The organism is Pseudoxanthomonas sp. 68-E7, assembly GCF_057773145.1.
In genome coordinates this window covers 169,296-224,214 of record NZ_JBYMTI010000007.1, presented here as the reverse complement: position 1 = coordinate 224,214, position 54,919 = coordinate 169,296, and the positions used below count along the sequence as shown (strand labels likewise).

At 67.4% G+C, this 54,919-nt stretch carries 54 protein-coding genes and 1 tRNA gene (2 of these 55 only partly in view); 21 read left to right on the top strand and 34 right to left on the bottom strand.

All coding sequences use genetic code 11. The features are described 5' to 3' along the window. Window positions 1–645: the 3' portion of a DUF8198 family protein gene (locus tag AC3DE2_RS17590; protein WP_295382203.1), read on the top strand. Its footprint begins 66 nt before the window's first position; 645 of the gene's 711 nt are visible here — the last part of the coding sequence; its start codon lies beyond the left edge, outside the window; it ends in the stop codon at window positions 643–645. A 123-nt stretch (window positions 646–768) separates the two neighbouring features. On the opposite strand, the gene AC3DE2_RS17585 is transcribed toward AC3DE2_RS17590, so the two are convergent. Beyond that, entirely contained in the window at window positions 769–1,044 is a 276-nt protein-coding gene (locus AC3DE2_RS17585; RefSeq protein WP_295382205.1) for a polyhydroxyalkanoic acid system family protein, read from the bottom strand. Window positions 1,045–1,154: 110 nt separating this feature from the next. Between AC3DE2_RS17585 and AC3DE2_RS17580 the strand changes: the two genes are divergently transcribed. Further along, window positions 1,155–1,955 (top strand): FHA domain-containing protein, encoded by an 801-nt coding sequence (locus AC3DE2_RS17580; RefSeq protein ID WP_295382207.1) that lies wholly within the window; start codon window positions 1,155–1,157, stop codon window positions 1,953–1,955. Here the strand turns inward: AC3DE2_RS17580 and msrQ are convergent. Continuing rightward, entirely contained in the window at window positions 1,924–2,562 is a 639-nt protein-coding gene (gene msrQ / locus AC3DE2_RS17575) for a protein-methionine-sulfoxide reductase heme-binding subunit MsrQ (protein WP_488427215.1), read from the bottom strand. The two genes, AC3DE2_RS17580 and msrQ, sit on opposite strands and share 32 nt — an antisense overlap. A gap of 72 nt (window positions 2,563–2,634) precedes the next feature. Beyond that, window positions 2,635–3,603 carry a protein-methionine-sulfoxide reductase catalytic subunit MsrP gene (gene msrP / locus AC3DE2_RS17570; RefSeq protein ID WP_488427214.1) on the bottom strand — a complete coding sequence of 323 codons (969 nt, stop codon included), beginning with the start codon at window positions 3,601–3,603 and terminating at the stop codon, window positions 2,635–2,637. Window positions 3,604–3,815: 212 nt separating this feature from the next. On the opposite strand from msrP, the gene serC reads away from it, so the two are divergent. The 3 genes from serC (at window position 3,816) to aroA (ending at window position 7,528) form a co-directional block, all read left to right on the top strand. Beyond that, entirely contained in the window at window positions 3,816–4,901 is a 1,086-nt protein-coding gene (gene serC / locus AC3DE2_RS17565) for a 3-phosphoserine/phosphohydroxythreonine transaminase (RefSeq protein WP_488427213.1), read from the top strand. A 72-nt stretch (window positions 4,902–4,973) separates the two neighbouring features. Further along, complete coding sequence (gene pheA, locus AC3DE2_RS17560; RefSeq protein WP_295382212.1) at window positions 4,974–6,119, top strand: prephenate dehydratase; 1,146 nt, start codon at window positions 4,974–4,976, stop codon at window positions 6,117–6,119. A 107-nt stretch (window positions 6,120–6,226) separates the two neighbouring features. Further along, window positions 6,227–7,528 (top strand): 3-phosphoshikimate 1-carboxyvinyltransferase, encoded by a 1,302-nt coding sequence (aroA, locus tag AC3DE2_RS17555; protein ID WP_295382213.1) that lies wholly within the window; start codon window positions 6,227–6,229, stop codon window positions 7,526–7,528. Between the two features lie 154 nt (window positions 7,529–7,682). Here aroA and AC3DE2_RS17550 read toward each other — a convergent pair whose 3' ends face one another. Both AC3DE2_RS17550 and AC3DE2_RS17545 read right to left on the bottom strand, forming a co-directional pair. Beyond that, entirely contained in the window at window positions 7,683–8,258 is a 576-nt protein-coding gene (locus AC3DE2_RS17550; RefSeq protein ID WP_295382214.1) for an energy transducer TonB, read from the bottom strand. A gap of 153 nt (window positions 8,259–8,411) precedes the next feature. Further along, window positions 8,412–9,074 (bottom strand): energy transducer TonB, encoded by a 663-nt coding sequence (locus AC3DE2_RS17545; RefSeq protein ID WP_295382216.1) that lies wholly within the window; start codon window positions 9,072–9,074, stop codon window positions 8,412–8,414. Window positions 9,075–9,189: 115 nt separating this feature from the next. On the opposite strand from AC3DE2_RS17545, the gene serS reads away from it, so the two are divergent. Then, window positions 9,190–10,470, top strand: a complete 1,281-nt coding sequence (gene serS, locus AC3DE2_RS17540; protein ID WP_295382218.1) for a serine--tRNA ligase — start codon at window positions 9,190–9,192, stop codon at window positions 10,468–10,470. A gap of 91 nt (window positions 10,471–10,561) precedes the next feature. Here the strand turns inward: serS and AC3DE2_RS17535 are convergent, their stop codons facing one another. Further along, window positions 10,562–11,302: a DNA alkylation repair protein gene (locus AC3DE2_RS17535; RefSeq protein WP_295382219.1), complete on the bottom strand. Its 741-nt coding sequence runs from the start codon at window positions 11,300–11,302 to the stop codon at window positions 10,562–10,564. Window positions 11,303–11,440: 138 nt separating this feature from the next. Then, window positions 11,441–12,019, bottom strand: a complete 579-nt coding sequence (locus tag AC3DE2_RS17530) for an FMN-dependent NADH-azoreductase (protein ID WP_295382220.1) — start codon at window positions 12,017–12,019, stop codon at window positions 11,441–11,443. 116 nt (window positions 12,020–12,135) lie between these two features. Between AC3DE2_RS17530 and AC3DE2_RS17525 the strand changes: the two genes are divergently transcribed. After that, window positions 12,136–13,143 carry a LysR family transcriptional regulator gene (locus AC3DE2_RS17525; RefSeq protein ID WP_295382222.1) on the top strand — a complete coding sequence of 336 codons (1,008 nt, stop codon included), beginning with the start codon at window positions 12,136–12,138 and terminating at the stop codon, window positions 13,141–13,143. A 116-nt stretch (window positions 13,144–13,259) separates the two neighbouring features. Continuing rightward, window positions 13,260–13,349 (top strand) — tRNA-Ser (locus AC3DE2_RS17520). 92 nt (window positions 13,350–13,441) lie between these two features. On the opposite strand, the gene AC3DE2_RS17515 is transcribed toward AC3DE2_RS17520, so the two are convergent. Then, window positions 13,442–14,287, bottom strand: a complete 846-nt coding sequence (locus AC3DE2_RS17515) for a hypothetical protein (protein WP_295382224.1) — start codon at window positions 14,285–14,287, stop codon at window positions 13,442–13,444. A 227-nt stretch (window positions 14,288–14,514) separates the two neighbouring features. Here AC3DE2_RS17515 and AC3DE2_RS17510 point away from each other — a divergent pair, with 227 nt between their 5' ends. Next, entirely contained in the window at window positions 14,515–15,621 is a 1,107-nt protein-coding gene (locus tag AC3DE2_RS17510; RefSeq protein ID WP_295382226.1) for a sensor histidine kinase, read from the top strand. Next, window positions 15,618–16,364, top strand: coding sequence for a LytR/AlgR family response regulator transcription factor (locus AC3DE2_RS17505; RefSeq protein ID WP_488427212.1), 747 nt, complete (start codon window positions 15,618–15,620; stop codon window positions 16,362–16,364). Before AC3DE2_RS17510 ends, AC3DE2_RS17505 begins: the two co-directional genes overlap by 4 nt. Before the next feature lie 25 nt (window positions 16,365–16,389). On the opposite strand, the gene AC3DE2_RS17500 is transcribed toward AC3DE2_RS17505, so the two are convergent. After that, on the bottom strand, window positions 16,390–16,872 hold the full coding sequence (locus AC3DE2_RS17500) for a DoxX family protein (RefSeq protein ID WP_295382229.1): 483 nt from the start codon (window positions 16,870–16,872) through the stop codon (window positions 16,390–16,392). Between the two features lie 199 nt (window positions 16,873–17,071). Between AC3DE2_RS17500 and AC3DE2_RS17495 the strand changes: the two genes are divergently transcribed. Genes AC3DE2_RS17495 through AC3DE2_RS17485 form a run of 3 tightly spaced genes read left to right on the top strand, consistent with a single transcriptional unit; the run spans window position 17,072 to window position 18,636 of the window. Next, entirely contained in the window at window positions 17,072–17,761 is a 690-nt protein-coding gene (locus AC3DE2_RS17495; RefSeq protein WP_295382231.1) for a glutathione S-transferase family protein, read from the top strand. 2 nt (window positions 17,762–17,763) lie between these two features. Beyond that, complete coding sequence (locus tag AC3DE2_RS17490) at window positions 17,764–18,117, top strand: ArsR/SmtB family transcription factor (RefSeq protein ID WP_295382233.1); 354 nt, start codon at window positions 17,764–17,766, stop codon at window positions 18,115–18,117. A 24-nt stretch (window positions 18,118–18,141) separates the two neighbouring features. Continuing rightward, complete coding sequence (locus AC3DE2_RS17485) at window positions 18,142–18,636, top strand: SRPBCC family protein (protein ID WP_295382234.1); 495 nt, start codon at window positions 18,142–18,144, stop codon at window positions 18,634–18,636. Here the strand turns inward: AC3DE2_RS17485 and AC3DE2_RS17480 are convergent. The 3 genes from AC3DE2_RS17480 to AC3DE2_RS17470 form a co-directional block, all read right to left on the bottom strand. Then, window positions 18,633–19,154: a hypothetical protein gene (locus AC3DE2_RS17480; RefSeq protein WP_295382236.1), complete on the bottom strand. Its 522-nt coding sequence runs from the start codon at window positions 19,152–19,154 to the stop codon at window positions 18,633–18,635. The two genes, AC3DE2_RS17485 and AC3DE2_RS17480, sit on opposite strands and share 4 nt — an antisense overlap. Before the next feature lie 100 nt (window positions 19,155–19,254). Continuing rightward, a complete protein-coding gene (locus tag AC3DE2_RS17475) occupies window positions 19,255–20,019 on the bottom strand; it encodes an SDR family oxidoreductase (RefSeq protein ID WP_295382238.1) in 765 nt (254 codons plus the stop codon). A gap of 78 nt (window positions 20,020–20,097) precedes the next feature. Further along, the gene (locus AC3DE2_RS17470) at window positions 20,098–20,808 is read right to left on the bottom strand and encodes a glutathione S-transferase family protein (RefSeq protein ID WP_295382240.1); all 711 of its coding nucleotides are present in this window, start codon (window positions 20,806–20,808) and stop codon (window positions 20,098–20,100) included. 119 nt (window positions 20,809–20,927) lie between these two features. Here AC3DE2_RS17470 and AC3DE2_RS17465 point away from each other — a divergent pair, with 119 nt between their 5' ends. Beyond that, a complete protein-coding gene (locus tag AC3DE2_RS17465; protein ID WP_488427211.1) occupies window positions 20,928–21,824 on the top strand; it encodes a LysR substrate-binding domain-containing protein in 897 nt (298 codons plus the stop codon). A gap of 11 nt (window positions 21,825–21,835) precedes the next feature. Here the strand turns inward: AC3DE2_RS17465 and AC3DE2_RS17460 are convergent, their stop codons facing one another. From AC3DE2_RS17460 to AC3DE2_RS17450, 3 genes are all read right to left on the bottom strand, one after another. Then, window positions 21,836–22,651 carry an isocitrate lyase/PEP mutase family protein gene (locus tag AC3DE2_RS17460; protein WP_295382244.1) on the bottom strand — a complete coding sequence of 272 codons (816 nt, stop codon included), beginning with the start codon at window positions 22,649–22,651 and terminating at the stop codon, window positions 21,836–21,838. 331 nt (window positions 22,652–22,982) lie between these two features. Further along, on the bottom strand, window positions 22,983–23,204 hold the full coding sequence (locus AC3DE2_RS17455) for a hypothetical protein (RefSeq protein ID WP_295382246.1): 222 nt from the start codon (window positions 23,202–23,204) through the stop codon (window positions 22,983–22,985). A 345-nt stretch (window positions 23,205–23,549) separates the two neighbouring features. Beyond that, entirely contained in the window at window positions 23,550–24,422 is an 873-nt protein-coding gene (locus AC3DE2_RS17450) for a M28 family metallopeptidase (protein ID WP_295382248.1), read from the bottom strand. A 170-nt stretch (window positions 24,423–24,592) separates the two neighbouring features. On the opposite strand from AC3DE2_RS17450, the gene AC3DE2_RS17445 reads away from it, so the two are divergent. Then, window positions 24,593–25,240: a response regulator gene (locus AC3DE2_RS17445; RefSeq protein WP_295382249.1), complete on the top strand. Its 648-nt coding sequence runs from the start codon at window positions 24,593–24,595 to the stop codon at window positions 25,238–25,240. Between the two features lie 108 nt (window positions 25,241–25,348). Here AC3DE2_RS17445 and rne read toward each other — a convergent pair whose 3' ends face one another. Next, on the bottom strand, window positions 25,349–28,579 hold the full coding sequence (gene rne, locus AC3DE2_RS17440) for a ribonuclease E (protein ID WP_488427210.1): 3,231 nt from the start codon (window positions 28,577–28,579) through the stop codon (window positions 25,349–25,351). Between the two features lie 409 nt (window positions 28,580–28,988). On the opposite strand from rne, the gene AC3DE2_RS17435 reads away from it, so the two are divergent. Further along, complete coding sequence (locus AC3DE2_RS17435) at window positions 28,989–29,978, top strand: RluA family pseudouridine synthase (protein WP_488427209.1); 990 nt, start codon at window positions 28,989–28,991, stop codon at window positions 29,976–29,978. Between the two features lie 16 nt (window positions 29,979–29,994). Here AC3DE2_RS17435 and AC3DE2_RS17430 read toward each other — a convergent pair whose 3' ends face one another. Genes AC3DE2_RS17430 through AC3DE2_RS17420 form a run of 3 tightly spaced genes read right to left on the bottom strand, consistent with a single transcriptional unit; the run spans window position 29,995 to window position 31,230 of the window. Then, entirely contained in the window at window positions 29,995–30,456 is a 462-nt protein-coding gene (locus AC3DE2_RS17430) for a hypothetical protein (RefSeq protein WP_295382254.1), read from the bottom strand. A 10-nt stretch (window positions 30,457–30,466) separates the two neighbouring features. Next, window positions 30,467–30,880: an energy transducer TonB gene (locus tag AC3DE2_RS17425; protein WP_295382255.1), complete on the bottom strand. Its 414-nt coding sequence runs from the start codon at window positions 30,878–30,880 to the stop codon at window positions 30,467–30,469. Further along, a complete protein-coding gene (locus tag AC3DE2_RS17420) occupies window positions 30,880–31,230 on the bottom strand; it encodes a 4a-hydroxytetrahydrobiopterin dehydratase (protein ID WP_295382257.1) in 351 nt (116 codons plus the stop codon). Before AC3DE2_RS17420 ends, AC3DE2_RS17425 begins: the two co-directional genes overlap by 1 nt. Before the next feature lie 91 nt (window positions 31,231–31,321). Between AC3DE2_RS17420 and AC3DE2_RS17415 the strand changes: the two genes are divergently transcribed. Then, the gene (locus AC3DE2_RS17415) at window positions 31,322–31,918 is read left to right on the top strand and encodes an NfuA family Fe-S biogenesis protein (RefSeq protein ID WP_295382259.1); all 597 of its coding nucleotides are present in this window, start codon (window positions 31,322–31,324) and stop codon (window positions 31,916–31,918) included. A gap of 15 nt (window positions 31,919–31,933) precedes the next feature. Further along, window positions 31,934–33,580 carry a hypothetical protein gene (locus AC3DE2_RS17410; protein WP_295382260.1) on the top strand — a complete coding sequence of 549 codons (1,647 nt, stop codon included), beginning with the start codon at window positions 31,934–31,936 and terminating at the stop codon, window positions 33,578–33,580. Window positions 33,581–33,799: 219 nt separating this feature from the next. Here AC3DE2_RS17410 and AC3DE2_RS17405 read toward each other — a convergent pair whose 3' ends face one another. Then, window positions 33,800–34,255: a c-type cytochrome gene (locus tag AC3DE2_RS17405; protein WP_295382262.1), complete on the bottom strand. Its 456-nt coding sequence runs from the start codon at window positions 34,253–34,255 to the stop codon at window positions 33,800–33,802. A 5-nt stretch (window positions 34,256–34,260) separates the two neighbouring features. Next, the gene (locus AC3DE2_RS17400) at window positions 34,261–34,671 is read right to left on the bottom strand and encodes a c-type cytochrome (RefSeq protein WP_295382266.1); all 411 of its coding nucleotides are present in this window, start codon (window positions 34,669–34,671) and stop codon (window positions 34,261–34,263) included. A 293-nt stretch (window positions 34,672–34,964) separates the two neighbouring features. Here AC3DE2_RS17400 and AC3DE2_RS17395 point away from each other — a divergent pair, with 293 nt between their 5' ends. From AC3DE2_RS17395 to AC3DE2_RS17385, 3 genes are read left to right on the top strand one after another with little or no spacing between them, the layout of a single operon-like run. Continuing rightward, on the top strand, window positions 34,965–36,104 hold the full coding sequence (locus AC3DE2_RS17395) for an efflux RND transporter periplasmic adaptor subunit (RefSeq protein ID WP_488427208.1): 1,140 nt from the start codon (window positions 34,965–34,967) through the stop codon (window positions 36,102–36,104). Next, window positions 36,101–39,616, top strand: a complete 3,516-nt coding sequence (locus AC3DE2_RS17390) for an efflux RND transporter permease subunit (RefSeq protein ID WP_488427207.1) — start codon at window positions 36,101–36,103, stop codon at window positions 39,614–39,616. The genes AC3DE2_RS17395 and AC3DE2_RS17390 overlap by 4 nt, the downstream gene beginning before the upstream one ends. Beyond that, window positions 39,613–42,720 (top strand): efflux RND transporter permease subunit, encoded by a 3,108-nt coding sequence (locus tag AC3DE2_RS17385; RefSeq protein WP_488427206.1) that lies wholly within the window; start codon window positions 39,613–39,615, stop codon window positions 42,718–42,720. The genes AC3DE2_RS17390 and AC3DE2_RS17385 overlap by 4 nt, the downstream gene beginning before the upstream one ends. 50 nt (window positions 42,721–42,770) lie before the next feature. Here the strand turns inward: AC3DE2_RS17385 and AC3DE2_RS17380 are convergent, their stop codons facing one another. The 13 genes from AC3DE2_RS17380 to AC3DE2_RS17320 all read right to left on the bottom strand — a co-directional run. Further along, on the bottom strand, window positions 42,771–43,547 hold the full coding sequence (locus AC3DE2_RS17380; protein ID WP_488427205.1) for a ferredoxin--NADP reductase: 777 nt from the start codon (window positions 43,545–43,547) through the stop codon (window positions 42,771–42,773). Window positions 43,548–43,587: 40 nt separating this feature from the next. Further along, window positions 43,588–43,941: a DUF3325 domain-containing protein gene (locus tag AC3DE2_RS17375; RefSeq protein ID WP_488427204.1), complete on the bottom strand. Its 354-nt coding sequence runs from the start codon at window positions 43,939–43,941 to the stop codon at window positions 43,588–43,590. Continuing rightward, window positions 43,938–45,548 carry a PepSY-associated TM helix domain-containing protein gene (locus AC3DE2_RS17370; RefSeq protein WP_488427203.1) on the bottom strand — a complete coding sequence of 537 codons (1,611 nt, stop codon included), beginning with the start codon at window positions 45,546–45,548 and terminating at the stop codon, window positions 43,938–43,940. The genes AC3DE2_RS17375 and AC3DE2_RS17370 overlap by 4 nt, the downstream gene beginning before the upstream one ends. Further along, entirely contained in the window at window positions 45,545–45,865 is a 321-nt protein-coding gene (locus tag AC3DE2_RS17365) for a DUF3649 domain-containing protein (protein ID WP_488427202.1), read from the bottom strand. Before AC3DE2_RS17365 ends, AC3DE2_RS17370 begins: the two co-directional genes overlap by 4 nt. A gap of 171 nt (window positions 45,866–46,036) precedes the next feature. Continuing rightward, complete coding sequence (locus AC3DE2_RS17360; protein ID WP_488427201.1) at window positions 46,037–48,283, bottom strand: TonB-dependent siderophore receptor; 2,247 nt, start codon at window positions 48,281–48,283, stop codon at window positions 46,037–46,039. Between the two features lie 96 nt (window positions 48,284–48,379). Continuing rightward, entirely contained in the window at window positions 48,380–48,697 is a 318-nt protein-coding gene (locus AC3DE2_RS17355; RefSeq protein ID WP_295377552.1) for a DUF4880 domain-containing protein, read from the bottom strand. 34 nt (window positions 48,698–48,731) lie between these two features. Further along, window positions 48,732–49,280: an RNA polymerase sigma factor gene (locus AC3DE2_RS17350; RefSeq protein WP_488427200.1), complete on the bottom strand. Its 549-nt coding sequence runs from the start codon at window positions 49,278–49,280 to the stop codon at window positions 48,732–48,734. 67 nt (window positions 49,281–49,347) lie between these two features. Then, the gene (locus AC3DE2_RS17345; RefSeq protein WP_488427199.1) at window positions 49,348–50,196 is read right to left on the bottom strand and encodes a hypothetical protein; all 849 of its coding nucleotides are present in this window, start codon (window positions 50,194–50,196) and stop codon (window positions 49,348–49,350) included. A 13-nt stretch (window positions 50,197–50,209) separates the two neighbouring features. Further along, window positions 50,210–51,466, bottom strand: coding sequence for a TraB/GumN family protein (locus AC3DE2_RS17340; RefSeq protein ID WP_488427198.1), 1,257 nt, complete (start codon window positions 51,464–51,466; stop codon window positions 50,210–50,212). Then, on the bottom strand, window positions 51,459–51,989 hold the full coding sequence (locus AC3DE2_RS17335) for a GNAT family N-acetyltransferase (RefSeq protein ID WP_295377544.1): 531 nt from the start codon (window positions 51,987–51,989) through the stop codon (window positions 51,459–51,461). Before AC3DE2_RS17335 ends, AC3DE2_RS17340 begins: the two co-directional genes overlap by 8 nt. A gap of 12 nt (window positions 51,990–52,001) precedes the next feature. Beyond that, entirely contained in the window at window positions 52,002–52,889 is an 888-nt protein-coding gene (locus tag AC3DE2_RS17330) for a carbon-nitrogen hydrolase (RefSeq protein ID WP_488427197.1), read from the bottom strand. A gap of 88 nt (window positions 52,890–52,977) precedes the next feature. Then, window positions 52,978–54,267: an NTP/NDP exchange transporter gene (locus AC3DE2_RS17325; RefSeq protein ID WP_488427196.1), complete on the bottom strand. Its 1,290-nt coding sequence runs from the start codon at window positions 54,265–54,267 to the stop codon at window positions 52,978–52,980. Between the two features lie 7 nt (window positions 54,268–54,274). Next, window positions 54,275–54,919, bottom strand: partial view of an aldo/keto reductase gene (locus AC3DE2_RS17320; protein ID WP_488427195.1) — the 3' portion only. Its footprint extends 324 nt past the window's final position; 645 of the gene's 969 nt are visible here — the last part of the coding sequence; the start codon falls outside the window, past its right edge; the stop codon is at window positions 54,275–54,277.

The following is a 54,919-nucleotide window of genomic DNA, read 5'->3' as shown; positions in this document are numbered from 1 at the left end:
GATCCCCGCGAGCCGCGCAACGGACTGGCCTGGCTGCCGGAACTGCGGCGCTGGCAGGCCGCGCGCCTGGAACGCAGCTTCGGCCATTTCCTGGCCGATCCGAAGCGCCGCGGCGCGGCCATGTTCTTCCTCACCGATGTCTACGGGGACCAGGATTTCAGTCGTCGCGACGCCAACGTCGCCAAGGTCGTCCCGATGATGCAGCGGCTGCTGCCCGCCGCGGTGTTGGAGACCGTGGCCGACGCCATCGAGCTGGGGGCGCTGACCCACGCCCTGGACCTGCGCATGGCCGAAGCGCTGGATTCCCTGGCGCCGCGCCGCAAGCGCCTGGATGAAGCGCTGTACGCGCGGGCGTACCGGCAGACCGGGCATCCGCGCTTGCGGGCAAGGCAGATCGACCTGATCGCGCAGCTGGGCGTGGGCCTGGCGCGGGCAGTGAAGATGCCCGGGGTGCTGACCCTGCTCAAACTTTCGCGCGGCCCGGCCAAGGCAACCGGCCTTGGCGAACTGCAGGGCTTCCTGGAACGCGGCTTCGCCGCGTTTTCGGCATTGGGCGACGGCAAGGCCTTCGTGCGCGACATCGAACAGGCCGAACGTGAAGTCTCGCGGCGGTTGTTCGCCGGTGACCCGGCGCCGTTCGATTAATGCCGCTTGCTTCGCGGGAGCGACGCAATTCGCGGCCTTCGGCAGGGGAACCTGGGTCAAACGGCACAACGAAAAAAAGCGTCGCGACTTACGGCGCTCCTACAGGGGGACGAGGCCGTTGCCTCAGACGAACTTCTCGCCCAGCACGCGGCGGATTTCCGATTCGATCGGTCCCTTCATCGCCGACAGCAGGAAACCCAGGTCCGCGGTGACCCGCAACTGGCTCGGCAGCAGCGCGATATGGCCGTCGACGCCGGAGCGGCGGAAGTTCATGGTGTCGCCGTCCCAGGCGTAGTCCATGTCGAAGCGCTCGGCCAGCTTGCGCGCCACGTCCTCGACCGCCTTCCTCGCCTGCGCCGGGGTCTTGCTGTGATCGTGGACGATGTCGATGGTGGCCATGGCGTTCTCTCCGGAAAGGCCGTCTATTCTCCGCAAGCCGTTCACATTCGCAAGCCGGCCCTGCGGATCAGGCTGGATGTGGTGGCCCCGGCTGCGCTAGTCTGCCGCCGGTGGAAAACCTGCGACTTCATTTTTCAAACCGCGCGCAACCGGATCGCCCCCTGTCGATGGGCGTGCACCGGATCGTGCGCGAGGCTTCCGGTCACGTCGGCGTGGGCGATCAGCTGCAAGGCGCGCTGCTGGTGCGCATCTGCGTGGATCGCCGCGGCCTCTGGCTGCAGGTTCCGACCGGCATGCGCGGTGTGCACGTGAACGGACGCCCGATCCAGCGGATGGCGTTGCTGCGCGCCGGTGACAGCATCTATGTCGACGGCGTGGAGCTGCTGGTCCAGGCCGGGCACCTGCCGCCCGAGCGCGGTCCCGAACCCGTGCCGGCGCCGCCGGATCCGCGCGTGATCCTGCGCGGCGTGGGCGGCAAGTACCACGGGCGCAGCATTCCGCTGCTGCGGCCGGTGCTGGTCGGACGCGCCCGCGAGGCGGCGATCCGGGTGGACGATCCGGTCTTCGCCGAGCGCCACGCGCAGCTGGAGATCCAGGGTGATCGGGTGTTGCTGCGGGATCTCGGTTCAGCCGACGGCAGCCTGGTGAACGGCGTGGCGGCGCGCGATGCGCTGCTGGTGGCCGGCGATCAGCTGGCCTTCGACGCGCAGCACCGGTTCGTGGTGGAAGTGCCCTGGACCCGCGCGGATGCACCGCTGGGCGAAGCGGGAGGCGAAGCCGCGCCGCCGGGTGGCACCGACACGCTCGAACCCCGGCGCGCGGGCACCGTGCGGCGCTGGCCCTGGTTGCTGCTGGCGGCTCTGCTGCTGGCGGCCGCGCTCAGCGCGCTGCTGCTGTTCGGTTCCGGCTGAAGCGCCGCGCCAGCCGCCAGCCCAGCAGCACCGCCAGCACGGCGGCGTACAGCAACGGCTCGCGGATGTCCGATTTCACCAGCCACCAGAAGTGCAGCACGGCCAGCACGCCGACGGCGTAGATGGCCTTGTGCAGCTGGCCCCAGCGTCGGCCCAGCCGCCGGATCCAGCCCTGGGTGGACGTCACCGCCAGCGGGATCAGCAGCAGCCAGGCGGCGAATCCCACCGTGATGTAGGGGCGCTTGGCGATTTCCTCGAAGATCTGCGTCCAGTAGCCCTGCAGGTCCAGCACCAAGTAGCTGGCCAGGTGCAGGCAGGCATAGAAGAACGCATACAGCCCCAGCATGCGCCGGAACCGGATCAGCACCGCCTGCCCAGTCAGCTGGCGCAGGGGGGTGATCGCCAAGGTGATCATCAGCAGCCGCAACGCCCAAAGCCCGGTGCGATGTTCGACTTCCGCGACGGGATCCGCGCCGAGTGCGTCGCTGCCCGCATGCAGCACCGACCAGAACTGCCAGGCCAGGATCGCCAGCGGAGTCAGCGCCAGCGCGTGCACCAGCGCCTTGGCGGCCAGTAATGGCCGGGAAGGATGCCGGGTCCGTTTCATGCCGCCGGATGGGCCGTGGGCGTTCCGTCCGTCGCGCGGCGTGCGCGCATCCTCGATGCCCCGCATATCAATTCAATACCATTTCTTCAGATCCAGCCCCGTGTACATCGAGGCGACCTGTGGCCCATAACCGTTGAACAGGCGGGTCGGAATGCGCTCGGCGAACACCCGGTTGGCGGTGCCGGCGATGCGCCGTTCGGTCTTCTGGCTCCAGCGCGGGTGGTCGACGGCGGGGTTCACGTTGGAGAAGAAACCGTACTCGGACGGTTGCAGCTCATGCCAGGCGGTTTCCGGCATCTTCTCGACGAAGCGGATCGCCACGATCGACTTGATGCTCTTGAAGCCGTACTTCCACGGCACCACCAGCCGCAGCGGCGCGCCGTTCTGCTGCGGCAGGGGCTTGCCGTACAGGCCGGTCGCCAGCAGGGTCAGCGGGTGCATCGCCTCGTCGATGCGCAAGCCCTCCTTGTAGGGCCATTCGATCGAGCGATAGCGGATGCCGGGCATCTGCACCGGGTCGGCCAGGGTGGTGAAGGCGACGTAACGCGCCTTCGAGGTCGGGGCGAACTTCTTCAGCACCGCGCCCAGCGGCACGCCGAGCCACGGAATCACCATCGACCAGCCTTCCACGCAGCGCAGCCGATACACGCGCTCTTCCGGGGCCAGGCCCTTGATCAGATCCTCCAGCGCGAGCTTGCCCGGACGCTCGCACTCGCCGCCGACCACCACCGACCACGGCGAGGTGCGCAGGGTCTTGCGGGCGGTGGAGGGATCCGCCTTGCCGGTGCCGAACTCGTAGAAGTTGTTGTAGCTGGTGATGTCGTCGTAGCGGGTCGGCGGCTCGTCGGTGCGGAAGCCCGAACGGGCCTGCTCCGGGGTGATCGCGGCCCGGGGCGGGGCGGGTGGCTCGGCGTCGGCGCAGCCGGCCAGGGTGAGGGCGGGGCCGAGCGCGAGGGCCCGCAGCAGGTCGCGGCGCTGGCGGTAGACCGTCTCGTCGGTGATCTGCGAGGCGGGGATCCTGAGGGCATCCCGGAGGGACATGGGGGGACTCCAAGCGGAAAACGTGGATACGCACAACAGAGGCGCGGATTGGCCAGAAGGTTTCGCCGGATCCGGCGCCGCCCGGCGGGTGGCAGCTTCCGTTTATACGCCGGACAGGCGTGGACGACACTGAAAGGCCAAGCGAGGCGGCAAAGGTTGCCCCTGCAACTGATGCACTGCGGCATACTACGGATTCCCCGTTCAGGTGCCCTATGACGCGCGCGTACAACTTCAGTGCCGGTCCCGCCACCCTTCCCGAACCGGTACTGCGGCAGGCCCAGGCCGAAATGCTGGAATGGAACGGGGTCGGCGCGTCGATCGTCGAAATCAGCCACCGCAGCGCGGATTTCATCGCCGTGGCCGCCCAGGCCGAGGCGGACCTGCGGACCCTGCTGTCGATTCCCGACGATTACGCCATGCTGTTCCTGTCCGGCGGCGCGACCACCCAGCAGGCGCTGCTGCCGCTCAATTTCGCCGCGCCCGGGCAGGCGGTCGACTACGTGGTCAGCGGCCACTGGGGCAAGACCGCGATCAAGCAGGCCAAGCCGTACGTGGCCGTCAACATCGCCGCCGATGGCGAGCCCGGCGGATTCCGCGATATCCCGGCCCGCGCCGGCTGGCGCCTGAGCGCCGATGCCGCCTACATCCACATCACCGCCAACGAGACCATCCACGGCCTCGAGTTCCGCGACGTGCCGGAGGTGGGCGAGGTGCCGCTGTTCGCCGATTTCAGCTCCAACATCGCCGCCGAGCCGCTCGATGTCTCGAAGTTCGGGCTGATCTACGCAGGCGCGCAGAAGAACCTCGGGCCGGTCGGCATCTCGGTGGTGATCGTGCGTCGCGATCTGCTGGAGCGCGCCGGCCAGCCACGCGCGGACATCTTCGACTACCGCTCGCACGCCGCACGCGATTCGATGCTCAACACGCCGCCGACCTGGAACTGGTACCTGCTCGGACTGACCGTGAAGTGGATGTTGGACGAAGGCGGTGTGGCCGAATTCGCGCGCCGCAACGCGGCCAAGTCGGCGCTGGTCTACCAGGCGATCGACGGCTCCGGCGGTTTCTATCGCAATGAAGTCGCGGTGCCCGTGCGTTCGCGCATGAACATCCCGTTCTTCCTGCCGGACGAGGAACTGACCGCGCGCTTCGTCGCCGAATCGAAGCAGGCCGGCCTGCTGGCGCTGAAGGGACACAAGGCGGTCGGCGGCATCCGCGCCTCGCTGTACAACGCCATGCCGCTGGCCGGCGCGCAGGCGCTGGCGGATTTCATGCGCGACTTCCAGCAGCGCAATGGTTGAACCACGGCAATGCAGGAGCGACGCCGGTCGCGACTGACGTCGCTTCCACTGGAAACATCAGGAAACAGGAACATGGCCGCAAAGCCCAAGAAGACCGCAGGCAAGCCAGCCAAGGCCGCCGCCAAGCCCACCATCGCCGCGCCGGTACTGGCCGACGTGCGCGCCAAGATCGACGGCATTGATCGCCAGATCCAGGAACTGATCGCCGAGCGCGCGCGCTTCGCCCACCAGGTCGGCAAGGCCAAGGGCAAGCTGGCCGCGGCGGTGGATTACTACCGGCCCGAGCGCGAGGCGCAGGTGCTGCGGATGGTGGTGGACCGCAACGAGGGACCGCTCAGCGACGAGGTGCTGGTGCATGTGTTCCGCGAAATCATGTCCGCCTGCCTGGCCCAGCAGGAGCCATTGAAAATCGGCTTCCTCGGACCGGAAGGCACCTTCAGCCAGCAGGCCGTGCTCAAGCATTTCGGCCGCTCCGCGCATGGGCTGCCGCTGGCGAGCATCGAGGAAGTGTTCCAGGAAGTGGAAAGCGGCAACGCCGACTTCGGCGTGGTGCCGGTGGAGAACTCGGGCCAGGGCACCATCCAGGTCACCCTGGACATGTTCCTGACCTCCAACCTGAAGATCTGCGGCGAAGTCGAACTGCGGGTCCACCAGTTCCTGCTCTCGCGCACCGGCCGCATCGACGACATCGAACGCATCTACGGCCATCCGCAATCCTTCGCCCAGACCGCCGGCTGGCTGCGCGCCAACCTACCGAAGGTCGAGAAGATTCCGGTGTCGAGCAACGCCGAGGGGGCCCGTCGCGCGCGCAATTCCGACGATGCCGCCTGCATCGCCGGCGAGAGCGCCGGCCATGTCTACGGCCTGAAAAAAGTGGTGATGAGCTCCATCCAGGACGACAAGGACAACACCACGCGGTTCCTGGTCATCGGCCGCAGCATCTTCCCGCCATCCGGCCACGACCGCACCTCGGTGCTGGTGTTCATCCACGACAAGCCGGGCGCGCTGTTCGACGTGCTCAGCCCGTTCGCGCGCCACGGTATCAGCATGAACCGGATCGAGTCGCGCCCCTCGCACCACGCCAAGTGGGAGTACGGCTTCTTCATCGATCTGGCCGGCCACGTCGACGACGAAGGCATGAAGCAGGCACTGGCCGAACTCAAGGCGCACTCCGCCCAGATCAAGGTCCTGGGCTCCTATCCGGTGGCGGTGCCTTGAGATCGGGGATTGGAGAGTCGGGATTGGGGATTCGTGAAAGCGGCCCCGACCCACTCTCCGCCCTGCACCGAATCCCCCAATCCCGAATCACGAATCACGAATCCCCAATGAAAGACTGGATTGCTTCCCCCGGACAGCCGCTGCGTGGCGAGCTGACCATTCCCGGCGACAAGTCGGTGTCACATCGCGCGATCATGTTCGCCGCGCTGGCCGATGGTGTCTCGCGGATCGATGGTTTCCTGGAAGGCGAGGACACCCGCGCCACCGCCGCGATCTTCCAGAAGCTCGGCGTCCGCATCGAGACGCCCTCGCCGTCGCGCCGCATCGTGCATGGCGTGGGCGTGGATGGGCTGAAGGCGCCTGCCGGCGAACTCGATTGCGGCAACGCCGGCACCGGCATGCGCCTGCTGGCCGGCCTGCTGGCGGCGCAGCCGTTCGACAGCGTGCTGGTGGGCGATGAGTCGCTGTCGCGCCGGCCGATGCGGCGCATCACCGGGCCGCTGGCGCGGATGGGCGCGCGCATCGATACGGAAGAGGGCGGCTTGCCGCCGCTGCGCATCCATGGCGGCCAACCGCTGCATGGCATCGACTACACCCTGGAAGTCGCCAGCGCGCAGGTGAAGTCGGCCGTGCTGCTGGCGGGCCTGTACGCACAGGGCGACACCGTCGTGCACGAACCGCATCCCACCCGCGATTACACCGAGCGCATGCTGGCCGCGTTCGGCGCCGGCATCGAATTCTCACCCGGCCATGCGCGCCTGCGCGGTGGCCAGCGCCTGCGTGCGACCGATGTGGTGGTGCCGGCGGATTTCTCTTCCGCGGCGTTCTTCCTGGTCGCCGCCAGCATCGTGCCCGGCTCGGAACTGCGCCTGCGCGCGGTCGGCCTCAATCCGCGCCGCACCGGCCTGCTGGCCGCGCTGCGCCTGATGGGCGCGGACATCCGCGAGGAAAACGCGGCGCGACAAGGCGGGGAGCCGGTCGCCGACCTGGTGGTGCGGCATGCGCCGCTGCGCGGCATCGAAGTGCCGGAGGCGCTGGTGCCGGACATGATCGACGAGTTCCCGGCGCTGTTCGTGGCCGCGGCCTGCGCGGAAGGTCCCACGGTGGTTCGTGGCGCGGCCGAGTTGCGGGTGAAGGAGTCCGATCGCCTGGCCACCATGGCCGCCGGCCTGCGGACCCTGGGCCTGCAGGTGGATGAAACGCCGGATGGCGGCACGATCCACCCCGGCGCCCTCCACAGTGGCCGCATCGACAGCCATGGCGACCATCGCATCGCCATGTCGTTCGCGGTCGCCGGCCAACGCAGCCTGGGCGAAGTGCAGGTGGGCGACATCGCCAACGTCGCCACCTCGTTCCCCGGTTTCGACACGCTGGCCACCGGTGCCGGCTTCGCCCTGCGGCCGGCCTGAGTTCCGCAACGCCCCTGTAGGAGCAACGCAAATCGCGACAGGGACTCATTCCGGAGTTGATACGGTCGCGACTCATGTCGCTCCTACACAACCCGCCAACAAAAAGGGAAGCCGTTGCCGGCTTCCCTTTTTGTTGGGCGGATTCAGAACGGCGTCAGATCGGCTTGAAATCCACCGGCACCTGCACCGTGCTGGCGACGCCCTTGCCGTTGCGCATGGCCGGTTCGAAGCGCCACTTGCGCACGGCCTGCACGGCGGCGCGGTCCAGATCGCGATTGCCGCTGCGGCGAATCACGTCGACATCGACCGGCTGGCCGTTGGCATCCAACTCGGCACGCACCATGACGGTACCGCCGACACCGGCACGCAACGCGGCGGCCGGGTATTGCGGCGAAGGATTGCCCGCCAGCAGGCGCGGTGCCTGCGAACGCGGCTGGCGCTCGGCCGATGCGGACATGCGGCGGGCGTCGGCTCTCGATTGATCGGTGCGAGCGGTCGTGGCCGGTCCACGCTCATCGGGTGTCGTGGTGGCCGGTGCCGTCACCGGCGGGGCTGCACTTTCCAGCGGCAGCGTGGCGGGTTGTCGCTGCTTGTACCAGGCCAGTCCCGCCGCCACCACGGCGATGAGAGCGATCACCCACAACAGGAGCAGGGATGCGTTCTTTTCCCGCGGCGGCGTATCGGTCGCCTCGACGGGACTCCATTCGGGCTGGTGATGTGTCTGCGCCATGGAAAACCTCCTCGTCCACGCGTTGTTGCGTTGGGTTCGAGTCTTGCACGGAGGTTTGTTGGCATCGCGTGAGTGGCCGGTAAAGCCACCCGGATCGGGAAAGTCGTGATTCAGCTGGCGCGCCGCCGGTTCAGCTGCGCGCCAGTTGCAGCCTCATTGCTGCAGGTTGAAGTCGATCGGAACGACCACGCTGGATGCGACGGGCTGGCCATCGCGCTGGGCGGGATTGAAGCGCCAGCGGCGGACCGCGTCGAGCGCGGCGCGATCCAGATCGCGGGAACCGCTGCGGGTCTCGATGGACACGTCGGTGGGCACGCCATCGGCGCCGACGTCGACCCGCACCATCACCGTACCGGCATCGCCACGGCGCAGCGCGGCGGCCGGATAGTCGGGCGGGGGCGTCTGGCCCGCCATCGGCACCGGCTGATCACTGGGTGCCAGCGCCACGCCGGCGGCAGGGACCACGGGTGCGTCCGGCGCCGCGGGTGCGGCCGGCGCGGGGGCTTCCTCGATCGGCGTCGGCATCGGCGCCTGCTGCTCGACCAGTTGCGGGCGCTCGTTGCCATCCTGGCGGGGTTCCTCCAGGCCGCTGGCGCCGCCGCGCGCGGGCAGGGGTTCGGGCAGGGCCTCCACCACCGGCTTGTTGCCCTCGGCGGTGGCTTCCGGCTGATAGAAGCCGTCATCGCCACGGCCGGCCAGCCAGACGATCACGAACAGCAGCAGACCGGCGCCAAAGGCGATGCCGGCGATGCGCAGGGTGCGGTGGGGCAGGCGGAACACGAGTTCGGAATCCGGGGATTCGCGGGAAGCGGACATGGAAGGCACCGTGATGGCTGCGCCGATTCTGCCACGCCCGGGGTGAACGCCGCGAGGCATGAGGGGGGATAAAAGGCGATAATCGGCCTCCCGCCGCATATCCGCTCCGATTCCCATGCTCGATCCCGCATTGCTCCGCACCCAGACCGCCGAACTCGCCCAACGCCTGAAGGACAGCCGGGGCTTCGACCTGGACGTGTCCCGGCTGGCCGAACTGGAGTCGGCGCGCAAGCAGATCCAGAAGCGGACCGAGGAGCTGCAGAACCTGCGCAACACCCGCTCCAAGGCGATCGGCCAGGCCAAGGCCAAGGGCGAGGACGTGTCCGCGCTGATGGCCGAAGTGGCCGGCTTCGGCGATGAACTCAAGGCTTCCGAAGTGAAGCTGGAGGAAATCCGTGGCGAGATCGAGGCGATCGCGCTGGGCATTCCCAACCTGCCGCACGCCAGCGTCCCGAACGGCGAGGACGAGGGCCAGAACGTCGAACAGCACCGCTGGGGCAACCCGCCGGCATTCGACTTCCCGGTCAAGGACCACGTCGAACTCGGGGCCCGCCATGGCTGGCTGGATGGCGACACCGCGGCCAAGATTTCCGGCGCGCGCTTCACCGTGCTGCGCGGCCAGCTGGCGCGCCTGCACCGCGCGCTGGCCCAGTTCATGCTGGATTTGCATACCGGCGAACACGGCTACGAGGAAACCAACGTGCCGCTGATCGTCAATGCCGAGAGCCTGTATGGCACCGGCCAGTTGCCGAAGTTCGAAGAAGACATGTTCAGCACCCGGCTGGGCGAGCACACGCGCTACCTCATCTCCACCTCGGAGATTTCGTTGACCAACATCGTCCGCGACGAGATCGTCGACGATGCGCGCCTGCCGCTGCGCATGACCGCGCATTCGCTGTGCTTCCGCTCCGAGGCCGGCAGCAGTGGTCGCGACGTGCGCGGTTTCATCCGCCAGCACCAGTTCGAGAAGGTCGAACTGGTCTCGATCGCGCGCCCCTCGGAAAGCTACGACGAACACGAGCGCATGACCCGCAGCGCCGAGGTGGTGCTGGAAAAGCTGGGCCTGCCGTACCGCCGCATGCTGCTGTGCTCGGGCGACATGGGTTTTTCCGCCACCAAGACCTACGACCTGGAAGTCTGGCTGCCCTCGCAGCAGACTTACCGCGAGATTTCCTCCTGCTCCAACTGCGAGGATTTCCAGGCCCGCCGCATGCAGGCGCGCTGGCGGAATCCGGCGACCGGCAAGCCCGAACCCGTGCATACGCTCAACGGTTCCGGCACCGCGGTGGGACGCGCCTTGATCGCGGTCATGGAGAACTACCAGAACGCCGATGGCTCGATCACCGTGCCGGAGGTCTTGCGTCCCTACATGGGCGGCGCCGAACGCATCGCCTGATCCACCTGGCCGGCTAGGCGGAAGCCCGCTTCGCTGCTCCCCTTCGAAGAAGGGGGACCGAGGGGGGATCTGCTCTTCCCTCAGCGCACCGTCAGCGCCGCGCCACCCGCTGCAACACCTGTGGACGGGTCAGATCGCGCAGGGCGTCCCTGCCCACCCAGCGCTCGGTGGCGTCGTCCGAGGCCGCCAGCCGGCGCGCCAGCGCAACCGCTGGTGCATGCAGCCCGGCGCGACGCTGGCCGATGGCCCGCAACGCCCAGCTGACTGCTTTCTTGACGAAGTTGCGCGGATCCGCGGCGGCGTCCTCGATCAACCGCAGCCCGTCGGCGAACGCTTCGTCCGGCGCCCGTTTGTCATGGACCGCCAGGCCGGCGAGCAGGGCGAACGCCGCGCGTTTCTCGAACTCGCCGCGCCGCCGGCTCCATTGCCGCGCCTTGCTCCAGGCATGCGGTGTGCGGTCGAACAAGTGGAAGCAGAGGGTGTCGCAGATCGCCCAGTTGTCGAACTCCCTGCACCAGCGATCCATCTGCATGGCGCCCAGCTGCGCTGGCTCGCTGACGAATGCCACCAGCAGACGCGCTTCGTACACACCGGTATCCCACAGGACCGGCGCCAGCGCGTGCTGGCGGCCGATGCGTTTGCCGATGGCCTGGATCCTCGCCATCGGAACGCCCAGCGCGTGCTTGTCGGGAATACCGAAACGGCCGAGGCCCTCGCGATGGGAGGGATTGGCTTCCCGCCGCAGCATTGCCAGGACCTGTCCGACGTCGACCGGCGCGGGGATCGCGTCCGGGCGGGAACCGCGGCGTGAGGGCTTCTCGATGGCAGGCATGGGTGGATCGCGTTCCGGTGCGCGCAAGCATAGCGACATGAAGGTACACGCGCCCCCGCTGGCAAGCCGGCGAAAAAAAGGGCCCGCTTGCGCGGGCCCGGAGAGGGAACTGCGGAACTGGCGGAGAATGCCGTGTGCTCAGGCCGCCAGTCGCTGCGGGCCGGGAATCGAGGCCAGCGCGGCGGCCATGGCATCGGTCCGGTGCTGCGGCGAATAATTCACGCCCTCGGCGCGGACGAACTCCACGTCGGTGATGCCCATGAACCCCAGCACGAACTTCAGATAGGGCTCCTGGAAGTCGCTGGCGGCGCCGCTGTGGATGCCACCGCGACCGCTGGCGATGATCACCTTCTTGTTGCCGGCCAGGCCTTCCGGGCCCTTCTCGGTGTAGCGGAAAGTGCGACCGGCCACCGCGACCCGGTCAATCCAGGCCTTGAGGGTGGAGGGAATGCCGAAGTTGTACATCGGCGCCCCGATCACCACCACGTCGGCCTCCAGGAACTGGCGCAGGGTTTCCTCGGAGGCCGCGGCCACCTCGGGATCGACCTTGGCCAGCACCGGGCCGGTCAGATGGGGCAGGGGTTCGGCGTCCAGGTCACGATAGGTGACCTTCAGACCGGGCACCTCGTCCTGCCAACGGGCTACGATGGCGGCGGTAAGTTGGCGGGTGACCGAGTTGTCGGCCAGCGCGCTGCTGTCGATGTGCAATAGTTTCATGATGGCTTTGTCCGGCGAATGCGGCCGTGCCGCGTTGGGTGCCATCCTGGGCTGTTGCGAAAATAGGATAAAGCTGGTCTAATATCACTGATTGTTCTGATTATGGAACTATAGTCATGCAGCACGACCTCAACGACCTGTACTACTTCGCCATGGTGGTCGATCACGGTGGCTTCGCCGCCGCCGAACGCGCCCTCGGCATTCCCAAATCACGCCTGAGCCGGCGCATCAGCCAACTGGAAACGGATCTGGGCGTGCGCCTGCTGCAGCGGTCGACCCGCCGCTTCGCGGTGACCGACGTCGGCATGAGCGTCCATCGCCATGCGCAGACCATGCTGGCCGAGGCGCAGGCCGCGCGCGAGGTGGTGGATCGCCTCAGCGCCGAACCGCGCGGGGTGGTGCGCGTCAGCGTGCCGGTGGCGGTGGCGCAGATGCAGTTGCCGAAGATCCTGCCGAAGTTCCTCGACAAGTACCCCAAGGTTCGTCTGCAACTGCACGTCAACAACCGTCGCGTCGATATCATCAACGAAGGCTACGACGTGGCGCTGCGCGTGCGCGCCAAACTCGACGACGACGGCAGCCTGGTGATGCGCAGCTTCGGCCAGATCCAGGAACTGCTGGTCGCCAGTCCCAAGTACCTCAACCGCGCCGGACGCCCGCAGGCGCCGGAGGACCTGGCCGAGCACGTCACCCTGAGCATCAGCGAGGACGAGGCGCGCCAGCGCTGGGAACTGCATGGCCCCAACGGCGAAGTGCGCCGGGTGGAATTGCAGCCGCGCCTGGCCGGCTTCGATTTCCCATTGCTGCAGGCCATGGCGAAGGACGGCTACGGCGTCACCCTGTTGCCGGAAACCGTCTGCGCCGAAGCCGTGCGCAAGGGGGAACTGGAGGTCGTGCTGCCGGAATGGTCGTTGCCGCAGGGCATCTGCCACGCGGTGTTCGCGTCCCGCCGCGGCCTGCTGCCGGCGGTGCGGGTGTTCATCGACTTCCTGGCCGAACACCTGCCGCAGCAAATCGAGGCCTCGCGCCTGGACTGCGGTGGCAAATGCTCCGAAGCCGCGGAAAAGGCACTGGAACTGGCCATCGACAATGCCAAGGCCGGCAAGGTCAAGAAGGCCTCGTAAGCACGCGACGCGGCTTCATGCGAAAATGCGCGCCGGTCGCAACGACCATCGACTTCAGGTTGATGGCCAAACCGGCGAACCGACACGCAGTATCGGCGTGGTGTTGAAAATGCAACGGAGAGATGGCCGAGCGGTTTAAGGCACCGGTCTTGAAAACCGGCGAAGGGTCAAACCTTCCGTGGGTTCGAATCCCACTCTCTCCGCCAACCCTGCACGGAACGCTCCCGATGGGGGCGTTCGCATATCCGCCTGCAGGATTGTCAGGGCGAGTGCCTGCGGACCGGAATCCGCGCAGGCGTCATTTCTTCTTCTTCGCCTGCACGCAGTTCTCCAGCCACAGCATCCGCTTGAAGTCGTCATAGCGATGGAAGCTGCCGGTGAACGTCGCGTAGTCACCCTTGCGGAAGGTCAACACGTTGGCGAGCTGGTTGGCGTTGAACAGGCAGGCCACGCCCACGCGCGGTTGATCGTCGCCGGGTACCTTGATCAGCACGTCGCTTTCGTCGGGAATGTCGAAGGAAACGTTGTACTCCGCGCCGTCTTCCTGGATGTAGTCCACCCGTCCCTTCAGACTGTACTTGCGCCCCTTGTGGCGGGCATTCACCGCCAGCGAATTGCCCTTGGCCTCGCGGGCGATTTCGCGGGAGAACACGTAGACGTCCTTGAAGGTGGTGTCGGCCACGTTCTGGGTGCGCGCGCCCTGCGCGCCGGCCAGCCTGCCTTCCTTGCCGCTCTTCATCTTGGCCAGCAACTGGCACATGTAGGGCCGCATGGCATCGGCCTTGGCGAACTGGCCCTTCTCGGTCTTGACGGTCATTTCCACCACCGCCGCGCCGCCTTCTTCGCTGACATTGATCAGCGTCGGCACCGCGCGGGTGAAATTGGTCGAGCGCTGTTCCACCAGCATGGTGCCGGTGCCGGCATCCTCGGTGATGACGTCCATCTTTTCGGCGATCATGATGCCCCGCAGTTGCCCCATCGCATCCGCCACGGACAGATCGGGAACGGTCACCTTGCTGGAAAAATCCGCCCCCGAGAACACGCTGCCGGACTTGCTGAAATTGTCCTCGCATTCGCCGGCCGAAGCGACGGAAGCCGCGCCGGCCAGGGCAAGGGGAAGCAGGGAAAAAAGTTTGCGCGCCATGGAATCCTCGGGTGATGGAAGTCGTCGTCCGGTCCGTGAAGCGAAGGCTTCCCGGCGTTGTCCGTCCAGTGGGAACGGGCGGATCTTTCGGGGTGCCGGAATCCCGCCGCCATCGGGCAGTGACGAACGGCACCGGCGGCGTGACGAACGCCATCGATGCGTGGCGATCCTCGAAAAAGGCGTCCGGATGCCTGTACGGCGGACCGGCGTGGCGGTAGGGTGGCGCCGTGGACAAGCGCCCCTTCAAGATTCCCCTGATCGTCTGGATGGTCCTGCTGTGGTGGACTGCCTACTCGGTGATGTTCGCCAGCCAGGTCGTCGCCATGGGCGACACCGACGGCAAACCCATCGCGTGGTCGCGCGCGCTGCACTTCAGTTTCGGCGGCTGGATGACCTGGGTGCCCTTCAGTCTGGGCATCCTGTGGCTGGTGCGGCGGTTCCCGATCGAGCGGGGGGCGGTGCTGCGCGCGCTGGCGGTGCAGTCGCTGGGAGTGCTGGCGATCATCGTCCTCAAGGCCGCCTATGTGTACGTCACCGATCCGGTGTTCGAGTGGTACGACGAACTTCCAGGATTCGGCGAGGTGTTGCTCACCAGTGTCCGCAACAACTTGATGACCGCGTGGACGGTGATCGGGGTGGCGCATGCCTTCGTCTACTACGAACGCGCGCGCGAGCGCGAGAAGCGGATCGCCGACATCGAAAGAAGCCTGGTCTCCACCCGGCTCGAAGCCCTGCGTGCCCAGGTCAATCCCCATTTCCTTTTCAACGCGCTGAATTCGGTGGCGGAGATGGTGCACGTGGACAGGGACCTGGCCGATCGCATGCTGGTGTCCTTGTCCGCGCTGCTGCGTGACGGATTGAAACAGGACGAAGTGCAGGAGCGACCGCTGCGGGATGAACTCGCGGTAGTGGACCATTACCTGATGATCGAGAAGATCCGCCTGACCAGTCGCCTGCAGGTGCGCCGCGAAATCGACACGGGGAGCCTGGATGTCCCGGTGCCGGTGCTGATCCTGCAGCCACTGGTGGAGAACGCCATCGTCCATGGGATTGCGCGCCGCAGGTCGCCGGGTTGGCTGCTGATTCGGGCGGAGGTGGCCGATGGGCGGTTGCGGCTGGCGGTGGAAAACAGCCGCGAGCTGGAAGCCGGTACGGTGGCGGGCAACGGGGTCGGCCTGCGTGGTGTTTCCGGTCGTTTGCAACTGCTCTATGGGCCGCGCGCCCGGTTGTTGCAACCGGAAACCGCGCCGGATCGGTACGTGGTCGAACTGGAGATTCCCTTGCCTGCGACCGCGACCAAACCGGCTGCGCAGGCACTGGAGCGGGTGGCGTGACCCTGAAGGCCGCCATCGTCGACGACGAACCGCTGTCGCGCGCGCGTCTGCGCCGGCTGCTCGAAAAGGTGGCCGGGACCAGCATCACCGTGGTTGCCGAATGCGTGGATGTGGAGGAACTGCTAGGTACGGCACGCGACGGCGCCATCGACGTGTTGTTCCTGGACATCGAGATGCCGGGCGGCGACGGCTTTTCCGCGCTCGCGCGTTGGCGCGGCCCGGCGCCGCTGGTGGTGTTCGTCACCGCCTATCACGAACATGGCGCGCGCGCCTTCGATGCCCGTGCCGTGGACTACCTGCTGAAGCCGCTGTCCGCCGAACGCCTGCAACAGGCGGTGGAGCGGTTGCGCGAGCGGCTGGCGTTGCAGGGCCTGCAGACGGCGGCCATCGATGACGGCGTGCGCCGGATACCGCTCCAGATCGGGCAACGCGTGCAGTTGGTGCCCGAGAGCCAGATCAATGTCGTCGAAGCGCAGGGCAACTATCTGGATGTCGATTGCCAGCAGGGACGCTATACGCTGCGGCGTACACTGGCTTCGTTCGAGGCGGAGCTGGACGCGCTGGCGTTCCTGCGGGTGCATCGCTCCACCATCGTCCGCACCGGCGCGATCCGGGAGATCATGCCGATGGGGTCGGGCCGCTATCGGCTGGATCTGCACACCGGCAGGCGGCTGATCAGCGGGCGCAACTACCGCGAGCAGATCCATGGATTGATCCGGCGCGGCGTTCCGACCCCGGGCTAGCGCGCCGCCGGCTTCACCGCTGGGCTCAATCCACGCCGTCCAGCCGCACGAACGCGGGAGGCGCGTCGTCCGTCATTGGCGTGCCGGCCGCGGACCTCGCGAGGCGCCGGCGCGTGTCGTGCGCCGCGATCACTAGCAGCATCACCAGCAGGGCAACGCTGTATTCGCTGCCGCCAACGCCGTGCTCGCCGACGAACCAGCCGTTCTTCCAGTGGATGAGAAGGATGCCGACGGCGGCGATCAGGGCAAGACCGGAAGCGGCCCAGCGCACGCCCACGTTGAGTATCAGCAGGGTGCCGGCGGCGAGCTCGTACAGGGTGATGGTCCATACCCACGCCGCGCCGTATGGAAAGCCCTGGGCCTCCATGAATTCCGCGAAACGCGGAATGGTGTTGTTGCCGATGCGCACGGCCGCGTGGGCCATGAACAGCACCGCCGTGACGACCCTCAGGAGATGCAGGGAGGTGTCGGAGCGGATCCAGGGGTAGCCGTCGAGCGGCGTGCGCATGCGAGGTTCCGGGCAGGTGCGGGAATGATCGCGACAATCGGCGCCGGCGCGCGGCCGGGCAACGGGGCTGGGACAAAGGGCACCGCCGCGATGACCAACCGGACGCCGTTCCGGGGGGCTTGCGGGCGATACCGGGTTGATCTAATACTTAGCCATTACGGAAACTATTAAGAACACCCACCCGGCGCCGGAGGAATCGATGGACCTGCTGCTGTACTACCACCCGCTTGCCTCGTTTTGCCACAAGGTCCTCATCGCCCTTTACGAGCAGGGCAACGCGTTTCGCGGCGAACTGGTCGAACCGGGCAATCCCGCCTCCCGCGCCCCCCTGCTGGACATCTGGCCGGTCGGCAAGATGCCGGTGCTGCACGACGTGCGACGTGGTGTCGCGGTGCCGGAATCGACCGTGATCATCGAGTACCTGGACCAGCATCATCCGGGCGAAGTGGCATTGATTCCCGCGGATCCGGATGCCGCGCGCGAAACCCGCCTGTGGGACCGTTTCTTCGACCTGTATGTCCAGCAGCCGATGCAGAAGTTCGTGGGCGATCGGCTGCGTGGCGAACAGGAGCGCGATCCGCGTGGCGTCGCCGAGGCCGCGGCCACGCTCGATACCGCCTACGCGATGCTGGAGGCGCACCTGGCCGGGCGTGAGTGGGCGGTTGCCGGGGAGTTCACGATGGCGGATTGCGCCGCGGCGCCGGCGTTGTTCTATGCCGGTATCGTGCGGCCGTTCCCGCGTGGCTGCGACCACCTGGCCGGCTACTTCGACCGTTTGATGGCGCGTCCGTCGGTGCGGCGCACCTATGATGAGGCACGGCCGTATTTCCACCTGTTCCCGTACCGCGACGCGATGCCGGAACATCTGCTGGCGCCGGAGGCGGGCTGAGCATGCCAGGCTCGCAGCAGGCACGCCTGGATGCCCTGTTCCACGCACTCTCGGACAGCAGCCGTCGACGCATGATCGATCAGCTCAGCCTGGGGCCGGCCTCGGTGTCGTCGCTGGCCCAGCCGCTCAAGCTGGCGATGCCGTCGGTGGTCAAGCACCTGGCGGTGCTGGAACGGGGCGGCCTGGTGAACTCGGAAAAGCAGGGACGCGTGCGTACCTTCCAGTTGGTGCCCGGCGCGCTTGCCCAGGTCGAGGCCTGGGCGGCGGAACGCGAACGTACCTGGCGGCGACGCTTCGATCGCCTGGATGCGTTCCTCGCCGCGACCACGGATGGCGAGCGGAATGGCGACGCCTGATCACCAACACATGAGGAGTGCAGGATGAGTTCCATTTCCACTTCCACGCCGTCCGAAGCCCACACCAGCTTCCGCATCGATCGGAAGTTGCAGGCCGCTCCGGCAAGGGTGTTCGCCGCTTGGTCGCGGGCCGAAGCCAAGCAGGCCTGGTTTTCCTGCCATGACGACTGGCGCAACGCTGGCTACGCGCTGGATTTCCGCATCGGCGGCAGCGAGTACAACGAGGTCCGCGACGGAGAGGGCGTGGTGCATGCATTCCGCGCGCATTTCCTCGACATCGTGCCGGACCGGCGCATCGTCTATGCCTACGATCTGCTGCTGGGCGAACGGCGCATCTCGGTATCGCTGGTCACGGTCGCATTCCAGCCGGACGCGGGCGGTACCTTGATGTCGTTCACCGAGCAGGTGGTGTTCCTGGACGGTTACGCCGATCACGGCGAGCGCAGGGAAGGCACCGAGGTCGGACTGGACAAGCTGTGCGACTGGCTGGCCTCGCGAGCCGCGGACGTGCCTGCCTAGCGCTTGCGTGCCTGGTCCAGGCGGGCATCGAGCATGGCTTTCACTTCGGGCCGCTCGAAGCCGATGTCCAGTTCACCGTCGCGTATCTTCGCCGCATAGGTATCGCAGGCATACCGGCGGCGGGCCGGATCATCGACCTGGTCAAGTTCCTCGGCGAACGTGCCGGCGACTTCCTGCACCGCGTCCATCAGGGCATCCTCGGTTTCCTGCCGGCTCGTGCCGAACAGGCGCGCGCCCAGCGCATAGACTTCCTCGCGCAACGACGGTCCCAGGTCTACGTAGGCCTGGTTGCGCGCACGCCAGGTGCGCAGGCTGTCCTGCGCGGATTGCGCGAAGCCGGCGTCCTGCCGCATGCAGTAGTCCAGAATCCGGGTGACGGTTTCGATGCGGGTGGTGACGTTCTGGGCCGCCCGCATGAGGGTTTGCTGTTCCGGAGTCGGCTGCGCTTCCTGCGCCGGTGCGCCCGAGCAGGCCGCATACAACACCACGCCTGCCACGCAGGTGGTGGATGTCCTCATCAATTGTCCCCTTGTATCGGCCGCAACCGGCCGGTGGATTCCCCGCCGCCACTCTAGCGCGCGGCGGGCGGGGAGGCGAGGGGAGCGCGGTGCGTCCGCGTCATGCGCGCGTGATCGAGACGCCCCCGTCGACCAGCAAGGCGGTGCCGGTGGTGAAGGAGGACGCATCCGACGCCAGGTACAGCGCCGACTGCGCCTGCTCCTCGGGACTGGCGACGCGCTTGAGCGCGTGCAGGTTCTCGACGAAAGCCCATGCCTCCGGTGTGCCATTCATTGCCCGTGCCATCGGGGTATCGGTGCCGCCGGGGAGCAGCGCATTGACCCGGATGCCCTCCGGGCCGAATTCCGCTGCCAGTGCGCGCGTCAATCCGAGCAGGCCGGCCTTGCTGGCCGCGTAGGCGGCGGCGCCAGGCAGGCCGACGGTGTGGCCGACGAAGGTGGAGGTGAAGATCAGCGAGCCGCCGCCGCGCGCACGCATGGCCGGCACCTGGTACTTGGCGGCCAGAAAGGCGCTGGTCAGGTTGATGTCCAGCGTCTCCCGCCAGCCAGCGAGGGACAGATCCGGCGTCGGCCCCATTTCGCCCAGCGTGCCGGCATTGTTGAAAGCGACATCCAGCCCGCCGTAATGTTCGGTGGCGACCTGCACCGCCGCTTGCGCGCAATCCTCGTCACGTACGTCGCTGATCACGGCGACGGCTTCGCCGCCTGCCTGCGTGATCTCCGATACCAGCGCCTGCAGCCGTTCTTCACCGCGTGCGACCACGACCAGTCGCGCGCCTTCGCGCGCGAACAGCAACGCGCTGGCCCGGCCGATGCCGGAACTGGCGCCGGTGACGATGGCGACCTTGCCTTGCAGAATCTTCATGGAATGTCCTGGTGGGAATGAGGCGCCAGTGTGGCGGCGGCGCCTCGTTCCGACTCTCCGGTTCTTGCGGACGCCGGCTCACGCCGCCGTGCGGAGAGACCCCAACACGTCCTGCAGGGAAACATGGCCGAGAAAACCGCCCGCGGACACCGCCGGGCGTTCGGCTTCGATGGCGTGCGCGAAAACCACCGCCGGATCCGCTTCCAGTTTCTCGAACAGGCGCTGCAGATTCGGGTATTCGCGCCGGTCGGCCACGTCGTGATAGCGGGTCCAGCGCGCGATGCCGATGAAATAGGCGTCGGCCAGCGTGCGGTGTTCGCCCAGCAGCCAGGGTTGGTTGCCCAGCAGTGCTTCCAGCACGGCATGCGCGCGTTCGACCTTGCCGCGCCCGTAGTCGGTCAGCACTTGTTTCTCGGTGCCCTCGCTGCCGTGTTCCAGCGCGTGCCACAGGGGGCTGAAGGCATTGAAGAACGTGGTGTTGAGGAAGGCCAGCATCTGGTTGAGCCGATCGAAATCCGGCGTGCCCTGGACGAACGCGAGGCCGGTACCGACGCCGTGGGCGCCCAGATGGTTGAGGATGGCCATGCTCTCGCTGACGGCGTCCCCGTCGGCGGTGATCAGGGTCGGGGTTTCGGCGACCGGATTGAGGCGGCGGTAGTCGTCGCTGGTGACGTCCCCGGGCATGGCGATGCGACTCAGCCGGTAGGGCAGGCCCAGCCATTCCAGGGCGACGATCGAGCCGAAGGAACAGCCGGAGGGAACGCCGTACAACAAGGTGGTAGTGCTCATGAAGTTGGTCCTGTGGAAGTCAATGGGAGGAATCCGGCCGGTGGAGAAACATAAAACCGTGGACTTTGTCCGTGTAGTCGGCAAAATTGCGCCTTATCGTCCACATTCATGGACTTTCCGTGATCAACCTCAACGACCTCGTGTTTTTCGTTGCCGCCGTGGAGCACGGTGGCTTCGCACCGGCCTCGCGCCAACTGGGCTTGCCCAAATCGACCTTGAGCAAGCGGGTGGCGGAACTGGAGGGCGCGCTGCAGGCGCGATTGATTCATCGCAGTTCGCGCAGCTTCACCCTGACCGACGTGGGCCGTGGTTTCTACGAACACGCGCGCGCCTCGATCATCGAAGCCCAGGCGGCGCAGGACGTGGTGCGCCAACGGGTCGCCGAACCCAGCGGCGTGGTGCGCATCACGGCCTCGGTGCCGGTGGCGCAGGAACAACTGGCGCCCCACCTGCCGCGGCTGGCGCAACGGTTTCCCCGCCTGCGCCTGGAACTGGACGTGACCGACCGGTTCGTCGACGTCCTCCAGGAAGGCTATGACATCGCCGTGCGCAGTCATTTCGCCCCCCTGCCGGATTCGGAGCTGGTACAGCGGCCGGTGCGCCGGGAAAGCGTCGTGCTGGTGGCTTCACCCGGCTATCTGGAAGCGTCCGGCGAACCCGACGCGCCGCAGGCGCTTGAACAGCATGCGGGCCTGACGACCGGCCCTGGTGCTGGCCGATGGACCCTGGCCCGGGAAGACGCGGAGAAGGAAACCATCCAGGTCGCGCCGCAGGCACGTCTCATCGCCAACGAATCGCAGGTGCTGCGCGCTGCGGCGATCGCGGAGCTGGGTATCGCTTGCCTGCCCGAATCACTGTGCCGGCACGAACTGGCCGATGGCCGACTGCGTCGGGTACTGCCGGGATGGCATGCCGGTCGCGTCACCACCACGCTGGTGATGCCGCACCGGCGCGGGCAGTTGCCGGGCGTGCGTGCGGCCGTCGATTTCCTGGTGGCGTGCCTGGGCGGCGATTGACGCCACCGGACTCAGGCGGAAGCGAAAAGCGCGTTGAGTTCGCCGTAGCCCATCGCCTGCGGATCCGCGGACAGGCCCGGGCCTTCGCCCAGGAATGCCTGGGCGCGCGAGCGCAGATGCCCGGCCGCCGATTCGGCCAGGGCCGAGCCGGCACTGAGCCGGCGCACGCCCAACCGGGCCAGGCTTGCGCGATCCGGCAAGGCCGCGCGCCAGAGCAGGTTGAGGGGCAGTTCGGTGCCCATGGCAATAGCGGCAACCTCCTCAGCTTCGACCAGGCCGGGCACGAACAGGCCGTCCGCGCCCGCCTGGCGATAGCGCGAGGCGCGCTCCAGCGTTTCGCGCACGCTGTCCGCGCCGGCGGGGGCGAGGCGCCGCAGGTAGACATCGGTCCGTGCATTGACGAACACATCCACGCCGGCGTCCCGGCAGCGCGCGCGGATGCGCGCGATCTTGTCGCACAGCAATCCCGGATCCCTTCCGCCGTCTTCCAGGTTGATGCCGGACACGCCCTGCTGAATCAGCTGAAGCACCGTTTCGGCGACGGTATCGGGTCGGTCGGAGTAACCGCCTTCGATGTCGATCGTCAGTGGCGTGCGCAACACGCGGGTGATGGTCGCGACACTGTCGAGCAGGCGCGATACCGGCAGTTGATCGCCATCAGGGTATCCCTGCGCCCAGGCCAGGCCGGCACTGGTGGTGGCGCACGCGGGCGCACCGAGCGATTCGATCAATCGGGCGCTGCCGGCGTCCCAGGCATTGGCCAGGAGCAGCAGGCCCTCGGCATGCTGTTGGCGGAACAGGGCGGTACGTTCGGCGGTGGTGGACATCGTGGGGATCCTGGGGGGAGTCGCCCGTGATGTTGCCATGGCCGCGAGGCGTCGACTCACCGTTTTCGGACGTCTACACCGCCGATGCCGGCAGTCGCGCACACAAAAAAAGAAAGGTCCGGCACCATCCAGGCCGGACCTTGAAGGGGGAGGTCCCCGGGCCGCTTCCGCTTGCTCAAGGCGGCGCCCGTTTTCCTTTGCAGAGCGGTCTTCCTGACCGTCGCAGGGCGTGCTTCCGGGAACGTGTCCAGAATGCCCCGATCATGCACGCGCGTCAGTCGGTGCACAGCCCGGCTTGCTGTAGGAAAAATCCGATGTCCCCGGAGCGGTATCAGGCCCGCAACCGGCGGACGCCTCGAAACAGCCGCCACTTGCCGTCTCCGCCTTCGACGTTGATGGCGTAGTCCAGGCCCTGTTGTTCGCGTTGCCAGGCCAGTTTGCTGGCGTAGGCGAGCGCCGAGATGCGGGATGGGAAATGCAGGGGATCGGATTCGTTGATCGACAGCAGGAAACTGCCGTCATGACCCGGGGAGTGGGGAAGGTCGAGCGTCATCATGGTGCGGCAAGGCGGTATCGGTTGGCGACAGGCTAGCGACAGCCATGTCATCTCCATGCAAAGAAACGGCTTCGTCTTTGGTATGAGATGCCGTGGCGGAAACCGCGTTGCTCTACACGCGTCCTTCGCGCAGGACTGCGTATAAGTTCGACCTAGTGGCAGGCGCCGACCACCCCGGCGCCGCTTTCCGGACCGGCTGATGACCCGGAAACCACGAGAGAGCCCAACGCCTGTGTCATCGCAGGTGCCCGGCGGTCAGTCGCGAGCCCGACACCGTCGCCGTCCGGAAAGCCGGGGCGGTTCTCGTATTCGCCCCGGCGCATGCCGCGATGGCGACGCCCGTCAGCGGGCGCCCGCGTCCCAGTCGCGCAATCCCTGTTCAATCACATCCAGTGCATCGTCCACGCGCCCGTCGTCGAGCTCGGCCACGGTGTCGCGGGGACTGTGGATCACCTGCATCACCTTGGGCGGGTTCTCCGGCGATTTGCCGGAAAACACGGCCAGGATGGGATCAATTTCGCCGCCGCCGACCAGCGAGAAGGACACCGCGGGCCACTCCTGCTTGAGGAAGGCGAGGTGATCGGTGGGCGGATAGTGTTCGCCCGGCTGGAAGCCGAGGCCGCGGGTTTCGCTGCCCTTGCGCAGCGCACCGACCAGCGGGGTGTCCGCCTGCGGCGACATCATCCACAGCGTATCGCCCCAGCCGAACACGTCGAAGTTGACGTAGAGCGCCGGCTTCTCGCGCCCAGGCGTGGTCACGTAGGCATGCGAACCCAACAGGCCCGCTTCCTCCAGATCCCAGAATGCAATCTGTACGCGATGGTGGGAAAGCGGGCGAGCCTTGAGGCGCTCGGCCAGCTCCAGCACCGCGGCGGAGCCGGATGCGTTGTCGGTCGCGCCGTGGCCAACGGCGACCCGGTCGTAGTGGGCGCCGATCAGCAATAGCGGCGCTCCCTCCGGACCACCCAGATCCACGAGCAGATTGCGCCCCTGTTTTTCCTTCTGCTCGAAGTCCTCGCCACGCCAGGCCAGACCCAGCGCATCCAGGCGCCCCGTGATGGCCTGGCCACGCGCACCGGTGTCTGCGCCGGCACTGATGCGGGCGACCTGATCCTTCCAGCTCACCACGCCACCGCCATCGGCGGCCAGGCTCGGCAGTGCAATCAACAGCAATAGGCCCGCCCACAACGGGCGTCGTGATGTTCTCGATGTCATTCGGTGCTCCCCGGAAGGTTGGATGCCGAGTATGCACGAGCCTGGAGTCGGTCCATCCATGACCTGTGGGAGATCGGCCGCGCGCGGATGGACGGCTAGAATGTGAGTTGCGACGGCCGCATTCCGGGAATAGGCTCGGTGTAGAGCCAAGGCTCGGAAGGGGAAGTGGCATGACGATTCGAGTGTTCCTGATCGACGATCACGCGCTGGTGCGTACCGGCATGCGGATGATCCTCGCGCAGGAAACCGATCTGGACATCGTGGGCGAAGCGGAGAGCGGCGAGGAAGCGCTGCCGCTGATCCGCAAGCTCAAGCCCGACGTGGTGCTGTGTGATCTCCATTTGCCCGGTTACAGCGGGTTGGAGGTGACCGAGCGCATCGTGCGCGGGGATCAGGGCACCCGGGTGATCATCGTCTCGGTGCTGGAAGATGGACCGCTGCCCAAGCGCCTGCTGGAAGCCGGCGCGTCTGGTTATCTCGGCAAGGGTGGCGACGCACAGGAGTTGATCCGCGCGGTGCGCGACGTGGCGCGCGGCAAGCGTTACCTCGGCAACAGCGTGGCCCAGAACCTGGCGTTGCTCAACGTGAGCGGCGATGGCTCGCCCTTCGATGCGCTTTCGCCGCGCGAACTGGAAGTCGCCATGTTGCTGATCCAGGGCCTGCGCCAGGAAGAGATCGCCAAGCGGCTGAGCCTGAGCGCCAAGACGGTCAATACCCACAAGACGCGCCTGTTCGAAAAGGCCGGTGTCAGCGACAACATCGCGCTGGCGCGCCTGGCGGCGCAGTACGGCCTGCTGGACCCGGCACGCGCGCTGTAGTCGTTCCAACCCGGCGTCCGTAGCCGACGCCCGTCTCGTCCATTTCCGCAGGCAAAAGAAAACCGGCTGTCGCCAGCCGGTTTTCCCGTTGCGCGCCTGCGCCCGGGGTCAGGCGCTGCGTTCGCTTTCCGGATGATCCGGATCCACCGGCTTGTCGTCGTCGTTGTGCGCCAGTTCGGCGGAGGCTTCCGGTGCCGTCGGCTTGGGCGTGGCGACCGGTTCGAACAGGCCGCGGGTCACCGAGGGCGGGGTGTCGGCATCCAGGGCGAAGAACAGCGACCCGGTGGTGCCGCGCGCCGGTGCGGAAGGCATCGCCGGCTTGGCGGCCGGCAAGTCCGACGGGATGCTCGAAACGCTTTCGCCCGCAGCCGGGGCCTGCTCGGCCACGCTCTCTTCCGTATCGGCCACGACCGGCGCCGTGCTCGCGGCGGTTTGCGTCATCGGGGCAGGGGAAGCGGCCTCCGGGGCAGGGGAAGCGGCCTCCGGGGCATCGTTCCGGGCGCTGGCGGAAGCCGCGACGTCCACGATGTCCTGCTGCACGGCCTGGACGATCTCGCTGCCGGCCTGGGCTTCCCGCTGCACGGTGTCGGCGATGCCGGCGCGTGACGCAGGGCTTTCGGCCACCGCGGCGACCTCGGTCCGCGCCTCGGCGACGGCCTTCGGCTCGACCACTTCGGCGATTTCGGCGCGGACCTGGGCGACGACTTGCTCGGGCACCGTCACGACCGGAGCCGCCACGGCTTCGGTCGGCTCGTGTTCCATCGCAGTCACCGGGGCCGCGGCAACCGCGACCGGTGCGGCCGGGCGGGCGTTCTCGTTGGCACGGGCCGGCGCGGGTGCGGTCCGGGACGGCTCTTCGTCATCGAAATCGAACTCCGGCTGCGAACGGTGCGCGACCACGTCCTGTTCGTCACCCGCATCCAGGAATTCATCCCCAGCCTGTTCGTCGGCCAGCGGCGCGCCTTCGGCATTGCCGCGACGACGACGACGGCCACCGCGGCGACCGCGGCGACGGCGACCAGTGCCTTCACCGCCTGCTTCGCCTTCTTCACCGGGATTGGCCGCGACATTCACGTCACCGGCTTCGGCGTTGGTTTCGGCGGGCGCCTGCGTGGGCGCCGGACGCGGCGTTTCGGCAACCGTCACGGCGACCGCGGCGGCGGCGACCTGGGGTGCCTGGGTTTCGACGGGCGCCGGAACCGGGGCAACGTTCACGACCGGAGCCACTTCCTGCTTCGGGGCCGCCTGCTGGGCCTGCGGCTGCGGCTTCTGGGCCTGTTCATTGCGCGGCGCCTTCTGCTGTTGCCCCTGGCCCTGCTGCTGTCCTTGCTGCTGGCGGGGAGCCTGGGGCTGCTTTTGCTTTTGCTGCTGCTGCGCCTGCTTCGGGGGCTGCTCGCCACGTGGCTTCTGCTGGGCATTCTGCGGATTCTGGCCACCGGCGGCCTGCTGGCTCTTGCCGCGACCTTCTTCGCGACGCTGCTGACCATTGCCGCCGCGACCGCCCTGGTTCTGCTGGCGATTGTCGCGGCGACCATTGCGGTCATTGCGATCGTTGCGCTGCTGGCGGTTGTCCTGGGCACGCGGCTGCGGCGCCGGAGCCGGCGCGCTTTCGGCGCCGACCAGGCGCTTGAGCCAGCCGAACAGGCCGCCGGACGCCGGGGCCGCGACCGGAGCGGGCGCCGGTGCGGGCGCGACCGGGGCCGGGGTGGGCGCCTCGCGTTCTTCGCGGATCGGCGCGGGCTGCGAATGCTTCACGTGGGTGACCGCCGGGGCGGCCGGAATGTTCAGCTGGGCCTTGGTCAGCGCGTGCACCGGCAGCTTGCGCGGGGTACCGCGCTGGTAGCTCGGCCTGGTCGTTTCCTCGCCCAGTTCGTTCGCGCGGATGCGAGTCACTTCATAGTGCGGGGTATGCAGCGCCTCGTCGGCGACGATGATGATCGGCGCGTCGTGGCGGGTCTCGATTTCACGCAGCGCGCCGCGCTTCTCGTTGAGCAGGAAGTTGGCGATCTCCACCGGCGCCTGCACCAGCACCTGTCCGGTGTTCTCCTTCATCGCATGCTCTTCGGCCACGCGGATGATCGACAGCGACAGCGATTCCACGCTGCGCATGCGGCCATGGCCGTCGCAGCGCGGGCAGACAATCTGGCTGGATTCGCCCAACGACGGCCGCAGGCGCTGGCGGCTCATTTCCATCAGGCCGAAGCGCGAGATGCGGCCCAGCTGCACCCGTGCGCGGTCGTACTTCAGCGCGTTCTGCAGGCGGTTCTCGACCTCCCGCTGGTGCTTGTTGCTGGACATGTCGATGAAGTCGATGACCACCAGGCCGCCCAGGTCGCGCAGGCGCAGCTGGCGGGCCACTTCCTCGGCCGCTTCCAGGTTGGTGTGGAACGCGGTTTCCTCGATGTCGCCGCCCTTGGTGGCGCGGGCGGAGTTGACGTCGATGGCGGTCAGCGCCTCGGTCTGGTCGACCACGATCGAGCCGCCGGAGGGCAGGCGGACATTGCGTTCATAAGCACCCTCGATCTGGGATTCGATCTGGAAGCGGTTGAACAGCGGAATGTCGTCCTTGTAGTGCTTGAGCTTGCGCAGGCTTTGCGGCATCACCTGCTGCATGAATTCGTTCGCGGTCTCGTACAGCTCTTCGGTGTCGACCAGGATTTCGCCGATGTCGGCGCGCAGGTAGTCACGCAGGGCGCGCACGATCAGGCGCGACTCCTGGTAGATCAGGAACGGGGCGGGCTTGGTCAGCGCGGCCTCGGCAATTGCCTTCCAGACCTGCAGCAGGTAGTCCAGGTCCCACTGCAGCTCTTCGGCATCGCGGCCGACGCCGGCGGTGCGGATGATGACGCCCATGTCGTCGGGAATGGCGAGCGAGTCCATCGCCTTCTTCAGCTCGGCGCGGTCATCGCCCTCGATGCGGCGGGACACGCCGCCCGCGGTGGGCGAGTTCGGCATCAGCACCATGTAACGGCCGGCCAGGGAGATGAACGTGGTCAGGGCGGCGCCCTTGTTGCCGCGCTCGTCCTTGTCGACCTGTACGACGACTTCCTGGCCCTCGCGCAGCAGTTCGCGCAGGCCAGCCTTGTTGTGGTCGACCCCGGCCTGGAAATAGTCGCGGGAGATTTCCTTCAGCGGCAGGAAGCCATGGCGGTCGGCGCCGTAGTCGACGAAGGCGGCTTCGAGGGAGGGTTCGAGCCGGGTGATGCGGCCCTTGTAGATGTTGGACTTCTTCTGCTCTTTCGACGGCTGTTCGATATCGATGTCGTAAAGGGTCTGGCCGTCCACGATGGCGACGCGCAGTTCTTCTGCCTGCGTCGCATTGATCAACATGCGTTTCATTGTTTGCGTTCCTCGCGCGCTACTACCGCGCGGAACGCCGTGGCGTTTCGCCTCTGGAACGGTGCTCCGTCCCTTGCGCAGGCGCAGCGGGGCGGGTTGGGTTTCCAGCGCTACGACACCACGGCACGCCGCGGGAGCGCTTTTTACTATGTGTTACGGGCCGGCGGCAGCTTCCCAACCAGTGGTGGCGCCGCGCGGGACATGTTCAGCAACGGGCGCCGTCACGCGTCCGGCGGTATCCGGGTTCGCCGGCAAGCCGCTAACATGGCCGCCCCTGGGGCGGTGGCTGCGCACCTGTCGGAATCGCGAGGAGCCGGGCTTCTGGCCCACGGCTTGCTTCCAAGCCGACAACTCCCTGCGAAATCAAACCCTTATCTCGCCCGCCGAGTGTAACAGAATAATAGTGACCATGACCGCTCCGCCCCCCGCCTCATCGCCCCCCAGCGCGACCAAAGCCTCCGTCCGCCTGGTCAGGGTCCCGGAAGACCGCGGCGGGCAGCGGCTGGACAACTTCCTCCTGGGCCAGCTGAAAGGGGCTCCGCGGAGTCTGGTCTACAAGCTGGTCCGGAGCGGCCAGGTCCGGGTCAACGGCGGCCGCGCCAAGGCCGAGCGCAAGCTGGAGGTCGGGGACGAAGTCCGGATTCCCCCCGTCAATCTCGCCGAGTCCGGAGACAAGACGCCGCCGCCCGCCGGGTTCCTGCAGCGGATGGAGGCGGCCATCGTGTTCGAGGATGCGCGCCTGCTGGTCATCAACAAGCCGTCCGGCGTCGCCAGCCACGGCGGCAGCGGCATCAGCCACGGCGCCATCGAGACCATGCGCGCGCTCCGGCCCGGGCAGACGCTGGAGCTGGTGCATCGACTGGACCGCGACACCTCCGGTCTACTGATCATGGCCAAGAAGCGATCCGCGCTGTCCGAACTGCAGGCGTTGATGCGCGAGAACGACAGCGATGACGGGCGCGGCATCGAAAAGCGTTACCTGACCCTGCTGGTCGGGCGGATGCCCGACGGGGTGATGAGCGTGGACGCGCCGCTGCACGTGGGCCTGCGCCAGGGCGGCGAGCGGCACGTCCAGGTCAATCCCGGCGGCAAGGCCTCGCTGAGCCATTTCCGCGTGCTGGAACGGCGCGGTGGCCACTCCTATTGCGAAGTGATCATCGAAACCGGCCGCACCCACCAGATCCGCGTGCATGCCCAGCACATGGGCCATCCGGTGGCCGGTGACGACAAGTACGGCGATCCGGCGGTCAACAAGCGCCTGCGTGAGCAGGCCGGGCTGAAACGCCTGTTCCTGCATGCCGCGTCACTGGAATTCGCGCTCGATGGCGGAAAAACGCCCTATCTGCTCAATGCGCCGCTGGCGCCGGAACTGGCGGACGTGCTGAACCGGCTCGGCTGAGCCGTGACGGAGATCTTCAGTGCTGTGGCACGAGACGCTGTTCGCCGATCACATGCAGCTGCGGACGCTCGGTGCGCACGGTGACCTTCACGGGCAGGCCCGCGGGCAGGGTGAGCATCAGATCCGCCTGCGAATAGGCGGCGCAGCAGCGGGGCTCGAACGGAGTGGCGGCATTGGAAACCAGGGGAATGACGATCTGCAGGTCATCCTCGGCCCGCCAGGCGCGGATCGCCGCCGCGTTCACGCTCTCTAGTTCGTCATGGCGCACGGTCACCGCGACCCGCAAGGTCTGCCCGTCCACGATGGACACCAGCATGTCACCGGCCCGCGCGTCCGCCGGAATCGACTCCGCTGGCGCGACCCGGGCGTCGACACGGATGGGGAGGTAACGCAGGGGGGCCTGTACCTCTGGTGGCGCAGGCAGCGGCGGCTGGCCGGGCTGGGCCTGGGCCAGGGCCCAGGCGAGCAACAGGTTCAACAACGCGGGTTCATCCCTGGCGCTGCGAATCCAGCGCGAAACACTGGTTCGGGCGTTCCGGCGGCGGGGTGAAATTCACCGGCACCTGGATGGTCTGGCTGACCGCCTGGCCGTTGCGGGTGGCGGCCTTGAACTGCCAGCCGCGCACCGCCTTCTGGGCCGATTCGTCCAGCGCGGGCTGGCCGCTGCTCTTGAACACGCCCACCTCGGTCGGGATGCCTTCGATGCCGACCACCACCTTCAGCGTGGAAACGCCGCCGATGCCGGCGCAGGCCAGTTCAATCGGATAGTCCGGGGGCGGGGTATGCACTGCCGCCAGTTCGGTCGGCGCCGCGACCGGGGCCGCGGGCGTGCCCGAACCGCCACAGGCCGACAATGCAAGCGCCAGCAGGGAAGAGGAAGCCAACAGGAAAGGAGTTTTCATCACGGTCCTCCGGTTGCCAGCGCTTCGGCCTTGGCCGCGCAGATGAAGTCGTTCTCGCTGAGCCCGCCGACGTCGTGGGTCGAATAGCGGACTACCGCGCGGTTGTAATGTACGCCCAAATCCGGATGGTGATCCTCGCGATGGGCGATGTACGCCAGTGCGTTCACGAACGCCATGGTCTCGTAATAGTTGGCGAACGCGAAGGTCTTGCACAGGGCGTGGCCATCCTCAACCAGTTCCCAGCCGGGCAGTTCCGGCATCAGTTCGGCGATGCGGGCCTGGCCCAGCTTGTGTTCGCCGCCGCGCAGGGGCACGCAATGGGCCTGGGCGAGGGGGATCAGGTCGTTCATGGGTCCTCCGGAAGGCCGGTCCGCTGAACGCCGGCACACGTTACGATGATCCGGACGGGCAACCCCCGGCCGGAACGCTAGAATACCCCGCATGATCCAGATTTCCGACAGCGCCCAGGCCCATTTCCGCAAACTGATCGAGCGCGAGGCGCTGCCCGGGCTCGGTGTCCGGCTGAGCGCGGTGAATGCCGGCACGCCGCGCGCGGATGCGCGCCTGGAGTTCGCCGAACCGCGTGACCTGGCGGGCGACGAGTGGGCGGTGGATTGCGATGGATTCACCGTGTACGTGGATGCGGGCAGCGTGGCCTGGCTGGACGGCGCGGAGATCGACTACGTCTTCCAGGGCGCGAGCACCCAGCTCACCATCAAGGCGCCGAAGATCAAGGGCGAGGCGCCGACCGACTCGGCTTCGCTGGTCGAGCGCGTGCGTTGGGTGGTGGAGAACGAAATCAATCCGCAGCTGGCCCAGCACAAGGGCAAGGTGGCGGTGGAGCAGGTCACCGGCGACGGCGTGGTCTACCTGCGCTTCGGCGGTGGTTGCCACGGCTGCGGCATGGCCGACGTGACCCTCAAGCAGGGCATCGAGAAAACCCTGGTCGCGCGCGTGCCCGGGGTGACGGCGGTACGTGACGCCACCGATCACGAAACCGGTTCGGCTCCCTACATCCCCCGCGGCAACGCGGCCTGACGCAGCCACGCGCCGGTGACGCGAGCCGCCGAACTCATCATCCAGGCGCTGTTGCCGCGCAAGGCGGCCCCGATGCTCGAGCGTCATACCCGGCTGCCGTATGGCTGGGGCCTGTGGCTGCGCGCATTGCCCGAACGCCTGGGCATCATCAGCCGCGAAAAGTCCGAAGCGATCGTGTCGGATCTGGCGGCGCGCCCGCCGCGTCCGCCGGGCCCGATCGCGCCGGCGCTGGGTTTCTGGCGCGGGCTGCGTTCGCTGTTCTACCAGGACTGGGACCCGCCTCCGCGCGAGGAGCGCGGCATCCGCTGGCTGGCGGGTTCCACCAGCTTGCTGATGCATTTGCTGTTCGTGTTGCTGCTGCTTTGGGTGGCGATCGTGCGGTTGCCGCCGCAACCGGCCGATGCCGGCGACAGCAGTCGCGTGCAGGTGGAGTTCGTTGGCCGCGGCACGCCCGAGGAAACCGGCGGCGGCGCGCCGCAGGCGACCACATCCCCGGCAGCGGCGGCCTCCGGAGGCGAAGCGGCGTCACAGGAGGCGAGCGCGGTCGCCACGCCCCGCCGGATGCCCGAGATCGTGCCGCCATCGCCGAGCCTGGCGACCGAAACACCGCAGGTCCGCGAACGCGAGGTCAGCGAACCCGCGCCACAGGCGCCGCAGCCGGTCCAGGTCACCGAGATCCCGGAACCCACCCGCGCCTACGTCCTGCCGCCCCCGAACCTGCGACGCGATCCGGTCACCGCGCCGACCATCACGCCACGCGAGATGAGCGTGCCGCAGCGCGAGATCACCGTCCTGGAAACGCCGACCGTGCCGCGGGTGAACGCCGAGCGCGGGATCGCCACGCCGCAGTTGGCGCGGCCGGTCCCGCAGGTGCAGGAGCGCGAGATCGCCGCACCGCTGCCACAGGTGCGCACCACCCAGGTACCGACCCGGGTGGCACCGATCCGCGACCTGCAACGTCCGGCGCCGGGCGTGCGCGAACGCGAGGTTGCCGCCCCGAGCACGGCCACGACGACGGGAGCCGCCGCGACCGCGAGTACACCGGCGCCCAGTGTCACGCGCGACAGCGGGAGCGGTTCGCAGGCAGCCACGCCCACGACCGGCGCCGGTGTGCAGCCGGGGGCGACCCGTTCCGGGCCGGCGCAGGCCGATCGCAGTGGTGGTTGGGCCACTCCGCAACGGGGCGACGACTGGGGGGCCTCGCAGCGCAACGTGGCCGGCGACAGCGGTGCGAATGCGGGGCGGAAACCGGGCCTGTTCAATGCCGATGGCAGCGTACGCGTACCGCAAGGCGCGGGCGGCAGCGGCCCGGCCACCGCCGATCGCGGCGGGCCGGGGGGAGGCAACGATCAATGGACGCGCGAGAAGATCGACAGTTCGGGAACCTGGTTGCAGCGGGCGCCCTATGACTACGAGCCCACCAGTTTCGACAAGTACTGGGTACCGAACGAGTCGCTGCTGGCCGAATGGGTCCGGCGCAACATCCGCGAAGCGGTGATTCCGATTCCGGGCACCAGCAAGAAGATCCGTTGCGTGGTGTCGGTGCTGCAATTGGGAGGCGGCTGCGGCCTGTTCGATCCCAACCTCAGCGAACAGCCGGCTTCGGCGCGGCCGCCGCCGGAAATCCCGGTCAAGCGCACGCCCATTCCCACCGATTCCTGAGTCCGGCCCACCCGGCAGGCACTGCTTGGCTGATCTCTCCCGGCGCCATTGGATCATCCCCGCGCCGCCTGCCTTCATCCGCATGGGTTGGGGGCATGGTTCCGATTCTCCCGGCTGGCCGCGGTCCGGAAGGAGTGGGGGAACCTCCTGGAGACGCCACGAACAGAAACGGAGCCTTGCGGCTCCGTCTCCGGGACGAGGAAGTTTTCCCGCCGCGCGTCAGTGCACGCCGTGCAGATCGCGCAGCTTGGATTCGCGCGAGCCAAAATAGGCGGCCAGGTCCGAAATGTCCTGATCGCTCAGGCCGGTGGCCTGTGGCGACATCAGGGCGTGCTGGCGATCACCGGCACGGTAGGCCTGCAGCGCATGCGCGATGTAGTCGGCGTACTGGCCACCCAGCTTCGGGTAGGTACCGTCGATCGGCGCATTGCCCTCGGCGCCGTGGCAGTCGATGCAGCTCTGGCCGGTGGCCTTGCCCTTGGCATTGGCCAACTGTTCGCCGGCGGCGATGCGGCCGGCCGGCAGACCGGCGGAGGAACTGGAACCGTGCTCACCGCTGGCGTGGCCGGGATCGGCCGCGGCGGTTTCATTGGTTTCCACCTTGGAACATGCCGCCAGGGCGAGGGCGGCGAGCAGGGCGATGGCTAGACGCTGGGCGTGCTTGGCGTTGGGCATGGCGATTACTTGACGGTGGAAAGGAAGGCGGCGATGTCGGCGATGTCCTGATCCGAGAAGCTCTCGGACTGCGCCTGCATGGTCGGGTGCTTGCGGGCCCCCTTCTTGTATTCGGTCAGCGCATTGATCAGGTATTCCGCCGACTGGCCGCCGATGCGCGGCACGTGGTAGTTCGGGTAGGCGTTCTTGTAGCCGGTGATGCCGTGGCAGCCCTGGCAGGTGTAGGTCAGGGTACGACCCTTGTCGGCGTTGCCGGTGATCGGCGCGGCAGCCGGGGCGGCGGCGGGGGCAGGTGCCGCAGCCGCTTCAGCGGGAGCCGGCGCGGGGGCCGCTTCGCTGGTGGGGGTCTGGGCGGTCAGGGCCATCGGCAGGGCGGCGGCCAAGGCAAGGCAAGCGGCGAGCGGAAGCGGTCGCATCATGTCGTTAATCCGGGACTCTCATTTGCGCGCGCCGCGTCCAACCGCAGCGCTTGGCTCCGCGGAGTATAACGTTAACGTCACGAATGCCGCCATCCGCCGGACGGTCATCCCGGTGCCGCATGGCTGACGCACGCTTGGCGACAGTCGGTTCCCGGCGCGCATCGCGCATGCCATCGCCGCAAAAGCGGCCATTACGGACGCTGGTCACCATGACCTTCGGCGCATGAATCGCGCTGAACGGGTGATATACCTTGATACAACACCTAAACAACACCACCACGGTCCACCCCATGTCCCGAGCCCACCCCCAATCCGGCCGCTCCCACCTGCGCCTGGCGATGCTGCCCGTCCTCTGCGGCATGCTGGTCCTGTCCGCCTGCAAGGGCGGCGGTCCGGCACCCGAAGCCCAGGCCAAGAACGGTGCCGAGGCCAAGGCCGCCGACGCCGTGCCGGTGGAAGCCGTCGCGGCCACCCGCCGCGCGGTGGCGGCCAGCTATACCGGCACCACCACCCTGGAGCCGCGCGCCGAGTCGCAGGTGGTCGCCAAGACCTCCGGCGTCGCGCTGGCGGTGATGGTCGAGGAAGGCCAGGCGGTCAGCGCCGGCCAGGCGCTGGTGCGGCTGGATCCGGACCGTGCGCGCCTGGCCGTTGCCCAGGCCGAGGCGCAGATGCGCAAGCTGGAAAACAACTATCACCGCGCCCGCCAGCTGGTCGACCAGCAGATGATCAGCGCCAACGACGTGGATCAGATCAAGTTCGATCTGGAGAACGCGCGCGCGCAGTACAACCTGACCAAGCTGGAACTGTCCTACACCACGGTGGTGGCGCCGATTTCCGGCATGATCGCCTCGCGCTCGATCAAGACCGGCAACTTCGTCCAGATCAACACCCCGATCTTCCGCATCGTCGACAACTCGAAGCTGGAAGCCACCCTCAACGTGCCCGAGCGCGAACTGGCGACTCTCAAGGCCGGCCTGCCGGTGCTGCTGCAGGCCGATGCGTTGCCGGGCAAGAGCTTCGAAGGCGTGGTCGATCGCGTGGCCAGCGTGGTGGACGCGGGCAGCGGCACCTTCCGGGTGGTCTGCGCGTTCGCCGACAAGACCCTGCAACCGGGCATGTTCAGCCGCATCCGCATCGACTACGACCAGCGCGCCGACGCCCTGGTGGTGCCGCGCATCGCGCTGCTGGACGATGGCGACCCGGCGGTGTTCGTGGTCCGCGACGGCAAGGCCGCGCGGGTGCCGATCAAGCTGGGCTACGCCGATGGCGAATGGCTGGAAGTGCGCGAGGGACTGAAGGCCGGTGACCGCGTGGTCACCGCCGGCAAGGTCGCCCTGCGCGATGGCAGTGCCGTGCAGGTGATTGGTGATCCGGCACCCAAGGCGGTGGCGGCGAAGGACCAGGCAGCCAAGGCCGGTAGCAAGCAATGAGCGGCCATCCGGATCCCCACGATTCCCAGCCGCAGGGGCGGCTGGGCGGCGGCCTGGTGGAGTTCTCCACCCGCCGCCGGGTGACCATCGCGATGATCACGGTCACCATGCTGCTGTTCGGCTTCATCGCCCTCGGCAGCCTGAAGGTCAACCTGCTGCCGGATCTGAGCTATCCCACCCTGACCGTGCGCACGGAATACACCGGTGCCGCGCCGTCGGAAATCGAGACCCTGATTTCCGAGCCGGTCGAGGAAGCGCTGGGCGTGGTCAAGAACCTGCGCAAGCTCAAGTCGGTCTCGCGCACCGGCCAGAGCGACGTGGTGCTGGAATTCGCCTGGGGCACGGACATGGACCAGGCCAGCCTGGAAGTCCGCGACAAGATGGAAGTGCTGCAGTTGCCGCTGGAGGCCAAGGCCCCGGTGCTGCTGCGCTTCAATCCGTCGACCGAGCCGATCATCCGCCTGGCGCTGTCCAACAAGAACGCGCCGGCCAATGACGCTGATGCGGTACGGCTGCTCACCGAGCTGCGCCGTTACGCCGACGACGATCTGAAGAAGAAGCTGGAACCCGTCGAGGGCGTGGCCGCGGTCAAGGTCGGCGGCGGCCTGGAAGACGAGATCCAGGTCGACATCGACCAGCAGAAGCTGGCCCAGCTGAACCTGCCGATCGACAACGTCATCCAGCGCCTGCAGCAGGAGAACATCAACATCTCCGGCGGCCGGCTGGAAGAAGGCTCGCAGCGATACCTGGTGCGCACGGTCAACCAGTTCGCCACGGTCAACGAAATCCGCGAGATGCTGATCACCGCGCAGACCAACGGCGGCAGCAGCGCCGCGCAATCGGCGGCCGCGCAGATGGCGGCGATTGCCGCATCCACCGGTTCGGCGGCGGCGATGGCCGCGGCGGCTTCGGTGCAGAGCGCGTCCTCGAGCGACACCAGCGCCATCGCCGGCGGCATGGCGGTGCGGCTGAAGGATGTCGCGGATGTCCGCCAAGGCTACAAGGAACGCGAGGCAATCATCCGCCTGGCCGGCAAGGAAGCGGTGGAACTGGCCATCTACAAGGAAGGCGACGCCAATACCGTGTCCACGGCCGATGCGGTCAAGAAGAAGCTGGAGGAACTGAAGAGCCAGATTCCGCCGGACGTCGAGCTGACCACGATCGAGGACCAGTCGCTCTTCATCGAGCACGCGATTGCCGACGTCAAGAAGGACGCGGTCATCGGCGGCATCCTGGCGATCCTGATCATCTTCATGTTCCTGCGCGACGGCTGGAGCACGTTCGTCATCAGCCTGTCGCTGCCGGTGTCGATCATCACCACCTTCTTCTTCATGGGCCAGTTGGGCCTGAGCCTCAACGTCATGTCGCTGGGCGGCCTGGCCTTGGCGACCGGCCTGGTGGTGGATGACTCCATCGTGGTGCTGGAAAGCATCGCCAAGGCGCGCGAGCGCGGACTGGGAATCCTCCAGGCCGCGATCGCCGGCACCCGCGAAGTGAGCATGGCGGTGGTGGCCTCGACCCTGACCACGGTGGCGGTGTTCCTGCCGCTGGTATTCGTGGAAGGCATCGCCGGCCAGTTGTTCCGCGATCAGGCGCTGACCGTGGCGATCGCCATCGCGATCTCGCTGGTGGTCGCAATGACCCTGATCCCGATGCTCAGCTCGCTCAAGGGCCGCCCGCCGCTGGCGTTCCCCGAGGAAGCGCCGCATCCGCGCTGGCAGCCGAAATCGGCCTGGCAGCGGCCGTTCGCCTTCGTCGGACATCTGATCGGGCTGGTGTTCCGGTCCTTGTTCTTCGGCATCGCCTGGTTCGTGGTGAAAGTGTGGCGGGGGCTGGTGGCCGTGGTCGGTCCGATCATGCGCACGATCAGCGATCTGGTGATGAAGCCGTACAACGGCGCCGAGCGGGCTTACCTGCGGCTGTTGCCGGCCTCGCTGGCACGACCCTGGCTGGTGCTGGGCTTCGCCGCCGCCGCGTTCGGCCTGACGCTGCTGACGGTGCCGATGCTGGGTGCGGATCTGATTCCCCAGCTGGCCCAGGACCGCTTCGAGATGACGGTCAAGCTGCCGCCGGGCACGCCGCTGAAGGAAACCGACGCGCTGGTCCGCGAATTGCAGGAGAAGCATGCCAAGGATGACGGCGTGCAATCGCTGTATGGCGTCAGCGGCAGCGGCACCCGCTTGGATGCCAGCCCGACCGAGAGCGGTGAGAACATCGGCAAGCTGACGGTGGTGATGGCGGGAGGCGGCAGCGAGAAGATCGAGGCCGAGGAAACCGAGCGCCTGCGCGGCACCATGGCCTCGAAGGCCGGGGTGCAGGTGGACTTCGCCCGTCCCGAACTGTTCAGTTTCTCCACCCCGCTGGAAGTGGAGCTGCGCGGCCAGGATCTGGCGTCGATCGAGCAGGCCGGCCGCAAGCTGGCAGCGATGCTGCGCAACAATCCGCACTACGCCGACGTCAAGTCGACGGTGGAGGAGGGCTTTCCGGAAATCCAGATCCGCTTCGATCAGGAGCGTGCCGGCGCGCTGGGCCTGACCACCCGCCAGATCGCCGACGTGGTGGTCAAGAAGGTGCGTGGTGAAGTGGCGACCCGCTACAGCTTCCGCGATCGCAAGATCGACGTGCTGGTGCGCGCGCAGGAAACCGATCGCGCCAGCGTGGAGAGCATCCGCCGCCTGATCGTCAACCCCGGCAGCAGCCGGCCGGTGACCCTGGACGCGGTCGCCGACGTGGTCTCGACCACCGGCCCCAGCGAGATCCACCGCACCGACCAGATCCGGGTGGCCATCGTGTCGGCCAACCTGCGCGACATCGATCTGGGCGGCGCCGTCGCCGAGGTGCGCGACATGGTGGCGAAGGAACCGCTGGGCGCGGCCATCGGCATGCACATCGGCGGCCAGGGCGAGGAACTGGCCGAGTCGGTGCGCTCGCTGCTGTTCGCGTTCGCGCTGGCGGTGTTCCTGGTCTACCTGGTGATGGCCTCGCAGTTCGAATCGCTGTTGCATCCGTTCGTAATCCTGTTCACCATCCCGCTGGCCCTGGTCGGCGCGGTGCTGGCGCTGCTGATGACACGCTCGCCGGTGTCGGTGGTGGTCTTCATCGGCTTGATCCTGTTGGTTGGCCTGGTGGTGAAGAACGCGATCATCCTGATCGACAAGGTGAACCAGTTGCGCGAAGCCGGCGTGGCCAAGCGCGAGGCGCTGATCGAAGGCGCGCGTTCCCGCCTGCGGCCGATCGTGATGACCACGTTGTGCACCCTGTTCGGCTTCCTGCCGCTGGCGGTGGCACCGTTGTTCGGCAGCCCGGGCGCCGAGGTGCGTTCGCCGATGGCCATCACCGTGATCGGCGGCCTGCTGGTGTCGACCCTGCTGACCCTGCTGGTGATTCCGGTGGTCTACAACCTGCTGGATCGCCGCGCAGACGAGTACTACCTGGAGCGTGGCCGTCGCAACCGCGCCCCGGCCGAGGGCATCGATGGTGAAGGCGGTCAGGCCGCCGCGGAGCACGCATGAGCGTCGCCGAGTTCAGCATCAAGCGGCCGGTCACGACGGTCATGTTCTTCGTGTCCTTGTTCGTGATCGGCATGATCGCGGCGATCCGGCTGCCGCTGGAAGCGTTCCCGGACGTGTCGCCGCCGTTCATCATGGTGCAGTTGCCGTACACCGGCTCGACCCCGGAAGAGGTCGAGCGCACGGTGCTGAGGCCGGTCGAGGAAACCCTCTCGACCATGACCGGCATCAAGCGGATGGACAGCTCCGCGCGCTCGGACGGGGCCAACATCTTCATCCAGTTCTCGGACTGGAATCGCGACGTGGCCATCGCCGCCTCGGAGGCGCGAGAGCGCATCGACGCCATCCGCGACGATCTGCCGGATGATCTGCAGCGCTACTTCGTCTTCAAATTCTCCACCACCGACGAGCCTGTCCTGCGGGTGCGCCTGGCCAGCACTACCGACCTGACCGGCGCGTACGACATGATCGACCGCGAGTTCAAGCGCCGGCTGGAACGCATCCCCGGCGTGGCGCGGGTGGAAGTCTCCGGCGCGCCGGCCAACGAGGTGGAGATCGCGATCGAGCCGGATCGGCTGACCGCGCACAACCTCGGCCTCAACGAGTTGACCACGCGACTGCAGGCGGTCAATTTCTCGGTTTCGGCCGGGCAGATCACCGACGGCGGGCGTCGCTTGCGGGTGCAGCCGGTGGGCGAACTGGCCGATCTGGAACAACTGCGCTCGCTGGTGCTGAACAACAGCGGCCTGCGCCTGGGCGACATCGCCGAGGTGCGGCTGAAGCCGGCACGGATGGACTACGGGCGTCGCCTGGACGGGCGCGCGGCGGTGGGCCTGGACATTTTCAAGGAGCGCAATGCCAACCTGGTGGAAGTCTCCAGCGCGGCGCTGAAGGAAGTGGAGGCGATCCGCGAGAGCCCGGCATTGAACGACGTGCAGGTGCTGGTGATGGACAACCAGGGCGACAATGTCACGTCCTCGCTGCTGAGCCTGGCCGAGGCCGGCGGCATCGGCCTGGTGCTGTCGATCGCGGTGCTGTTCTTCTTCCTGCGCCATTGGCCGTCCACGCTGATGGTGACCCTGGCGATTCCGATCTGCTTCGTGATGACCCTGGGCTTCATGTATTTCGCCGGCGTCACCCTGAACATCCTCAGCATGATGGGCCTGCTGCTGGCGGTGGGCATGCTGGTGGACAACGCGGTGGTGGTGGTGGAGAGCATCTACCAGGAACGCGAACGGATGCCGGGACAACCGGTGCTGGCCTCGATCATCGGCACCCGCCATGTCGCCATCGCGCTGTCGGCGGGCACGCTCTGCCACTGCATCGTGTTCGTGCCGACCATGTTCGGCGAACGCAACATGCTGAGCATCTTCCTGTCCCAGATCGCCATCACCATCTCGGTGTCGCTGCTGGCGTCCTGGCTGGTGGCGGTGAGCCTGATTCCGATGATTTCCGCGCGGCTGAAGACGCCGCCGGCGGTCAGCAAGCCCGACGGCCTGATCCCGCGCATGCAGCGCCGCTATGCCGGCCTGCTGCGCTGGACCCTGGCCCATCGCGGCTGGAGCGTACTGGGCATCCTGTTGATCATCGCCGCCAGCGTGCTGCCGATGACCCAGATGAAGACCAACATGTTCGGCGGCGAGGATGCCGGTGAAACCCGGATCTTCTACCAGTGGAAGGGTGCCTATACCAAGGAGCAGATGTCGCAGGAAGTCGGCAAGATCGAGGCCTATCTGGAAGCCAATCGCAAGCGCTTCAAGATCACCCAGATCTACTCGTTCTTCAGCGAGCAGGGCTGGGGCGGCACCAACATCAAGCTCGACACCAAGGACATCACCGAGAGCAAGCAACTGGTCGACGCCATCCGCAAGGACCTGCCCAAGTCGGCGCGCGCCAACGTCGGCATCGGCGACCAGGGCGGTCCGGGCGGCGGTGGCGGCCAGCAGGCGCAGAGCGTGTCGGTGCAACTGGTGGGCGATTCCACCCAGACCCTGACCGAACTGGCCAACGAGGTGGTACCGATCCTGGCCAAGCGCAAGGAACTGACCGACGTGCGCGTAAACAGCGGCGATCGCAACAGCGAACTGGCCGTGCGGGTGGATCGCGAGCGTGCGCTGGCGTTCGGTTTCAGTGCGCAGGAAGTGGGCCGTTTCGTCGAACTTGCCCTGCGCGGGGCGCCGCTGCGCGAGTTCCGTCGCGGCGAGAACGAGGTGCCGGTGTGGGTGCGCTTCTCCGGGGCCGAGCATTACGGCTCCGAGGATCTTGAATCGTTCACCGTGCGCGCGCCCGATGGCCGCACGGTGCCGCTGCTGGCAATGGTCGATGTGGCCATCAAGCCCTCGGCCAACGAGGTCCAGCGTTCCAATCGCCAGACCACGCTGACCATCCAGGCCAACCTGGCCGACAAGGTGTCGATGCCGGACGCCCGCAAGGCGATGGAGGACACCCTGAAGCCACTGGCCTATCCGCCGGGCTACACCTATAGCTTCGACGGCGGCGGGTTCCAGGAAGACCAGGAAGCCATGCAGCAGATGATGTTCAACCTGCTGATCGCGCTGATCATGATCTACGTGGTGATGGCGGCGGTGTTCGAGTCGCTGCTGTTCCCCTCGGCCATCATGAGCGGCGTTCTGTTCTCGGTACTGGGCGTGTTCTGGCTGTTCTGGCTGACCGGGACCGAGTTCAACATCATGGCCTTCATCGGCATCCTGGTGCTGATGGGTGTGGTGGTGAACAACGGCATCGTGATGATCGAGCACATCAACAACCTGCGACGGCGCGGCATGTCCCGGACCGAGGCGCTGGTGGAAGGCAGCCGCGAACGGTTGCGCCCGATCATGATGACCATGGGAACGGCCATCCTGGCGATGGTGCCGATTGCCATCAGCAATACCCAACTGGCCGGTGACGGCCCGCCGTACTTCCCGATGGCGCGCGCCATCGCCGGCGGCCTCGCGTTCTCCACGGTGGTCAGCCTGCTGTTCCTGCCGACCATCTACGCGCTGCTCGATGATCTGCGCAGCGGGACGGTGCGGGCGCTGCGGCGCGCGCGCGGGAAGGGCGATGCGCCGGCCGCGGCCAGCCTGACCGCCCTGCATACGGACTGAGGCGGGACGGAAGCTGCACAAGGAAGGCCGGCGTCAGCCGGCCTTCCTTTTTACTTCTCCACGAACGCGCGTTCGAACACGTAGTCACCGGGATGGCCGGTGCGGGGCGAGCACCGGAATCCGCGTTGATCCAGCGACGCGCGGATCTCGGCAAGCATCGACGGGCTGCCGCAGATCATGAAGCGGTCGCATGCCGGGTCCAGGGGCGGCAGGCCGCTGGCGGCGGCAAGACGGCCGTCGGCGATCCGCGCGGTGAGGCGGCCATGATTGCGGAAGGCTTCACGGGTCACGGTGGGGTGGTAGATCAGTTTCCCGCGCACCTGTTCACCCAGGAACGGATGGGCAGGCAATTCCCGTTCGATGAAATCCGAGTACGCCAGGTCGCTGACGTGGCGCACGCCGTGCGCGACGACGATCTTCTCGTAGCGCTCATAGGTTTCCGGATCCTGGATGATGCTCATGAACGGTGCCAGGCCGGTGCCGGTACCGAGCAGGTAAAGGTGCCGGCCGGGGTGGAGATCATGCAGGACCAGCGTTCCGGTGGGCTTGCGGCTGATCAGCACCGGATCCCCGATCCGCAGATGCTGGAGCCGGGAGGTCAGTTGTCCGTCCTGGACCTTGATGCTGAAGAATTCCAGGTGCTCTTCCCAGTGAGGGCTGGCGATGCTGTAGGCCCGCATCAGTGGCCGGCCTTCGACTTCCAGGCCAATCATCACGAAATGGCCGCTCTCGAAACGCAGGCCGGGATCACGGGTGGTGCGGAACGAGAACAGGCTGTCGTTCCAGTGGTGAACATGGGTGACGCGTTCGATCGCATGCAGGCTCATCGAAGAACTCCGGAAGCGGAACTGGGAAGGAAAGGCGCGCTCACGCCAGGCGCGGCAGCAGCGCCGAGAGCAGGGTCAGGCCGCCCAGCGCCCAGGCCACTGCCGCCAGCCATCTCGGGCGGTAGGGCAATACGCACAGGCTCAGCAACAGGCCAGCCGCGGTCAGCGCGCCCAGCCACGCCACCGGGCCACGCGCCCAGCCGTCGGCCCGCGCCGCGATCAACAGGGTCGCCGCGAGCAGGGTCCATCCCAGGCCGCGCCAAGCCCGCATGCGCCGCGCGCCGGCCCGCGCCGCACCATGCAGATCCATCTGGTGTTTTTCCATCGACAGGCACAGCGCGGTGAAGCCGGTGTAGCAGAGGGTCACCAGCAGCAGGAACAGGAAGGGAGTCACGCGGCGCCCTCCGCGGATGCAGCCGCCTGTCGGCGGCGTTCCGCCGCGCTGACCGGTGGCCGCCAGCGCTGCATGCGCCGCGCCGCGCAGGCCAGGCCGGCGCCCAGCGCGAACAGGGTCAGGTCGAATCCGGCCATGGTCCAATCATCGCGCGCGATGGAAACGCCCAGGTGGGCGTCGGTGGTCAATGCGTTGAGCAGCGGCAGCAGCAGGAACGACAACGCGCCTACGTAGAGTTGCCACGCCCACATGCTCCGCCGGGGCCATGCGAAGGCGGCGAGCAGCGCCGCCGCCCAGGCGAGGAAGAACACATCGGCCTCCGCCGAGGGGCGATCGGCCAGCGCCAAGGGCAGCAACCGGTTGCCCCAGAAATAGGCGGCGAAGGCGATCGGCAGGCCGGCGACGGCGCCGATGTTCAGCGCGTCCACCAGTCGCAGGCCGAAGCCGATGCGTCCGGCCTTCGCATGCTTGGGGCGTTCCTTGATCGCCCACAGGATCACGCCGCTGGCGACCATCAGGCAGCCGGCCAGGCCGGACAGGAAGAACAGCGCGCGCAGCAGCGGATCGGCGAAGCGTCCGAGATGCAGGCCGTACATCACGCCGCGCGTGCGGGTGGCGCCGCCGGGCGCCGGGCTGGCATCCAGGAGCGCGCCGGTGGCGCCGTCGAAGCGCAGCGACGGCGTGTCTACCGACAGACGCTTGCCGGTTCGCTGGTAGACGTCCACCACCGCGTTCGCGTCGCCGGGATGATGGACGGTGAAGCCGCCGGGCTCGCGTCCTTGCCACCGCCGCTGCGCGTCCTCCAGCAGGCGCGCGATCGGAGGGGCGGGCGCCGCTTGGCCGGCGGCTTCGCGCGGATCCCCGAACCGGGCGAACGCGGCGCTGAAGAAGGCGTCCTCGTCGCCGGGATAGGCGGCCTGCACGCCCCAGGGCAGGTACATGAACATCAGGGTGACGATGCCGGTGTAGGTGATCATCGCGTGGTAGGGCAGCGCCATCACCGCGCTGATGTTATGGAAATCCAGCCACGAGCGCTGGCCCTTGCCGGGACGGAAAGTGAAGAAATCCTTGAAGATCTTCTTGTGGGTGATCACCCCGGTGATGATCGCCACCAGCATGAACATCGCGCAGAAGCCGACCAGATAGCGTGCCCACACCACCGGGATGTAGTGCAGGTCGAAATGCAGCCGATAGAAGAAGTCGCCGCCCCGTGTTTCACGCGTAGCGATGGCCTCGCCAGTGTCCGGATTGACGGTGGCGTCACCGAAGCGGCCACCGCGACGGCCGCGATGCTTGCCCGCTTCGGGAGGCGAGGCGGATTCGGGATTGCGCCAGAACATCCGCAGCGTGCCGTTGCGTTCGTCCGGCAGGGTGACGGTCCAACTTTCCGCCTTCGCGGCATGGCGTTGCAGGTACCGCAGCGCGTGATCGGCTGCCACGCCGCCGCGCGTCTGCGTGGCGGGCACCTCGGGCCGCATCCAGCGGCTGATTTCCTCGCGGTAGTAGCTGGCGGTGCCGGCCATGAAGATCAGCAGCAACAGCCAGCCCACCAGCAGGCCGGTCCAGGTATGCAGCCAGGCCATCGATTGGCGGAAGCCCTGCTTCATGCCGGCGCCCCCAACCATCCGCTCGCCACGCCCATCATCACCGCGGGCAGGCCGATGCCGAGCCAGGCGCGCCACGCCGTGCGCACGGCGAAGGCCCACAGCGCCGCGCAGGCGCAGGCCACGATCGCCACCAGCATGCCGGTCAGCACCGCTTGCGCACGGTCCATCGGCAATGCGAGGGCGAGAAAGGAGGAGGTGGTGGCCGCCAGCGCGTAGCCGCCGAGGATGGCGGCAAGACTGCGCGACGCGGTGCCGACGCGCGGATGCCGGATCACTCCGGCAAGGCGTCGAGGAAACGGGGAGGAAGGAACGTTCACGAACAATCCGGGCTGAAAGCGGGAAATGGGCGGGCAGCACCGCCACCCGCCCGGGCGCCGCCTTCCCTGGCGGCGGCCGACGCGGTCGACGCCGGTGTCCATCCCGCTACAACGGGCCAGGATCCGGCATCCCTCAATCATGTGTGGATGCGACGCGGCGACGGTTCCGGATTACAGGCGGATCCGTAGATTCAGGGTGATGTTGCGTGGTTCGCCCCAATGCACGCCGTTATAGAAGCCCATCCGGCTGTAGTAGTCTTTGTCCAGCAGATTGTTGATGTTGAGGCTGGCGGTGACGTTGTCGCTGAAGCGATAGCTCGCCGACAGATTGAGCAGATGGAAGGCCGCCTGCTCGAGCGGCGCACGCTGGGTGATGGGGGTGCCGTTCGGGTTGTATGCGCCCGTCGGGCGGTTGCCGGTCCCGGTGAGCTTGCCCTGCCAGGTGACGCCACCGCCGAGGCTCAGGCGATTCCAGCGACCGGGCAGGCGGTAGTAGGTGGAAAGCCGGAACAGGTCGACCGGCTGCATGGTGTTGATGCGCGCGCCGGCCGCGTTTTCCGCCTTGGCGTGGGTGAAACCGCCGGCGATGTTCCAGTCCTCGTTGATCTGGCCCTGCACCTCCAGTTCCCACCCTTCCACCTTGTTGCCCTTGCCGGTGGACTTGTAGGCGTAGGTCGGCGACCCATTGATGATCCGCGGCGGCACCGAATCGTCGATCTCGGCCAGGTTGTCCTGTTCGCTGCGGAACACAGCGGCGCTGGCGTTCAGGCCACCCTTGAAGAATTCGCCCTTCAGGCCCAGCTCGTAGCTGTTGCCTTCGATCGGATCCAGGTAGCGGTTGTTCCTGTCGCGGTATTCCTGCGGTTTGAAGATGTTGGTGTAGCTGGCATACGCGGTCAGATTGTCGTTGATGTCGTAGAGCACGCCCGCGTACGGCGTCAGCACGTCGTCGACCTTGTAGCCGTTGCGCGCTTCCAGGGTTCCTGCGGGGTTGTAGCGTTCCTCGCTTGCGGTTTCCCAACTGCTGTAGCGCGCGCCGACCACCGCCTTGAGCGCATCGGTGAAGTTCAGGCGCGCGGCGAAGAAGCCCGCGGTCTGCTTGACCCGCGATCGATAGCTGTCATGGCCATAGCGGATGCTGCTGAAGCGGGGCACGTTGCCGTCCCAGTTGCGCCAGTCGGGAATGCGCAGATAGTCGTCCCAGCTGGCATAGCCGGCCGGCAGCACGTTCTCGGTGTAGGGCGTGTACTCGCGCTGGGTCAGCGTGCTGTAGCCGAACAGCAGGGTGTGCTCGCGGCCGAACAGGCGCAGCGGGCCGCTGGCATTGAACTCCAGCGCATCGCTGCGGGTACTGCCGAGGAAGTAGGAGTTCCATACGGTGATGCCGCTGCCGTCGGCGCGCGGAAAGCCGGCGCCGCCGTAGAACATGTAGCCGTCGGTGTCGCTGTCCGCGGCGGTATAGGCGAGCCGGGCCAGCCAGCCGTTGGCGAAGGACTGCTCCAGCCGGGCGAAGGCCTGGCGATCCTCGCGTGGCCAGGAACTCCACTTCGCCGACAGGTTGGTGCTGCGGGGCAAGCGCGCCAGACTGCCGTCGGCCATCCAGTAGGGCACCGTGCCCCAGGTGGCGCCCCGGGTTTCGGGCGATTGATAGTCGTAGCCGGCGGTGAGCAGCGTGCGCGGTGTCAGATCAGCCTCGATCACGCCGTACAGCACGCTCTTGTCCAGGGCGTAGAAGTCGCGCCAGGAGTCGCTCTGCTGTTTGGCGGCGACCAGCCTTCCGCGCAGTCGGCCGTTCCAGCCCAAGGGACCGCTGATGTCGGTCTCGAAGCGATGATTGCTCCAGCGGCCCACGGTGAGCCCCGTGCTCATCGCGAATTCGGAAGTGGGCCGCTTGCGGATCAGGTTGATGGTGCCGGACGGATCACCGGCGCCGGTGGTCAGGCCGGTCGCGCCACGCACCACTTCGATGCGCTCGTACACGGCCGAATCGCCGTCGGCCTTCACGTAGCCGCCGGTGTTGAGCATGCCGTCGACCTGGATGTTGTTGATCGCGTAGCCGCGCGAGTTGTAGCTGACGCGCTCGCTATCGGTGTACTGGACGAACACGCCGGTGACCTGCTGCATCACGCCGGACAGGCTGAAAAGACCCATGTCGTCCAGGCGCTGACGGGTGATCACCGTGACCGATTGCGGGGTTTCGCGCAGCGACAGGCCCAGCTTGGTGGCACTGCTGGTTTCGCGGACGGTGTAGGAGTTCTTGTTCTCCTTCTCGCCGTGGACTTCGATGGCGCCGAGCGTGGTCGGTCCATCGGAAGAGGCCTGTGCGGATGCGAACGCCGGCAGCAGGGCGCAGGCGAGCGCGATCGCCTGCGCCAGGGGATGGCGGAAAGGAAGCGTGGGAACGACGGTGGGGGACATGGGGTGATTCCTGAGATGGCGTGGTGTTCGCACCGCGTGGGGTGCGGACGTACAACGCGCCGGCAACGGGAATCACTCAATCGACGGGAAGGCCTCTCAGCGCAGGAACAGGTAGATGCCCGCGCAGGTCAGGGCCAGTGCGCCGGCCAGCCACCAGGGCGCCGATCCGTGGGTGACATCAACCGGCGCGCGAGGGGGGACGCCGTCCCGCTCGCGTGCGAGCATCCGCGCGGGCTGCTCCAGTTGCTCCGACAGGTCCAGGGTGTCCTCCCATGCTGCCTGATGCGCAGGGTCATCGAGCCACGCCAGGAAACGGGCCTGTTCGCTCGCCTGCATCGGTGCGCCGGAATGCAGGCGGACATACCAGGCGATGGCCTGCTCTTGCGGGGAGGAGCTCTCGTGGGGTGCCGACATGGGGGCCTGGGGAGCGGAATGCGGGGAACGCGAATCAGGTCGTCATGCTGCAACGTTTGTCCGCGGGCGAGGTTGACTCGGCCATGGCATGGCTGTGCAGGAAATCACGGCAACGGTGCATGGCCAGCATCATCTCTTTTTCCACGGTGCTGGTCGATACGCCGAGGGCCCGGCCAATCTGCGGATAGGTCCAGCCGTCCACGCGCTGCATGAGGAAGATCTGGCGGGTGCGAGGCGGAAGCGCTCGCAGCGTCCGCAGGAGTCCGTCCAGACGCGTGCGCGAATCCGCCGCCTGCTCCGGCGAAGCGGGCGTGGTGTCGTCGTGCGCGCTTTGTCGCGCATGCTCGGTGCGCACGCGCCGCGCGCGCAGGTAATCCAGTGCCAGGTTCTGGGCCGTGCGGAACATCAGGCTCAGATCGGCCTCCCCCAGATCGCGGTCCTTGAGCCGCAGGTAGGTGTCCTGGGCGATGTCCTCGGCGGTGCTGTCGCAGCCGACGATGCGCCGGACGAGGTGGACGATGCGCTGGCGCTCGCGAACGAAGACGCGGGTGTATCCATCCATGCCGGCGGCGTTGGTGTTCATTCATGCAAATGATAGTCATTCCCATTTATGCCGACAACTGCACGACGCTGTGGGACGAATTGCGACTTCAGCAGCTGTGGAATACCACCGGGAGACCGCCGCGCAGGACGTCGCCGGTCCGGAGCCAGGGCATCTTCGCCACCTCCGCCGTGCAAGGCCCAAGGGTGGCAACCCGCAAGGGTCTGGCCCGTGCCCGCCATTCCAGGCGCCGCAGCATGTCAGCGAGCATCGCGCCGGTGAAGGGCGAATACAGGTAGAACACCGTGCCGGTCTCCAGGTCGATGGTGCATGCGTCGGCGGCGGTGAATCGTGCCTGTCGCAGCCCCAGCGATTCAGCGCTGCGACGAGCGTAGGCGATGTAGGAGGGTTCGAGTTCCACGCCCAGGCAGGCGGCGGGGGTGAGGATGGCGGCCAACAAGGGCAGATGGCCCAGTCCCGAGCCCAGATCCACGAGGACGTCATCCGCGCGCAGATCCAGCCGGCGCAACAGTGCGAACAGGTGCCGCGCCGGGGTGGGCTGGTAGAACACCATGTCCGGCAACAGCGCGCCGGCTTCGGCCGGCGGCACATCGGGCGCCAGCACCTCGGCAATCAGCGCGTCCAGCGTGTCGTAGTCGTCACCCCCCGATGCGTCGCCATCGTATGCAATGGCGAGCGCGGAAAGCGTATCGGCCCCATCGCCACGGCGGATGGCTTCGCGTAGGCCGGCACAGAAGGCGCGCTGGATATCCTCCAGTTCACCGCGCAAGGCTTCCGATGGCCCCGCCAGTGCCGCCTCCGCCTGGAAAACGGATGCTTCCAGGCGATCCAGCACGTCACCACGGCGACGCCACTCCTGAGGCACCCGCAGCGACCGGTCGTCATGCCAGGCCTGCAACTGCCGGCGCAGGGAGGCGAGCGGCGCGCGCGCGTGCATTCGGGAACCGGAATCAGCCGAACAGCTTGCCGAGCATCCGCAGGCCACCGGTCCAGACGCCGATGGCGGTGCCGAAACTGGTCAGGAAGAAATTGAGCAGGATGCGCGCCACCCGGTTGCGCCACCAGCCGCGCACGGTCTGCACGTCATCGCGCAGTGCCATGAAATCCGCATAGGTGGGCTTGCGCAAACTCGCTTCCACCAACGCGCTGACCGTGCCGGACGCCAGCGCGGGATGCAGGGGGGTGAGCGGGGACGCGATGAAGGCGGCGACGATGCTGAGCGGATGCCCGCCGGCGAGGGCGCAACCCAGCGCGCCGAGCACACCCGTCGCCAATACCCATTGCACGATGAGATCGGAACCGACGTCGACGCCACCGCGATAGAAGCCCCAGGCGAAACCACCGAGCACGAACGTGGTCAGCAGGAGGGTGAACCAGGGGATGCTGCTCTTCTCGGGAATGTGCTCGAGCTCGGCCAGGGTCGCGGCGGGCTCGTCGGCGTCTTCGCGCAGGTGGCGGGCCAATCCGTGCAGATGGCCGGCGCCGACCACCGCCAGCATTTCGTGCGGCCGTTCGCCCGCGCCCTGATGGCTGCCGGCCTGGCGCAGGCGGGTCGCCATGTAGCGATCGCGCTCGGCGATCACGGTTTCGTACAGGGCCGGATTGTCCTGGGCGAACTCGCCGAAGCTGGATTCCAGCATGTCGCCCTGTTTCAGTTTTTCGATTTCCGCATCGCCGACTTCCTCGTCGGCGAACATGCCAGCCAGGATGCCGGCGCTGATCTTGGCGCGGCCCCACCAGCTCAGCCGGTTCAAGGCGCGCTTGAAGGTCAGTCCGACTTCGCGGTCGATCAGGTGCACCGGCAGGCCACGCGCGCGCGCGTCGAGGGCGCCGGCCTTGAGCTCCGCGCCCGGTTCCACGTCCAGTTGCTCGGCCAGGCGACGCTGGTAGGCGGCCAATGCGAGGTTGGCGGCGAACAGGTGGGTCTTGCCTTCGCGCAGCACCTTGATGAGATCCAGCTTCGCCAGCGCGTCGGGATCGGTGAGCGACTGCAGGCGACCGGCATCGAGTTCGATCGCCACGCTGTCGTAGGCGCCGCTGGCGACGGCGGCGCGCACCGCGTCGACGCTGCTGCGCGAGACGTGCGCGGTACCCAGCAAGGTATAACGGACCCCGTCGCGTTCGACGATCTGGTGCGGCTGTCCGGCCAGTGGGTCGTGCGCGGCAAGCGCGGAGGAAGGCGTGGGGTCGTTCATGGTGTCATTCATCGGAAGGGGCCGTGCCGTCGCCCGCGCCCAGCGCGCGCTGCATCTGCACGGTATCGAGCCAGCGGCCGTGCTTGCGGCCAAGGCCCTGGAAAACGCCGACGGTGCGGAAGCCGAGCTTTTCATGCAGCGCGACCGAGGCGCCATTCGCCGGCTCGCCGATCACCGCCACCATCTGCCGGTAGCCCTTCGCTTCGCAGGCGTCGATCAGGTGCCGCAACAGCGCCTTGCCGATGCCCTGGCCCTGGTGTCCCGGTGCGATATAGACCGTATCTTCCACGGTCCAGCGATAGCCGATGCGGCTGCGGTAGCTGCTGGCATAGGCATAACCGGCGAACTGGCCGTCACGCTCGGCGACGAGATAGGGATAACCCGCCGCCTGCACCGCGCGCAGGCGTTGCGCCATCTCCGCTTCGTCGGGCACGTCGTACTCGTAGGTCGCCACGCGTTCGCGGACTTCGTCGGCGTACAGGGCGGTGATGGCCGGGATGTCGGCCTCGCTGGCGTCGCGGATGTGCAGGGGCAAGCGGGTGATGCCTCAGTCGATGTAGCGCTTGAGCAGATCGCCATAGGCGTCGATGCGGCGATCGCGCAGGAATGGCCAGATCCGGCGCACGTGCTCGCTGCGCTCCATGTCCACTTCGACGTTGAGGAGGGTCGCTTCGGTGCCGGCCTCGGCAAGGAATTCGCCCTGCGGACCCAGCACGTGGCTGTTGCCCCAGAACTGGATGCCGGAGGTGCCCAGCGGCGAGGGTTCGTGGCCGACGCGATTGCAGCTCAGCACCGGCAGGCCGTTGGCGATGGCATGGCCACGATGGCTGAGCACCCATGCATCGCGCTGGCGGTTCTTTTCTTCCTGCGCATCGTCCGGGTCCCAGCCGATCGCGGTGGGGTAGAGCAGCAGTTCGGCACCGGCCAGCGCCATCAGGCGCGCGGCTTCTGGATACCACTGATCCCAGCACACCAGCACGCCCAGGCGGCCCACCGAGGTCTCGATCGGCTTGAAGCCGATGTCGCCGGGGGTGAAATAGAACTTCTCGTAGAACCCTGGATCGTCCGGGATGTGCATCTTGCGGTACTTGCCCGCGATGCTGCCGTCCTTCTCGAACACCACCGCGGTGTTGTGGTACAGGCCGGTGGCGCGGCGCTCGAACAGCGAGCTCACCAGCACCACGTTGTGCTGCCGGGCCAGCTTGCCCAGGCGTTCGGTGCTCGGGCCCGGGATCGGCTCGGCCAGATCGAACTCGCCGACCGACTCGTGCTGGCAGAAGTACGGGCCGTTGTGCAATTCCTGCAGAAGCACCAGGCGCGCGCCGCGACGGGCGGCCTCGGCCACGCGATCCTCGATCACCGTCAGGTTGGCATCGGCATCGCCGTGGTTCTTTTCCTGGATCAGGGCGACAGGCAGGGAGGTCTTGCGGGTCATGGCGGGAGCGGGATTGAGCGGACGCGCATGGTAACGCGGATGGCGCGGCCGGGGGCCGCCCGCGGGTGAACGGCGGGCGCCGCCGGGCTCAGCCGCCGGCCTGCTCGCGGTGGCGCTGTGCCCGTCCCAGCCAGCCGCCCGTGCCCGCCCAGGCCAGCGCGATGCCGGCGCCGATGATCATCGCCAGCGCGGGATGCTCGGCGATCAGGTCGAGCATCCGCTTCACCCAGCCGCTCAGCGCATCGGCGCCGCGGTAGACCACGGTATCGATGAAGTTCTTGGCCTTGTACTTGTCTTCCGCGCCGACCACCGTGTACAGCATTTCCCGGCCCGGCCGGACCAGCGCGTATTCGCCCGCGCGGCGCACCACCATCACCACCGCGAACACCGCGAAGGTCGGCGCCAGCGCCAGCCACAGGAAACCGGCGGCGGTGATGAGCGGGACCACTACCAGCAGGACGCCCACGCCCAGCCGGCGCGCGATCTGCCCGGTGATGAAAATCTGGGTGAGGATCGCCAGGCTCTGCACGATGGTGTCGATCAGGCCGAACACTTGGGTCTGGCGCGTGCGGTCCGGGAAAACCTCGGCCATCAGGCGCGCCTGTTCGAAGTACAGGAAGGTGCTGACGCTGGCCAGCAACAGCACGAACAGGGCGATGCCGATCAGGTAGGGCGACCGGAACACCGCCGTCGCGCCGGCGAACGGATTGCCGCCGAGCGGGCGGCTGCGCGCCACCTGGTCCTGCGCCGGCAACGGATGCGCGTCGCGCCAGCGCTGCAGCCACGCGGCGGCGCCGATGCTGCCGGCCAGGAACAGGGCCGACAGCAGCACCAGTCCGGCGTGCCCCAGCGGCGCCACCAGCAGCGTGCCCAGCACCGGTCCGCACAGTCCGCCCAGGCTGGCGCCACCGGCCATCAGCGCGAACAGGCGCTTGGCCTGCGCCACCACGAACAGGTCCGCGAGCACGCTCCAGGCCAGCGAGATGCTCAGCAGGTTGAATACCGACAGCCAGATGTAGAAGGTGCGCGCGATCCAGACGTTCTCCGGCTGCGAGCCGAACAGCGCGGCAAAGACGAGCAGGTTCAGCACGAAGAAGCCGAAGGTCCACGGCAGGATGTGCCGCCGACGCATGCGCGCGGCGACCCAGCCGAACAGCGGCATCGCCGCCAGCGTCGCGACGAACGTCCCGGTGAACAGCCACTGCAGGTTGTCCACGCCGCCGGCCACGCCCATCGTCTCGCGCACCGGACGCAGCATGAAATAGCCAGTGAACAACAGGAAGAACAGCAACAGACCCGCGACGACGGCGGCGGTTTCGCGGGGTTCGACGTTGAACAGGCGGGCGATCAGGCCGGGGCGCGAGGGAGCGTCGCTCATCGGGTACTCAGGCGAATTGGGCGATCAGCGACTGGCGCTGGGTCTGGTCAAGATCCGGGCCCACGCCTGCGCGCAGGTTGTCGCTTTGCCGTTCCGGCTTGCCGGTGGCGGGGATCACCACCGTCACCGCCGGATGGCTCAAGGCAAACTTGAGGAACGCCTGCGCCCAGCTGGTGATGCCGGCCTCGGCCGCCCAGCTGGGCAGCGGCTTGTCCTTCACCTGCGCGAACAAACGGCCATCCTCGAACGCTCGGTTGATCATCACGCCGACGCCGAGCTCCTGCGCCAGCGGAAGAACCCGCTTTTCCGCGCCGCGGGAAACAACCGAGTAATTGATCTGCAGGAAGTCGGGCTTCTCGGCCTGGACGACATCGGCCAACTCGTCCTGCGCGCGTTCGACGTAGTGGGTGACGCCGACGTAGCGCACCTTGCCCTGCTGCTTGAGCTCGCGCGCCAGCGCCAGCTGCGCCTTCAGATCCCCGAGGTTGTGGACCTGCAGCAATTCGACCTTGTCCGTTTGCAAGCGCCGCAGGCTGTCGTTGAACTGGGCCAGGCCTTCTTCCCGGCCGGTGACGCCGGAAAGCTTGGTCGCCAGCCAGGCCCGCGGCCGCAGTTTCTGTTCGGCCAGCAGCGGGCCGAGCACGTCCTCGGC

Excerpts from the sequence above, each read along its gene's own strand:
- AC3DE2_RS17585 (WP_295382205.1), bottom strand. The coding sequence starts at position 1,044 with ATGGCCACCATCGACATCGTCCACGATCACAGCAAGACCCCGGCGCAG.
- msrQ (WP_488427215.1), bottom strand. The coding sequence starts at position 2,562 with ATGAAACGGACCCGGCATCCTTCCCGGCCATTACTGGCCGCCAAGGCG.
- msrP (WP_488427214.1), bottom strand. The coding sequence starts at position 3,603 with ATGTCCCTCCGGGATGCCCTCAGGATCCCCGCCTCGCAGATCACCGAC.
- serC (WP_488427213.1), top strand. The coding sequence starts at position 3,816 with ATGACGCGCGCGTACAACTTCAGTGCCGGTCCCGCCACCCTTCCCGAA.
- pheA (WP_295382212.1), top strand. The coding sequence starts at position 4,974 with ATGGCCGCAAAGCCCAAGAAGACCGCAGGCAAGCCAGCCAAGGCCGCC.
- aroA (WP_295382213.1), top strand. The coding sequence starts at position 6,227 with ATGAAAGACTGGATTGCTTCCCCCGGACAGCCGCTGCGTGGCGAGCTG.
- AC3DE2_RS17550 (WP_295382214.1), bottom strand. The coding sequence starts at position 8,258 with ATGGCGCAGACACATCACCAGCCCGAATGGAGTCCCGTCGAGGCGACC.
- AC3DE2_RS17545 (WP_295382216.1), bottom strand. The coding sequence starts at position 9,074 with ATGTCCGCTTCCCGCGAATCCCCGGATTCCGAACTCGTGTTCCGCCTG.
- serS (WP_295382218.1), top strand. The coding sequence starts at position 9,190 with ATGCTCGATCCCGCATTGCTCCGCACCCAGACCGCCGAACTCGCCCAA.
- AC3DE2_RS17535 (WP_295382219.1), bottom strand. The coding sequence starts at position 11,302 with ATGCCTGCCATCGAGAAGCCCTCACGCCGCGGTTCCCGCCCGGACGCG.
- AC3DE2_RS17530 (WP_295382220.1), bottom strand. The coding sequence starts at position 12,019 with ATGAAACTATTGCACATCGACAGCAGCGCGCTGGCCGACAACTCGGTC.
- AC3DE2_RS17525 (WP_295382222.1), top strand. The coding sequence starts at position 12,136 with ATGCAGCACGACCTCAACGACCTGTACTACTTCGCCATGGTGGTCGAT.
- AC3DE2_RS17515 (WP_295382224.1), bottom strand. The coding sequence starts at position 14,287 with ATGGCGCGCAAACTTTTTTCCCTGCTTCCCCTTGCCCTGGCCGGCGCG.
- AC3DE2_RS17500 (WP_295382229.1), bottom strand. The coding sequence starts at position 16,872 with ATGCGCACGCCGCTCGACGGCTACCCCTGGATCCGCTCCGACACCTCC.
- AC3DE2_RS17495 (WP_295382231.1), top strand. The coding sequence starts at position 17,072 with ATGGACCTGCTGCTGTACTACCACCCGCTTGCCTCGTTTTGCCACAAG.
- AC3DE2_RS17490 (WP_295382233.1), top strand. The coding sequence starts at position 17,764 with ATGCCAGGCTCGCAGCAGGCACGCCTGGATGCCCTGTTCCACGCACTC.
- AC3DE2_RS17485 (WP_295382234.1), top strand. The coding sequence starts at position 18,142 with ATGAGTTCCATTTCCACTTCCACGCCGTCCGAAGCCCACACCAGCTTC.
- AC3DE2_RS17480 (WP_295382236.1), bottom strand. The coding sequence starts at position 19,154 with ATGAGGACATCCACCACCTGCGTGGCAGGCGTGGTGTTGTATGCGGCC.
- AC3DE2_RS17475 (WP_295382238.1), bottom strand. The coding sequence starts at position 20,019 with ATGAAGATTCTGCAAGGCAAGGTCGCCATCGTCACCGGCGCCAGTTCC.
- AC3DE2_RS17470 (WP_295382240.1), bottom strand. The coding sequence starts at position 20,808 with ATGAGCACTACCACCTTGTTGTACGGCGTTCCCTCCGGCTGTTCCTTC.
- AC3DE2_RS17460 (WP_295382244.1), bottom strand. The coding sequence starts at position 22,651 with ATGTCCACCACCGCCGAACGTACCGCCCTGTTCCGCCAACAGCATGCC.
- AC3DE2_RS17455 (WP_295382246.1), bottom strand. The coding sequence starts at position 23,204 with ATGACGCTCGACCTTCCCCACTCCCCGGGTCATGACGGCAGTTTCCTG.
- AC3DE2_RS17450 (WP_295382248.1), bottom strand. The coding sequence starts at position 24,422 with ATGACATCGAGAACATCACGACGCCCGTTGTGGGCGGGCCTATTGCTG.
- AC3DE2_RS17445 (WP_295382249.1), top strand. The coding sequence starts at position 24,593 with ATGACGATTCGAGTGTTCCTGATCGACGATCACGCGCTGGTGCGTACC.
- rne (WP_488427210.1), bottom strand. The coding sequence starts at position 28,579 with ATGAAACGCATGTTGATCAATGCGACGCAGGCAGAAGAACTGCGCGTC.
- AC3DE2_RS17435 (WP_488427209.1), top strand. The coding sequence starts at position 28,989 with ATGACCGCTCCGCCCCCCGCCTCATCGCCCCCCAGCGCGACCAAAGCC.
- AC3DE2_RS17425 (WP_295382255.1), bottom strand. The coding sequence starts at position 30,880 with ATGAAAACTCCTTTCCTGTTGGCTTCCTCTTCCCTGCTGGCGCTTGCA.
- AC3DE2_RS17420 (WP_295382257.1), bottom strand. The coding sequence starts at position 31,230 with ATGAACGACCTGATCCCCCTCGCCCAGGCCCATTGCGTGCCCCTGCGC.
- AC3DE2_RS17415 (WP_295382259.1), top strand. The coding sequence starts at position 31,322 with ATGATCCAGATTTCCGACAGCGCCCAGGCCCATTTCCGCAAACTGATC.
- AC3DE2_RS17405 (WP_295382262.1), bottom strand. The coding sequence starts at position 34,255 with ATGCCCAACGCCAAGCACGCCCAGCGTCTAGCCATCGCCCTGCTCGCC.
- AC3DE2_RS17400 (WP_295382266.1), bottom strand. The coding sequence starts at position 34,671 with ATGCGACCGCTTCCGCTCGCCGCTTGCCTTGCCTTGGCCGCCGCCCTG.
- AC3DE2_RS17395 (WP_488427208.1), top strand. The coding sequence starts at position 34,965 with ATGTCCCGAGCCCACCCCCAATCCGGCCGCTCCCACCTGCGCCTGGCG.
- AC3DE2_RS17390 (WP_488427207.1), top strand. The coding sequence starts at position 36,101 with ATGAGCGGCCATCCGGATCCCCACGATTCCCAGCCGCAGGGGCGGCTG.
- AC3DE2_RS17385 (WP_488427206.1), top strand. The coding sequence starts at position 39,613 with ATGAGCGTCGCCGAGTTCAGCATCAAGCGGCCGGTCACGACGGTCATG.
- AC3DE2_RS17380 (WP_488427205.1), bottom strand. The coding sequence starts at position 43,547 with ATGAGCCTGCATGCGATCGAACGCGTCACCCATGTTCACCACTGGAAC.
- AC3DE2_RS17370 (WP_488427203.1), bottom strand. The coding sequence starts at position 45,548 with ATGAAGCAGGGCTTCCGCCAATCGATGGCCTGGCTGCATACCTGGACC.
- AC3DE2_RS17360 (WP_488427201.1), bottom strand. The coding sequence starts at position 48,283 with ATGTCCCCCACCGTCGTTCCCACGCTTCCTTTCCGCCATCCCCTGGCG.
- AC3DE2_RS17355 (WP_295377552.1), bottom strand. The coding sequence starts at position 48,697 with ATGTCGGCACCCCACGAGAGCTCCTCCCCGCAAGAGCAGGCCATCGCC.
- AC3DE2_RS17350 (WP_488427200.1), bottom strand. The coding sequence starts at position 49,280 with ATGAACACCAACGCCGCCGGCATGGATGGATACACCCGCGTCTTCGTT.
- AC3DE2_RS17345 (WP_488427199.1), bottom strand. The coding sequence starts at position 50,196 with ATGCACGCGCGCGCGCCGCTCGCCTCCCTGCGCCGGCAGTTGCAGGCC.
- AC3DE2_RS17340 (WP_488427198.1), bottom strand. The coding sequence starts at position 51,466 with ATGAATGACACCATGAACGACCCCACGCCTTCCTCCGCGCTTGCCGCG.
- AC3DE2_RS17330 (WP_488427197.1), bottom strand. The coding sequence starts at position 52,889 with ATGACCCGCAAGACCTCCCTGCCTGTCGCCCTGATCCAGGAAAAGAAC.
- AC3DE2_RS17325 (WP_488427196.1), bottom strand. The coding sequence starts at position 54,267 with ATGAGCGACGCTCCCTCGCGCCCCGGCCTGATCGCCCGCCTGTTCAAC.